Genomic DNA, 57,671 nt, shown 5'->3' with positions numbered 1-57,671 from the left:
GCTGGTTGATTCTGACGGCCGCACCCGCAGGCACGTTGGCGGAAACTTCAGGCGTGCAATCGGCAATGTCGCTCCATGCCGAGACGCCGACATCGATGGTCATTGYCGTGCCGTCGATCCGCACCCGGCTTTCATCCTTGCAGGCATTGAAGAACCAGCTCGAGTACCAGGACGAGAACCAGCCGCTGCGGCGGCCGGATGTGGCGGCTTCATAAGGCTTGCCGGCATCGGTGGTGATCCTGATCGAGCTGGAATCGCCCTGGATGACGATAGAGCGGATCCTGGTGATGTCGAAGATTTCGCCCGGCGTGTTCGAGCCACCGAAGGCGGAAACGAGGCTCATGAAGAAAAGCGGTATGGAAAGGATGATGGTCATCGGTTTGCTCTCTGTTTGACACCGGTCGATCCGGCGCAAGCAAAGGTGAGGTCCGCTGCGCTTTCTTGAGACCTCGATCGTGTTCCGGGTCGCCCGCAATTGCGATCAAGGCCAATCTCGTGCTCATATTGACGAGATAAATGTCCGGACACTGCCGATGATTTTCGTACCGCTGCCTTTCGTGGTCGCCCTGCTCCTCTCTATCCTCTTCATCCGGATGCTGAGGATGGAGGAATGGAGCGCGCCCGGGCGGCGGCTGTTTCTGGCGCTGATCGCCGCCTATGCGGTTCAATCCGTCTTCATCGGCCTGCGCTGGGGCTACGACATGCTGGCGATCATGCCGCTGCAGGCCGTGCTCGCCGCCATCGTCGCACCGCTCTCCTTTGCAAGCTTCGCGGACCTGACGCTTGGCACGCCACGGCCGCTGAGCCGGCAATGGCTGCATCTTCTGCCGGCAATCGGCGTTGCTCTGGCATTCGCCTTCTGGCGGGATGTCGTCGGCCTGAGCCTAATCCTGCTCTTCATCGGCTATGGCGTCGCGCTGCTCTGGATTTCGCGAAGCGGCGCCGATGCGCTTGTCGCCTCCCGCCTTGACGGGGCGTTCCTTTCCTATCGCTCGCTGGTCATTACGGCTGTCGCGCTGATCGGCTCGGGCCTGAGCGACGTCGTCATCAGCCTCGATCTCTACCGCACTGGCGGCGCCAACGCCGGGGCCATCGTTGCGCTCGGAAATGTCATCGTACTCCTGATCCTCGGCGCCGCCGCATCGATCGCCGGCGGCACGCAGCCGGAACAGGGCATCGACAGCGCGCCTCCACCCCCTGCTCTTCCGACGGAAGAGGACGGCGCCGTCGCCAGCCGTCTCGACAGCCTCATGGAAACCAAGCAGATCTATCGCGATCCCGAGCTCAATCTGAACCGCATCGCCCGCAAGCTCGGCCTCCCCGCCCGCCGCGTTTCGGTGGCGGTCAACCGCATTCACGGCATGAGCGTCTCGCAATATGTCAACGAATTCCGCATCCGCTTCGCCTGCGATCAACTGGCGCATAGCGATGTGCCGGTCACCAGCGTGATGTTCGAGGCGGGCTTCATCAGCAAGTCGAACTTCAATCGCGAGTTCCTGCGCGTCACCAGCACCAGCCCGACGGAATACCGGCGCCGTGAGCGCGCGCCGCAGCTCGCCAGGGAGAGCGCGCTACAGGCTTTCGTGTCACGGTGACAAGAACCGGCGTTCACAAGCGCCAAGCCGTCTTCTATTCATGGCGCAGCACATCAGCCGAAAGAGCACCCCATGGCATCCATTGAAATGATCGTCGCCGCCCGCGCCCGTCTGCGCGGACACATCCGGCGCACGCCGCTGCTCTCGTCGCCCTTTCTCGACGAGATGGCCGGCCGGCGCGTCTTCGTGAAGGCCGAATGTCTGCAACACACGGGTTCCTTCAAGTTCCGTGGCGGCTGGTCGGCGGTATCGGGACTGGAGCCCGATATCCGCAAGCGCGGCGTCATCGCCTTCTCGTCCGGCAACCACGCGCAGGGCGTGGCTCTGGCGGCCAAGCTGCACGGCGTCCCCTCGGTCATCATCATGCCCGCGGACGCGCCGAAGCTGAAGATCGACAACACCCGCGCCTTCGGCGCCGAGGTCGTGCTCTACGATCGCGCCAAGGAAGACCGTGACGCGATCGGCGCCCGGCTCTCTGCCGATCGGCGCCTGACATTGATCAAGCCTTTCGACGAACCGCTCGTGATCGCCGGCCAGGGCACGACGGGTCTTGAGATTGCCGAACAGGCGGAAGAGGAAGGCATCAAGGAAGCCGAAGTTCTGGTGCCCTGCGGCGGCGGCGGACTGAGCTCCGGCATCGCGCTGGCCTTGGAAGCAAGCGCCCCGAGCTTTACCGTCCGCACCTGCGAACCCGAAAACTTCGACGACTTCGCACGCTCGCTGGCATCAGGCGAAATCAAGCGGAATGCGGCGATGGCCGGCTCGATCTGCGATGCGATCATCACGCCTGAACCCGGCAAGATCACCTTCCCGATCCTGCAGCGGCTTGCCGGCGCAGGTATCGCCGTGACGGACGACGAGGCGCTGCGCGCCATGGCGCTCGCCTTCAAGCGGCTGAAGATCATCGTCGAGCCCGGCGGCGCGGTGGCACTTGCAGCGGCACTGTTCCACGGCAAGGCGCTGGAGAGCGATACCGTCATCACCGTCACTTCGGGCGGCAATGTCGATACCGAAGTCTTTGCAATGGCGCTGGAGCGCTTCGGCTGACGCCGGATCCTCAAACCTTATAGCGGGTGGCTGGTTTCGAGCAGAAACCTGCGGCTGGAAGCGGCAAGACTGTTGATGTGACAGGCGCGCCACCCGATCGGTGCTTTCGCCCGCGAGACCGGCTTTTGCCGATGGCGAGCGGATACGCCGTGCCTTCCTGCGCGCATTCAGCCCGCCACCGCAGAACATCCGCCGGACGCACAGAGCGAACAGGTCCCCTGGACTCGCGATCATTACCGCACGCGGAAGCTGTCTATTTCGCGGCGCCGTTGATCGGGCGTTGTCTCTCCATCCTCACGCAAGCTTAGCACGACACATATCCTGACAAGACGGCGGCAGGTAGGGCTGTAATCGTTGGTTGTGGGGTAAGTCATTTTTCGGCCGATAACGGCTCCGGTCGTTTTGAGCCTGACGATTTGCGGCAGCAATGCCGCATGTCGTGTTGGGAAGGCGGCCGCTTTACGCGCGCCGCATCGATAATGCTTGTCCCGCCCATCGGCTCGCTTCCAGCGATGCCTGTCGAACCATTTGTTTCTGCGTCTTGTTCCGTTGCGTTTGTTGCAAACCGCCCGAAGGCGGTGCGTGCGAACCTTTGGACATCAGACGTGAGACGGTTACCGGCAACGCCAGTGCAAGGGCAACTAGATGACCTCGATCGCTTCCTTTACGACCGCCCAGATCAGAGCTCTCTCGACGAAGACGATCAAGGAGCTTTCGGCCGAGGATATCGGGTCGCTCTCTCCTGATCAGGTGAGGGTTCTCAGCAAGACGCAGATTTCTGCGCTCGAAGCGGAAGATATCAGACAGCTCGACTCAGCTCAGCTTGGTGCCATATCGGCCGGTGCGATTGCCGGTCTGGGACCGGAGCTACTCGCAGCGATCGACGCCGCGAAACTTGCCGCGCTTGGCGGGGCTCAGATCGCCGCCTTGAGCACGACCCAGCTTGCTGTCCTCACCCCCGAGCAGATCGAGGCTCTGACGCCCGATCAGATCAAGGGCCTGAGCGCATCCCAGATTGCTTCGCTCGGGGCGGACGATATCGCCAAGTTTTCGGCAGAAGACGTCGGGGCGATCAGCCCCAAGGCGATCGGCGGCTTGCAGACCGAAGCAGTTTCCGCTCTCAGCGGCGAGCAGATCGCCGCATTGAGCACCGATCAGATCAAGGCGCTGACGGCAAAGCAGATCGCCGGCTTGACGCCTGGCCAGATCGCGTCGTTCTCCGAGAGCCAGATCGGCGCACTGTCGGCAGCCCAGGTCGGCACGCTGTCCAACACACAAATCGTCGGACTGACTGCCACACAGATCGCAAGTCTCAGCAACACGGCCATCACAGGTCTGAAGGCAACACAGATCGCCGCGATGAGCGATGTCCAGCTTGAAGGCCTCAGTGTTGCCCAGGCAGCCGCACTGACCGCAACCCAGGTTGGCGCGCTGGGCGCCGATGACATCGCCAAATTCTCGCCCGACGAAATCGGAGCAATCAGCGCCAAGGCGTTTGCCGCGCTGAAGCCCGAAGCGATCGCGGCTCTCAGCGGCGAGCAGATTTCCAAGTTGAGCGCCGATCAGATCAGAATGCTGACGGTAAAGCAGGTTGCCAGCATAACGCCGGACCATTTCGGTGCATTCTCCGACCTGCAGATCAAGGCACTGTCGGCCACCCAGACCGGCGCACTGACCAATGACCAGATCGGCGGCCTGACGGCAGCGCAGATCGGCCAGCTTAGCACTGGGGGCATCAGCGGTCTGAAGGCGGCGCAGATTGCCGTGATGCGGGCGGATCAGGTGGCCGGTTTGACGGCTGCTCAAGCAGGACTTCTCACAGCTTCCCAGGTTGCCGGCTTCAGCGCCACCAATGTTACCGGGCTGAGCGGAGACGCCATCGCAGCCATCAAATGGCCCAGCGGCCTTGGCAATGCGGCAATTGCGGCACTTAGTAGCGATCAGATTGCCAAACTGAGCGCCAATCAGATCAAGTCGCTGACGGCGAAGCAGATCGCCGGCTTCACGCCGGATCAGATCGCCACTTTCTCAGGCGTGCAGATCAATGCATTGTCCGCAGCACAGGTTGGTGCGCTGACCAACGCGCAGATTGCCGGCCTTTCCGGCACACAGATCGGCCAGCTCAACACTGCGGCCACCCCGGGTCTGAAGCCGACACAGATCGCGGCCATGAGCGCGGATCAAGTGGCCGGCATGACTGCAGCGCAGATGGCGGCGATGAGCACCCTGCAGGTTGCCGGCTTCGGCGTCGAAAACATTTCGAAGATGAGCGCGGAGGCCTTTGCGGCGATCAATCCAAAGGCCATCGGCGGCTTGAAGAACGAGATCATCGCAGCCCTGGGAAATGAGCAGGTCGCCTCATTGAGCACGCTGCAGATCAGAGCGCTGACGGCAAAGCAGTTCGCCAGCCTGACACCTGCTCAGTTCGGCACCTTTTCCGACGTACAGATCAAGGCTCTGTCGATAACCCAGGCTGGTGCGCTGACCAACGATCAGATCAGCGGCCTTTCCGGTGCCCAGATCGGCCAGCTAAGCAACACGGCGCTGAGCGTTCTCAAGGCAAGCCAGATCGCTGCGATGACGGCCGAGCAGCTTGAGGGTCTAAGCGTTGCACAGGTTGCTGCCCTGACGGCAACGCAGGTCGGCGCATTGACGCCGGAGGATATCGCCACATTCTCGGACGACGAGATCGCGGCCATCAGCCCCAAGGCCATTGGCGCATTGCCGGCCAATACCATCGCTGCACTCACCGACACGCAGATCGGCATGCTGAGTGCGGATCAGATGAAAGCATTGACCGCCAAACAGATTGCAAGCTTCAGCCCTGCGCAGCTCGGAACGTTTTCCGAGACACAGATGAAAGCTTTGTCGGCAACGCAGACCGGTGCGCTGACCAACGCCCAGATCGGCGGATTTTCCGATATCCAGATCGGTCAACTTAGCAATGCTGCCATATCCGGCCTCAAGGCAACGCAGATCGGCGCGATGACGGCTGACCAGCTTGGCGGTCTCACGGCAGCCCAGGCCGGGGCGCTGACGGCAGCGCAGACTGCCGGTCTTACGGCAACCAACGTCACCAAGCTGAGCGACGAAGCCATTGCCGCCCTCAACACCAAGGCGATCGGCGGCCTGAAGAGCGAGGCGATTGCAGCGCTCAGCAACGACCAGATCTCGATGTTGAGCGCTACGCAGATCAAGGCGTTTACGGCATCTCAAATAGCCAGCTTCACCCCTGATCAGCTCAGAGGTTTCAGCGACGAGCAGATAAATGCGTTGTCTGGGGCTCAAGCCGCATCGCTTGGCACGGCCCAGATTGCAGCACTGACGCCTGCTCAGATCGGTGAACTCAGCAACGCCGCCATTGCTGGTTTGAAGGCGGCGCAGATCGCGGCGATGAGCGCCGACCAGCTGTCCGGACTGACGGCAGCGCAGGCCGCTGTTCTTGCCGCTGCGCAGGTTGCCGGGGTGAGCCCGGGCAATTCCACGAAACTGCCCGTCGATGTTGTCGCCGCCATCCCCCCGAAGGCGATTACAGGCATGAAGAACGAAACGATCGCCGCTCTGACCGACACCCAGATCGGCGAACTCAGCGCCGACCAGATCAAGGCATTCACTGTAGCGCAGATGGGCGGCTTCACTGCCGCTCAGCTCGGCAAGTTCACCGACGAGCAGGTTGGCGCGCTCTCAGCGGCTCAGGTCGGCGCGCTGACCAAGGAGCAGATCGCAGGTCTGTCCGCGGCGCAGATCGGCCAGCTCAGCAGCGCGGCCGTTGCTGGTCTGAAGCCCACGCAGATTGCCGATATGACGGAAGCGCAGCGCGAAGGCCTGAGTGTCGCCCAAGCCGGCGCGCTGACGGCAGCTCAGATTGGTGCGCTCACCGTGGCCGACATAGCCAAGTTCTCCGACGAAGAGATTGCCGCGATCAATCCCAAGTCCATTTCCGGTCTGACCAACGCAGTGATCGCCGCTCTCACCCCAAGCCAGATCGGCAAGTTGAGTGCTGAACAGATCGCAGGCTTGCTGCCCAGCCAGGTTGCCAGCTTGACGGCAACGCAGCTCGGTAAGTTCACTGAAGAACAGATCGGCGCGATAACGGCGGCGCAGGCCGGTTCGCTGACCAATGACCAGATATCAGGTCTGTCCGGTGCGCAGATCGGACAGCTGAGCACTGCGGTTTTTGCCGGTTTGAAGGCCTCTCAGATTGCCGCAATGACGGCTGACCAGATTGCCGGGCTTACGGCCGCGCAGGCCGGTGCCTTGACCGCGGCACAAACGGCTGGCCTGACGGCAGCAAATATCGTCAAGCTTGGCGACGAGGCATTTGCCGCGATCAATCCCAAAGCCATCGCCGGCCTGACCAACGAGGCGATTGCCGCCTTGAGCGACAGCCAGATCGGAAAACTGAGCGCGGAACAGATCGCGTCGGTCACTGCACAGCAAATCCCGGGCTTCACCGCAGCACAGCTCGGCAAACTTACCGAGCAGCAGATAGGCGCACTATCCGCGGCTCAGGTCGGCGCACTGACCGGCACACAGATCGGCAGCCTTACTGCCGCTCAGATCGGTCAAATCAGCAATACCGCCTTTGCCGGCCTGACCGCTACGCAGATCGCGGCGATGACGCCAGATCAGGTAGCCACGATCACTGCGGACAAGAGCGCTTTGCTGACTGCGGCACAGGTCGCCGGCTTCAGCGCGCTCGCTGTCAGCAAGCTGAGCGACGATGCCTTCGCGGCCATCGGCGCCACCGCGATTGGCGGCCTCAAGCCGGAGGCCATCAGCGTCCTCAGCGACAGCCAGATCGCCAAGCTCGGCGCTGACAAGCTCAAGGCTTTGACCGCATCGCAGATGCCCGGTTTCACCCCGGCTCAGCTCAGCAAGTTCACGGACGAGCAGATGGGGGCGTTGTCGGCGGTGCAAACCGGGGCGCTGACCAACGATCAGATTACGGCTCTCTCCGCTGCCCAGATCGGCCAGCTGAACAACGCTGCGGTTGCCGGCCTGACGCCGGCGCAGATCGCCGCCATGTCGGATACGCAGCTTGAAGCGCTCAGCGTTGCCCAGGTCGGCGCAATGACGGCCGCTCAGGTGGCCGCCCTGAGCCCGCAAGATATTGCGAAATTCACTGCCGACGAAGTGGCGGCTATCAGCCCAGCGGCGATAGCCGGCCTGAAGAATGACGCGATCGCAGCCCTGAGTACCGAACAGATCGGCAAGCTCAGCAAGGAGCAGATCGCCGGCCTGCTTCCGGCGCAGATCCCGGGCCTCACGCCTGCACAGCTTGGCGGGCTCACCGACGATCAGATCGGCGCCCTGTCGGCAGCGCAGGCTGGAGCACTGACCAACGGCCAGATCGCGGCGCTTTCTCCTGCGCAGATCGGCAAGATCAGCGCGACCGCCACCGTCGGCCTCAAGGCAAGCCAGATTACGGCCATGACCGCGGATCAGGTGGCCGGGTTGACCCCGGCTCAGATTGGCGGCTTCACCGCCCTGCAGGTGGCCGGATTGACGGTCGCAAACGTCTCCAAGCTGACGAATGAAGCAATCGGCGCCATCAATGCCAAGGCGATGATCGGCCTGCGGAGCGACGTCATCGCTGCCCTCAGCGATAGCCAGCTCGGTAAGCTCGGCCCCGATCAGCTGAAGGGGCTGACGCCGCAGCAGATTCCGAGCTTCAGCCCGGCTCAGCTTGCCAAGTTTACAGACGCTCAGCTCGGCGCTCTGACTGCCGCCCAGCTAGGCGGGATGAGTGCCGTGCAGATCGGCAGTCTGACCGCCGCACAGATCGGAAAATTCAGCGACACAGCTGTCGCCGGTTTCACGCCAGCCCAGATCGCCGCGATGACGGCTGACCAGATTGAAGGCTTCACACCGGCGCAGACGGCAAAGCTGAGTGCCGCACAGCTCGCCGCAATGGCGCCCGAAGATGTGGCGAAGTTCTCCATCGAAGACATTGCTGCCATCGACACCGGGGCGATTTCCGGACTTTCCGTCGAGGACCTCAGGGGTCTCGACAAGAACCACGCCAACGCCTTCACAAGCCCTCAGGTCCTTGCCATGAACGACCAACAGGTTGCAGCCGTTGTGGCGGCCTATAGCGACTTCTAGAGTAGTCTCTGGTTCCTGGCCGCTCCCCATCAAGGATCGGGAGCGGCTATCAATTCGGCTGTGGCAGAGGCCTAACCGCCAGCCAGCCCCTTCACCGGTATCGCGTTGACCAACGCCTCCCGAACGGATTGCAGGACGAGGGAGGCAAGGCGCGCGGTTGCTGCATCCGGATCCGCTTCCGCGCGGTGCAATATCAGCCCGAGCGATGGCAGCGGCGGCAGTCCGGCGGCGCCGGGCGCAAGCGCTCTGACCTTTGAGGGCAGACCAATCGGCGTGCGGATGGTGATCCCGAGGCCTGCCGCGGTCGCTGCCCACAGCCCGCCAAGGCTGGGGCTGACGAAAGAAAGGCGCCAGGGGATGTTGGCGCGGTCGAGAGCATTCGTGGCCGCGGTCCGCAGCAGGCACGGAGCTTCAAGCGAGGCCAGCGGCAGCGGCTCCCCGCTTTCGGCGCTCCACGGTGATGGCCCCGAGGCCGGGCCGATCCATTGCATCGGAACTTCGCCGATCGTCTCGCAATGCGCCGTCACCGTGCCGCTGCTCCAGGCGAGTGCCAGATCGAGCTTGCCAGTTGTCACCCGCTCGATCAGTTCGATATTGCGGACGACACGCGCTTCGATCCGGACCCTTGGGTGCGCCCGGGCAAAACGCCCGAGCACATCGGGCAGCACGGTCTCGCCGAAATCCTCCTGCAGCCCGAGCCGCACCCAGCCCTCCAGCTCGACGCTCTGGATCGCCGCCACCGCCTCGTCGTTCAGTTCAAGCAGGCGGCGGGCATAGGCAAGCATCGTCTCACCGGCTTCGGTCAGCGCCAGGCCGCGCCCTGCCTTGCGGAAGATCGGCATCCCCGCCTGCTCTTCAAGCTTCTTCAATTGCGCGCTGACGGCGGATGTCGAACGTCCCAGACGTTCGGAAGCCTTGGCGAAATTGCCGAGCTCCATGCCGGTCGCGAAGGTTCGGAGAACGTCCATATCGAAATTCGTCTTGCGCATTATAAATCCCATTTTTCAGGATCATATGTTCAGTATATTCTGATTTTATGGATCAACCTGTCGTGCGATGCTCCTCCTGTCAAGATTTCAAACAGGAGGCTCCCATGCCCTTCGTTCGCATCTCCCTTCTCAAAGGAAAATCGCCGGAATACCTGCGCGCCCTTTCGGACGGCATCCATCGCGCGCTCGTCGAGGCGTTCGACGTGCCACCTGCCGACCGTTTCCACGAAATCCAGCAGCATGAGCCGGGCGAACTGATCTTCGACCGCAACTATCTCGCCGGTCCACGCTCCGACGACTTCGTGCTCTGCGCGATCCGCGCCGGCCGGCCGCGGACGACGGAGATGCGCAAGGCCTTCTTCAAGCGCGCCGCCGAATTGCTGAGCGAGGCGCCGGGGCTTCGGAAGGAAGACATCATGATCACCATCGTCAGCTCCCAGCCCGACGAATGGTCCTTCGGCGACGGCCTGGCGCAGATGGCGGATGACGGCTGGCGCGCCCGCGCCATGGGAGAGCCGTCATGAGCGGCAATCCTCTCACGATGACCATCCGCCGACCGGGAAACGTCACGCGCTCGCCCGATGGCGTGGCATCGGCACCCTTCTGGGTCGAGATGCTGCTCGAAGGCGAATCTCGCGGCGAGAACACGGCCATGCGGGCAACACTCGATCCCGGCACCGTCACCAACTGGCACACGCATCCGCGCGGTCAGCTGCTCTATGTCCTCTCCGGCATCGGCCGCGCCCAGCGCGACGGCGGCCCGGTGGAGGAACTCAGAACCGGCGACGCCGTCTGGTTCGCCCCACATGAGAAGCATTGGCATGGCGCGGCCGTCGGCAGCCCTTTCAGCTACATCAGCATCCAGGCGACCGACGGTGAACGCATCGTCGACTGGCTGGAGCCCGTGGAGGTATCCCGATGATCGCCATGCAATACAGCTTCACGCTACCCGCCGATTACGACATGGGCATCATCGACCGCCGCATCCGCGACCGTGGGCCGGGAACGGATGGCTTCCCGCATCTGGGTTTCAAGGCCTATCTCAGCGCCAGGAAGGGCGAGTTCGGCAGCGCGGAAAATCTCTATGCGCCCTTCTATCTCTGGAACGAGCCTGAAGGCGCCAGCAATTTCATCAGCGGGCCGGGCTTTGAGGCACTGACCCAGTCCTTCGGGCGCCCGAGCATCCGGCAGTGGATGGTCTGGCATGCAGCCACCGCGCCCGATCTTGGCAAGGCGCAGTTCGCGTCAAGCGAGGTACTCCCCATCGAGCCGCATGCGGATTTTGCCGGACTGAGGGTGCAGGAAACGGAGCGCGCGGCGCAGACAAGCCGCGGGCGCGGTGTGCTGGCCGCAATCTCGGCTTTCGAAGCGACGACGTGGTCGCTCGTCCGCTTCACCCTCTATCGGGAGGCGCCGCTGATATCGGGTGATGGCCAGATCTACCGGGTCGGCCACATGTCCCTGCCCGCTTAAGCCGATCTGCCCAAAAAAGAAAAAACCCGCCGTGTTCGCGGCGGGTTTTTGTATTCGTTGCAATCTCTGAGGATCAGATGCCGCTGCGGCCGTCAGAGCCGATATAGGCGATGCGGATCATGTTGGTCGCACCCGGCGTGCCGAGCGGAACGCCGGCCGAGATGATGATGCGGTCGCCCGGCTTGCCGAAGCCTTCGTCGGCGACGATACGGCAGGCGCGGTTGACCATGTCGTCGAGATCGGTCGCGTCGTGGGTAACGACGCAGTGCAGGCCCCAGACGATCGCCAGACGGCGGGCCGTCTTGATGATCGGCGACAGCGCCAGAATCGGAACCTGCGGGCGCTCGCGCGAGGCGCGCAGACCCGTCGTACCCGACGAGGTGTAACAGACGATCGCCGAGAGCTTCAGCGTTTCGGCAATCTGGCGGCCGGCGAGCGAGATCGCGTCGGCACCGGTTGCCTCGGGCTGAGCGCGCTGCGCGTAGATGATACCCGGGTAATGCGGCTCGCGCTCGATGGCGGTGGCGATCGACGCCATGGTGGCCACGGCTTCGACCGGATAGTCGCCCGATGCCGATTCAGCCGAGAGCATGACGGCGTCGGCGCCTTCGAAAACGGCGGTCGCAACGTCAGAGACTTCGGCGCGGGTCGGAACCGGCGCAGTGATCATCGATTCCAGCATCTGCGTCGCGACGACGACGGGCTTGCCCGAACGGCGGCAGGCGCGGATCAGCTGCTTCTGGATGCCGGGAACGGCTTCGAGCGGCATTTCGACGCCGAGGTCGCCACGGGCAACCATCAGGGCATCGGACAGCTCGATGATTTCTTCGATGCGCTCGATCGCCTGCGGCTTCTCGATCTTCGACATGATGCCGACGCGGCCCTTGGCGATCTTGCGCACTTCGGCGAGATCTTCCGGGCGCTGCACGAAGGAGAGCGCAACCCAGTCGACGTCGTCGGTGGCGAGAACGGCATCCAGATCGACGCGGTCCTTATCCGTCAGAACGCCGACAGTGAGCAGCGTATCGGGAAGGCTGACGCCCTTGCGGTCGGAAATCTTGGTGCCCGAGATAACCGTGGTGACGATGCTCTTGCCGTCGCACTTTTCAGCGCGAAGGGCGAGCTTGCCGTCGTCGATCAGCAGGCGGTGGCCCGGCTGTACCGATTCCAGGATTTCCGGGTGCGGCAGGAAGACGCGGGTGGCATCGCCGGGCGCTTCGTTGTTGTCGAGCGTGAAGGTCTGGCCGGGCTTCAGGTCGACCTTGGTATCGGCGAACTTGCCGACGCGAAGCTTCGGGCCCTGGAGGTCGGCGAGAATGCCGATCGGGCGGCCGGAGCGGGCTTCGACCGAGCGGATGCGCTGGATCAGCGAGCGCATCACGTCATGGCTCGCATGGCTCATGTTGATGCGGAAGACATCGGCACCAGCCTGGTGCAGCTTCTCGATCATCGCTTCGTCGCTGGAGGCGGGGCCGAGCGTGGCGAGGATTTTTACTTTGCGGTTACGCTTCATCAATTCGGGCTTTCTTGCGTTCCGGGCGTATCGGAAAGTTGGACCATCCAGCTACCCTGGCGGCCCGTATCATATTCCTTGAACCCCATCTTCTGGTAGCCACGGGCATAGCAATCATTGACGCCCGTGATCTTGAACTCGTTCTCCGCTACGCACATCTGCACATCGCCCGTCCAACGGCCTCCCCGGGCGGCATCTTCTGCGTAGAGGTAGTAATATCGCGACTGCAGCTCTCCTTCGATCAGCGTCGCGCAGGTCGTCGCCGGGACCTGCCACCAGCCTTCGGTGATCCAGCCATCCTTGGCACGATAGCCGATGGCGACGCCGACCAGATTTTGGGTGCCATTGCAGACGCGGAAATCCGCGCGTGCCGCGTTTGCGGCGAAGAATGGCATCATGGCTGCGAATGCGAACAAAGCGAGGCGGGCAAGCGGCCCGGACCGGGTGAGGAAACTTGGTGCGGCTTGCATCAACACGGCTTCCGATTTGCTCCCACGGTTATTCGTTTTCCCGTGCCTTCTTGCGCCGCCATCCCGCGAATGTCAACGCGATGCTAATCGATTATATTCCTTTCATAACCTGCTTGTGACCGGCGAGTCACGGCTGTTGCCGTCTCATCCCGCTTGAACCTCCGGCACGTGCATGCGATCAGTGGCGCCTTGCCCGAAATGACGAATGGCCCTTCGCTGATGGAAGACTTCAAACCCTTCGAAATCCTACCCGGCAATCATGACAGCGGCATGGTGATCCTTGGCGATCACGCCATGAACCGGCTGCCGGAAGGTTATGGAAAGCTTGGCCTGCCGGAGACGGCCTTTGCCCGGCATATTGCTTACGACATCGGCATCGAGGGGCTGGTGCGCAGCCTCTCCACCAGGCTCGGCGTTCCCGCCGTCCTCGGCGGTTTCTCGCGGCTGCTGATCGATCCAAACCGCGGTGAGGACGACCCGACGCTGATCATGAAGATCTCGGATGGCGCCATCATTCCGGGCAACCACCCGATCTCCTCCGCCGAATGGCAGAACCGCATCGAGCGCTTCCACCGGCCCTATCACGATGCCGTGGCGGAGGAGGTTGCCAAGGTGGCGAGCGCCACGGGCAAGGCGCCGCTGGTCCTGTCGCTGCATTCCTATACGCCCGCCTGGAAGGGCGTTCCCCGCCCGTGGCACGCAGCCGTCCTCTGGGACAGCGACCACCGCGCCGTCGGCCCGCTGCTTGATATGCTGCGCCGCGATCCCGATCTCATTGTCGGCGATAACGAACCCTATGACGGCGCGCTGAAGGGTGACACCATGTACCGGCACTGCATGGTATCGGGCATTCCGCACGCCCTGCTCGAAGTCCGTCAGGATCTGATCGGCGACGAGGCCGGCATCGCCGATTGGGCGGCGCGGCTGGCACCGGTCTTCGAGGCGATGAATGCCGATCCGGCGCTGCACGAATACCAGGTGCACCCGTCGCGCACCGGCCCCTATGCATGAAGGAAGCGATATGACCGACCTGACGAAAGAACAGCAGACAGAGTTCGAGGCCGCCGCCTTCCGCAGGCTGGTGGCGCATCTGCGCGATCGCACCGACGTGCAGAACATCGACCTGATGAACCTTGCAGGCTTCTGCCGCAACTGCCTGTCGAACTGGTACCGCGAAGCGGCCGAGGAAAACGGCGTAGCCGTCACCAAGGATCAATCCCGCGAGATCGTCTACGGCATGCCCTACGAGCAGTGGAAAACCCTTCACCAGAACGAGGCTTCGGAAGCACAGAAAGCCGCTTTCGACACGAACAACCCGCACAAATAAGCCGATGATGGCCGAAGGGGCTTGACCGCGGCGCCGCTTCACGGCAGTCAACGCCCACGAATTTCAATCCGCAAAAATCAGGAGAACACGGATGTCTGATGCTCACGGCGTCGCCCGCGATCAGCTTCGCGCTTTTGTCGAGCGTATCGAACGCCTGGAAGAAGAAAAGAAGACCATCGCCGACGACATCAAGGACGTCTACGGCGAAGCCAAGGGCATGGGCTTCGACACCAAGATCCTCAAGAAGGTCGTTGCCCTGCGCAAGAAGGACGAGCAGGAGCGCATGGAAGAAGATGCGATCCTCGACACCTACCTGCATGCGCTCGGCATGATCGAGTCACCGCCGGAAGGCTGAGCCGCGACGGCATAGTTCAAAAGCCGCCAGGCCTCGCGCCTCGGCGGCTTTTTCTATGGCCTGACGGGTCCACAAACAAAAAGGCCGCCGGATCGCTCCAGCGGCCTTTGTCAAACGATTGGACGCCTCAGTTCGTGTTGAACTTCTTCACTTCCATGAAGTTGACGGCCGTGCCGCTGAAACGGCCGGGATCGATGGAAGCGGTCTTGACGTTGAAGCCTTCGGCATAGACGGCGGTCGGCTGTGCGCGGAGCGTCTGGCTAACGAAGCGCGGCGCCTTGACTGGCTTGGTGACCATTTCGAGACGCGCATTGGTGAGCGCCCACTGCGAGATCATCTTTTGCGTCAGCTTGGGCTCGGTGCGAACCGAAGCGCGGCCTGCATCGGCGGCGGCAGCAACGGCCTTGGTCGGACGTCCACCCTTGGACGGCGTTACAGGGACGGCATCATCAACGCTGACCTGCTGCTGAGGCAGATCGAAGTTATCGCCGAAGCTCGCAGACTTTGTCGGCGCAAGTGCTGCAAGCTGCACCGGCGCCTTGGCGGCGGCAGGCTTCGATCCGGGCATAGCGGCATTGATCGCCTGCTCGACCGTCGCCGGCGCGAGAGCGGCAACCTGCGGACCGGAAGCAGCGCTATCCTTGTCGAGCTGCTGTGCAACGGCAGGAGAAAGCTGTTCGGCTTCCGCTTCGTCGCCCGCAGCATCCGGGTCAGCATCAGCCGCTGCAGCCAGAAGGTTTTCGGCAGCGACAGGGCGATCAACAGGCGTCGGAACAGGAATGGACGGATCGACGGAAGCCACTTCCGCATCACCCGGCTCGCGGCGCTGACCAAGCAGTTCCGGAACAGGAACATGATAGGTGCTGAGATCGGCAAACTGCTGCGGCTGATCTTCCTGCGCGGTCGCGGCAGCAAGAGCCTGCTGAGCTGCATTGCCCGAATTGGCCGGAAGCATCGCATTGGCGACTTCGCCACCGCCAAGCTGACCGGCGAATGCCGGACGAACCTGCGGAACCGGCGCATTAACCGCGGCAACCTGAACTTCTTCCTGCACCGGCTCGGCCGCGGCGGCCGGAGCTTCAGGCTTGGTCGGCGTTGCCTTGGCAACAGCGACAGGAGCCGAATCGTCCGAGCTGTCCTCTTCTTCGTCCGCACCGCCACCGAACAACGCTGCAAACAGCGTCTTCGGCTTCTTCGTTTCAGAGAGACTGTCACCACCGACCGCAGCAACCAGCGTGTCGGAATTCACGCGGCGCTTGTAGTCGGCCAGAGCCTGCTGGTAGCCGGGAAGCGGCGTGCCGTCGGCAGGGATATGAAGCGTATTGCCCTTCGGGAAGAGGCGGACGAGCTCATCGCGGCTCATGCGCGGCCAGGCACGAACGCCGCCGACATCCATGTGCACGAAGGGCGAACCAGACTTGGGATAGAAGCCGACACCGCCGACCTGCATCTTCATGCCGATCGCACGTAGCGTCGCTAGCTTCACGTCAGGAATGAAGAAGTCCATCGCCTTGCCGAGCATATGCTGGCTCTTCTCGGCGACACCGGAATTGCGCGAACGCGACTTCAGCATCGCATTGGTGCCCGGCGAGCGGAAACCGCAGACGACGTTGATGTAATCTTTCGAGCCACTCTGGCGGTAGACTTCCCAGATCAGGTCGAACAGATGCGGATCCATCTTCGTCGGCTGGTTCTTGCGCCAGTCACGAAGGAATCGATTCAGCTGCTCAAGACCCTTCGGGTCGAACTTGCCGTTGCGCTTGTAGGTGATGACGGCCTTTTCACCGGTATGGATGAAATAGAGCTTCAGGCTGCGTGTTTCGCCGGCCGCTTCGGAAGGCGTGCCGACGAATACAGGTGAGGATACCGCAAGCGCGAGGAGGGCGGCCATTGCCGTCCGGACCACCTTTCCGCCAACGTTGGCGCACAGCGTACGCCAGCTCAAGCGCGAAGGCTTGGTATGCTCATTCAGATCCGGCAAACTCAATCCCCGTCAGACTGCCAAATGTCCGGCTGTCCCAATGACTGTCAAATGCGGTGACACGATGGCAAAAATGCCACACACGATCAACCTTTTCTTTACATAGTCAACGATCGACTAACAAGTGGTTTATGAACAGTAACCGAACATGCTTGCGGGAATATTAACGGATTGTGGACTAAGCGGCGTCCTTCTGGGGATTATCGGGGTCAATGCCGTAGTCCTTCAGCTTGCGATACAGCGTCGAACGGCCGATCCCCAGTTTCCTCGCCACTTGACTCATCTGGCCCCGGTAGAATTTAAGGGCGAATCGGATCAACTCCTCTTCGACGTCAGCAAGTTTCCTCACCTCGCCGGCTGGATTGACGCTCGCGATCGCGTTTTCGGCGCTATCGGCGTGACGATGCGCAGCATCGAGAACCGAGGGCGGCGGAACGCTGTAATCAGATGCCGCGAACTCCGCATCGTGATCGCGATGCGTGTTGTCGGCGACCAGCGCCAGGTGATCGATCACATCATATTCCGGCAGCTGCGCCGCAATCTGCGGGAAGTCCGACTCCGTCAGCTCAGAGCCTTCCGCCAGAACGACAGCACGGAAGATGGCGTTTTCCAACTGCCGGATGTTGCCCGGCCAGTCGTAAGCCGTCAGCAGTGCCAGCGCACCGGAATTGACGGTCATGCGATGGCCGTTCTTCTGCTCCGATGAGAACCGGTCGGTGAAGACGCGTACCAGATGCGGAATGTCTTCCTTGCGCTTGCGCAGCGCCGGAATCGTGATCGGGAAGACGTTGAGGCGGTAATAGAGATCCTCGCGGAAGTGGCCGTTCTTGACCTCCTCGATCAGATCCTTGTTGGTCGCCGAAATCAGCCGGACATTGACCTTATGTGCGGTGCGGGCACCGACAGTCTCGATCTCGCCCTGCTGGACGGCGCGCAACAGCTTGACCTGAACCTCAAGCGGCAGATCGCCGATCTCATCGAGGAAGATCGTGCCGCCATCGGCCTCCATGAACTTGCCGGTATGGCGCTCGGTCGCACCGGTAAAGGCACCCTTCTCATGGCCGAACAGAATGCTCTCGACCAGATTATGCGGGATAGCACCACAGTTGACTGTTACGAACGGCTTGCCGGAGCGGTCGCCGGCAGACTGAATCGCCCGGGCAACAAGCTCCTTGCCGACGCCGGACTCACCTTCGAGCACAACAGGAATATTCGATTGCGCAGCACGCTGCGCCAGATCGATGACGCGAAGCATTGCCGGGCTTGCCGACACGATATCATCGAAACCAACGACGCCGGAGCGCGAACGGCGGCCGGAGCGGGCCTTCACTTCGCGCTGGTCGAGCTTCATCGCATTGGCGATCGAGGTGGCAATCCGCTCGGGCGAGACAGGCTTGACGACGAAATCGAAGGCGCCGGCGCGCATCGCCTGGACAACCGTTTCGATGCCGCCCTGCCCGGTCTGCACGATCACCGGGATCTGTGTGCCGAATTCGTGCACTGCTTCCAGGAATTCGAGACCGGTCATCTCCGGCATCATCAGATCGAGCACGATCACATTGAAGAGGCCAGCATCGCGCTTGACCATTTCCAGGCCGATGCGGCCGTTTTCTGCCTGATGGACGACGTGCCCGTGGCGCTCGATTGCGTTCTTCAACAGACGGCGCTGTACCGGGTCATCCTCGACCACGAGTATCTGCCCTGCCCCTTTGAGCTCATTGTAACCGGTCATTGTCGCCTCACTTCATGCGAAACCTAGGTTGCACTCTGCCTGAAAGGCTTGAACATCCAGTTTTGAGAAATAATTGCATTTTAACGATTGTGACGATGGCGAATCCGTATCGAACCGGGGCCTTTAACGCGCCGAAAGCCCCTTGATGCGGGACCTTCCGGCGCTTAGGTAGTCAGACCTGTTTTGAATGAGGAAGAGGAGCTTCGCCATGAATCTTGCGCTCAACGCTGCCGGTCTTAATTTCTCGGCAACATCTGCCGGTGGCGCGGCCGACGCTGCCCTCGGCGACCTTCCGGTCTGGAAACTGCAGGACCTCTACCCTTCGGCAACCTCGACGGCCTTTACCAGCGACATGGAAAAGGCTGGCAAGAACGCGATCGCCTTCGAGGACAAATGGAAAGGCAAGCTCGCGGAAGCCGCCACCAAGACCGGCGCCGATGGCATCGGCCAAGCGCTGAAGGAATATGAAGCGCTCGACGACATCATCGGCCGTCTCGGCTCGTTTGCCGGCCTCACCTATTTCTCCGATACGACGAGCCCTGTTAACGGCAAGCTGTATGGCGACGTGCAGGCGCGCATCACCGAATTCTCAGGCCACCTCTTGTTCTTCGCGCTGGAACTGAACCGCATCGACGACGCCGTCGTCGATGCCTGCATGGAAAACGACCCGGCCGCCGGGCACTACCGCCCCTGGCTTGTCGACCTGCGCAAGGACAAGCCCTATCAGCTGGATGACAAGCTGGAGCAGCTCTTCCTCGAAAAGTCGATGACATCGGCCGCCGCCTTCAACCGCCTGTTCGACGAAACCATGGCCGAGCTTCGCTATGAGATCGACGGCGAGAAGGTGCCGCTCGAAGTCGCGCTCAACATGCTGCAGGACCCGGATCCGGAAGCCCGCCACAAGGCGGCGATGGCGCTGGCCGAAACCTTCAAGGCCAACATCCGCGTCTTCACGCTGATTACCAATACGCTCGCCAAGGATAAGGACATCGCCGACCGCTGGCGCGGTTTCGAGGACATCGCCGACTCCAGGCACCTTGCCAACCGTGTCGAGCGCGAAGTGGTCGATGCTCTGGCTGCCGCCGTCAAGCAGGCCTATCCGCGGCTGTCGCACCGCTATTACAAGATGAAGGCGAAATGGCTCGGAATGGACCAGATGAATTTCTGGGACCGCAACGCACCGCTGCCGGAAACCTCGAACGCCGTCATTTCCTGGAACGAGGCGAAGGATACCGTTCTCTCGGCCTATGGCAACTTCGCCCCCGAGATGGCCGATATCGCCAGGCGCTTCTTCGACGAACAGTGGATCGACGCGCCGGTTCGCCCCGGCAAGGCGCCCGGCGCCTTCGCGCATCCGACGGTGCCGTCGGCTCATCCCTATGTGCTCGTCAATTACATGGGCAAGCCGCGCGACGTGATGACGCTCGCCCATGAGCTCGGCCACGGCGTCCATCAGGTTCTTGCCGGCGGACAGGGCGCGCTGATGTGCCAGACGCCGCTGACGCTGGCCGAGACCGCTTCGGTCTTCGGCGAGATGCTGACCTTCCGCGCCCTGCTCGACAAGACGGCGGACAAGCGCGAGCGCAAGGCGATGCTCGCCCAGAAGGTCGAGGACATGATCAACACGGTCGTGCGCCAGATCGCCTTCTACGAATTCGAGCGCAAGCTGCACACGGCCCGCAAGGCCGGCGAACTGACATCCGACGATATCGGCGAACTCTGGCTATCGGTCCAGTCCGAGAGCCTCGGACCGGCGATCAAGATTTCCGAGGGTTACGAGACCTACTGGACCTATATCCCGCACTTCATCCACTCGCCCTTCTACGTCTATGCCTACGCCTTCGGCGACTGCCTGGTGAATTCGCTCTATGCCGTCTACCAGAAGGCCGACAAGGGTTTTCAGGACAAGTATTTCGAGCTGCTGAAAGCCGGCGGCACCAAGCACCATTCCGAACTCCTGAAGCCCTTCGGCCTGGATGCCACCGATCCGTCGTTCTGGAGCAAGGGACTGTCGATGATCGAAGGGCTGATCGACGAACTGGAAGCTTTGGATAAGGGCTGAGACGATAGGCCTTCTTCTCGCGGGGGGAAGGTGGACGAAAGGCGATCAGCGAGACGGCTTTCCGGATGTCAGCGGGTTACGCCGTCCTTGCTGTCGCCCAAGAGAGAACGAATGACGCCAACCCACCCACTCCCTCATTCCTGTGCTCGTCACAGGAATCCAGCCACGGCGCGTCTGCGCCGTGAAGGGGCTCTTCCGCGCCCAAGGACTTGGGCGCACTGGATTCCTGTGACAAGCACAGGAATGAGGGAGGCGTAAATTGAGCCCATTCATCCTCTTCCGCGACGACACAACCGATCAGACGATGCTCTTCGCCGAGCCGTCCGAAACCATCATCGCGAACGACCGAGCCGAATTCTTCGCCGCCCTGCAGCGAATGCAGGACGCCAAGGCCGCACGCAAATGGCTGGCGGGCTACATCTCCTATGAGGCCGGCTACGTCTTCGAAGACAAGCTCGCCCCCAAACTCCCCGCCAATCGCCAATCCCCTCTCCTCTGCTTCGGCGTCTTCGACGGCCCGGCACCGGATGGCCACACCCTGTCGCAGCCAGTCCGCCGCCGCGACAACGAGGAATTCCTCACAGCCCCGAAAGCCGGCTGGAATTTCGAGACCTACAAGACCCGCTTCGACCGCCTCCATTGGCACCTGCGCCAGGGCGATTGCTACCAGGCAAATCTCACCATGCCGATCGAGGCGCGCTGGAGCGGCGATCCTCTCGCCGCCTTCTGGTCGCTGATCGAGCGCCAGCCGGTTAAATACGGCGCCTATGCTGATCTCGGCGGTCCGATCATACTCTCGCGCTCGCCGGAACTCTTCTTCCGCACCGATGAGGACGGCTGGATCGAGACGCATCCGATGAAGGGCACCGCCCGGCGCGGGGCCGACGCGAAAGAGGATGAAGCGATCAAAGCCGCCATGCTGGCCGATGTGAAGACCCAGGCCGAGAACCGGATGATCGTCGATCTCCTGCGTAACGATATCTCGCGCATCACCGAAGTCGGAACGCTCGACGTACCAAAACTCTTCGACATCGAGAGCTACCCCACGGTGCACCAGATGGTGAGCCATGTGCAGGCGAAGCTCCTTCCCGATCTGGCGATCCGCGACATTTTCGCCGCGCTCTTCCCCTGCGGCTCGATCACCGGCGCCCCAAAACTCAGCGCCATGCAGATCCTCGACGATCTCGAAGACCAGCCGCGCGATGTCTATTGCGGCGCAATCGGCATGATCGCCCCTTCGGGTGCGATGCGCTTCTCCGTCGCCATCCGCACCGTCAGCCTCTTCGAGGATGGCCGCGCCGTCTTCAATGTCGGCGGCGGCATCGTCTTCGATTCCACCGCCGAGGCCGAGTATGACGAGTGCCTGTTGAAGGCGCGCTTTGCGATCGGCGATCAGGAGATCGCCCGATGAGCGATTTCTCGCTGATCGAGACGATGCGCTGGGATCCGGAAGTGGGCTTCACGCGGCTGCGGCTGCATATCGCCCGCCTCGAGCGCTCCGCTCGCCGTATCGGCTTTGCGGCGCCAAAACATGCAATCGACGAGCTCGAGCGGGCGGTTATCAATGCACAAGGACCGCTTCGCGTCCGCTTGACCCTGGATGCGGACGGCAGGATCGAGGTCACGAGCGCGCCCTTCGCGCCGCTTGCTTCAGGCACCATCTGGAAAGTGAAACTCGCCGCCCGGCGTCTCGATAGCAGCGACAAGCTGCTGCGCATCAAGACGACCCGCCGCGAGGTCTATGAGACGGCGCGGGCGGAATATGCAGCTGCTGATGCCGACGAAGTGCTGATGCTCAATGAGAAGGATGAGGTCTGCGAAGGCACCATCACTTCGGTCTTCCTCGACGACGGCTCCGGCATTCTGCGCACGCCGCCGATCTCCTGCGGCCTGCTGGCCGGCGTGTTGCGCACCGAGCTGATCTGCCAGCGCAAGGCCCGCGTCGGCCGCATCGGTCTTGCCGATGTCGCCGCCGGCAAGCTCTACATGGGCAACTCGCTGCGCGGATTGATCCCCGCCATGCTCCTGCCTTAGGCGACGATCTTCAGCCGATCGCGGCCGCTCTGCTTGGCAACATAGAGTGCCTCGTCCGCCCGCGCATAGATCTGCTGCACCGTATCGCCGATCCTGAGCTCTGCAAGCCCGGCCGAGCAGGTGTAGGAAAATGCCGGCGAAGCCAGCAGCGGCCGCGCAACGCGGACACGGTCGAGCACTCGGTCGACGATCTTCTCGCCCTGTTCCAGCGTCGTATCCGGCAGAACCAGCATGAACTCCTCGCCGCCGATCCGCCCGAAACTGTCGCGGCGGCGGACCATCGGCTGGACCCGGCGGGCAAAATCGATCAGCACCAGATCCCCCACCTGATGGCCGAAGCTGTCGTTGATCCGCTTGAAGAAATCGAGATCGATGATGCACATGCAGCCGCTGATCGACACGGCCGAACCCTGCCGAAGGATCATGTTCTCAAGCGCCGCCATCATGAAGCGCCGGTTGGAAATGCCCGTCAGCTCGTCGGTCTGCGATGCTTTCAGTGCGAAGTCGCGATCCTGCCGGAGATCGCGCTGGCTGGTCTTCATATGCGTGATGTCGCTGGCGATGCAGAGCATCCAGCCGTCACGCTGAACCGTCTCCGTCATCCAGAACCATCGGCCATCGACGACATCGGTCTCGAAAGCACGGAACGGCAGCTTGCCGCGGCGCGACTGCGCCGAAATTAGCCAAGCCTCGAAATCGGCTGTACGGATGATCGTACCGCGTCCAGCCTTAGTGTTGCGGCGCATGAGTTCGGCCCATGTGGGCGTTTCGTCCGGCTCGATGGCGAAGATGGAGCGAAAGGCGGCGTTCGCATATTGCAAACGGTCATCCTGATCGTAGAGCCCGATCAGCACGGCACTTTCTTCCTGCAACTCCGCAAGCCGCTCCGATATCTGGGTCATCCGATGGTCCCGGGCGTGCTGTGGCGATGTGTGGCACATTGCGGCGAAAGTCTAAAAAGAAGATGGATGGACCAGTCCCATTTCGGTTATCAACAGCCTCATAACGGCACACAGCTTTCAGGATCGGAACATGTTCATTCTCTCCCTCACCTACGTGAAGCCCAACGAGGAGGCCGACAAGCACATGGAACCGCACATGGCCTGGGTGAAGGAAGGCTATGCAAAGGGCTGGTTCCTGGCCTCCGGCCGCAAGGTCCCGCGCACCGGCGGCGTGATTTTCGCCATCGGTGACCGGTCCGAGATCGAAGCCTATGTCGCGGCCGATCCTTTCACGGTGCACGGCGTTGCGGAATATCAGGTGACGGAAGTGGCATTGACAACGGTCAATGAGGGATTGGAAGCTTTGAAGGGATAGCTAGTCGCCCGGCTTCAGATCGGTACGCGGGGCGTGCCGTCTACCATCAAAAACTTCGATGATCTCAATGTCTTGGTCGGAAATCCGATAGATGATCGAATAGACCGACCCGGCAACAAGCAACCGCCGGACATGGTTCCTATGGGTGGCCAAGCCGAGTTCAGGCTGTTCACGCAACAAGTTTGCCGACCGCAGAATCTTGTCCGCTACAGCTTTGGCAGCACCCGGATGATGCTCAGCAATGTAGTGGCGGATGGCCAGCAAATCGGCTCGTGCGAGCGCCGCCCATAGAAGCTTCATCGCCGGGCTTTGATAACGTCAATTTTGGGCGGCGATTTCTCTTCCGCACCACCCCATGATTCCAGCCATTCCGACATGGCGTCATGAGAAACAAACTGACCGTCATCTGCAGACCGAAGGGCTTCGTCGATCGCCGCAGCCTGCTCGTCTTGCCGCTGGAGGTAGTCGGCAAGTGCTTCGCGCGCGAGCGTCGACGCATCGCGTTTCGTCATGCGCGAAAGCTGATCGAGCTGACGCTTCATCGGGTCGGGCATATCAAAGGAGACAGTATTGCTTGCCAAGAAGCTTTCCTTTCACTCTTGCATCAAGCCTAGCAAACCGGCAGTTTCCTGACAATGAAACTTCCCGCTTACACACCCTATGATGGATCATCCAGGCCGTTCACCATCGGCCTGATGCCGCTCGATATCGCCAGGTGGATCGAGCCGGATGCGGATCTGGCACGCTATCTCCGGGAGAAGCGCAGCCTCATCGGCGCTCATCGCGAGGACGTGTTTGTCGCCGAAGACGCTACGCGGGCGGCACAGGAAGAATGTCTGGCGCTGCTTGCGGACTATCTCTGCTCTGCCCATCCCGATCTGTATGCCCGCCACGGCAGCGTCATCGAAACGGCGGGCACCAGAATTGATCTCGCCGACAGCACACTGCCGCCGCTGGTGAAAGCCGGCCTCCTTGTTGCCGATGATCTCGTCATCATGCGCCGCAAGGATGATGGCTGGCATTTGGTCGCAGGCCACGTCTCCTTCCCGTCTTCCTGGTCGCTGCAGGAAAAGTTCGGCCGTCCGATGCAGGCGATCCATGCGGATGTGCCCGGTTTCAGCGAAGGCACGCGCAACGCCGCGCTGATCACCCGCATCTTCGACAATCTGCAGGTCACCCAGCCAGTCGAGCGGATGAATTGGTCGGTCAACACGACTGGCGATCTCTTCCTGCCGCTCTCCAAGCACCGCCGCCCGCCTTCTGCCGACGATTTCACGCTGGCCGAGCGCTTCGCCCGCGTCGAGCGGCAGACGCTGCGCAAGCTTCCCGTCTCAGGCGATATCGTCTTCACCATCCGCGTCTATGTCGATCCGATTGCAGCGATCGAACATCACCCGCGGGCCGCGGAACTCGCCTCAAGCTTCGCGTCACAACTCGACGCGCTGGACGAACATCAGGCCGCCTACAAGGGATTGACGCTGCAGAAAGCTGACCTCGTGCAGAAGCTGCACAGCCTTGCACAGCAGCTGGCGCCCGCCTGATATTTGCTTTCCCGGACCAAACGCTCTTTATTGTGACGCCATTTTATGGTTAGAGCCGGTCACTTCGCTTATTTTCAGCGCATTTTGAAGAATTCTTGAGGCTGATTGCCTTCGCCGCCTTCCACAGGAGAAAAGAATGACGGAACAGACCCACCCGGTATATGCCGAAATTACCGGCCCGATCGTGATGATCGGCTTTGGCTCCATCGGCCGCGGCACGCTGCCGCTGATCGAGCGCCACTTCAAGTTCGACAAGAACCGGTTGGTTGTCATCGACCCGCGCGAAGAGCCGGGCGACATGGAAATCCTCAAGAAGCACGGCGTCCGTCACATCAAGGAATATGTGACGAAGGACAACTACAAGGACCTCCTGAAGCCGCTGCTGACCGAAGGCGAAGGCCAGGGCTTCTGCGTCAACCTCTCGGTTGACACCGGCTCGCTCGACCTGATGAAGCTCTGCCGCAAGCTTGACGTTCTCTACATCGACACCGTCGTCGAGCCGTGGCTCGGCTTCTATTTCGACAAGAGCATGAAGAACGCCGACCGCACCAACTACGCGCTGCGCGAAACCGTGCGCAAGGAAAAGGAAAAGAACCCGGGCGGCGCAACGGCCGTTTCCACCTGCGGTGCAAATCCGGGCATGGTTTCCTGGTTCGTCAAGCAGGCGCTGGTCAACCTCGCCAACGACACCGGCCTGAAGTTCGAAGAGCCGGATCAGCATGACCGCGAAGGCTGGGCCAAGCTGATGAAGAAGCTTGGCGTCAAGGGCGTCCACATTGCCGAGCGCGACACGCAGCTCACCAAGACCCCGAAGCCGCTCAACGTCTTCTGGAATACCTGGTCGGTCGAAGGCTTCATCTCCGAAGGCCTGCAGCCGGCGGAACTCGGCTGGGGCACCCACGAAAACTGGATGCCGAAGAACGCCAAGAAGCACAAGAAGGGCAACAAGGCAGCGATCTACCTGGAACAGCCGGGCGCCAACACCCGCGTTCGTACCTGGTGCCCGACGCCTGGCCCGCAGTACGGCTTCCTCGTCACACACAACGAATCCATCTCGATCGCCGACTATTTCACGGTTCGCGACAGGGACGGCGAATTGACCTTCCGCCCGACCTGCCACTACGCCTATCATCCGGCCAACGACGCCGTTCTCTCGCTGCATGAGATGTTCGGCAATGGCGGCACCGCGCAGCCTGTGCACCACGTCCTCGACGAGGACGAGCTGGTCGAAGGCATCGACGAGCTCGGCGTGCTGCTCTACGGCCACGAGAAGAACGCCTACTGGTTCGGCTCGCGCCTGTCGCTCGAAGAAACCCGTCGCATCGCGCCTTACCAGAACGCCACCGGCCTGCAGGTCACCTCGGCCGTTCTCGCGGGCATGGTCTATGCCCTCGAAAACCCGAAGGCCGGCATCGTCGAAGCCGACGAGATCGACTACAAGCGCTGCCTCGAAGTGCAGCTGCCTTACCTCGGCCCGGTCGAAGGACACTACACCGACTGGACCCCGCTCGATGGCCGCCCGGGCCTCTTCCCCGAGGACATCGACACCAAGGATCCGTGGCAGTTCAAGAACATCCTGGTTCGCTCCTAATCGCGAACCTGCAGAGACAAAATGCCCGCCGAAAGGCGGGCATTTTTGTAACGCCTGCTGTGTAATTTCGCTTGCAGCTTGTAGAAGGCTTGCCTTGGCGGCCGCCTCGCGCCATGTTTTTTCCAGAACTTGCGGATATCGTCCGCCGCCAATCGCCGGAGAAGCTTTATGAAGTTGAGAAATATCGCCGCGCTCGCGGCTGCAGCAGCAGCGCTCGCAGCTTGTGTTTCCTCTGATCCCCGTCCCATGCCGGTTTCCACCCGTGCCGCGCCAACGGGCGTTGAAGGCGCATGGCGCGATCCGAACGGCATCGTCTCGACCTTCCAGGCTGGCACCTTCACCACCCGCACGACCGACAGCAACCAGCTGCTGGCATCCGGCACCTATGTGAACACCGGACCGTCTCTGGTGGAGATCAACATGACCTCGCTGGTGCGCAAGACCCAGTCCAAGGTCAACTGCGCACTGGTCAATCAGGGCCAGCTGAACTGCACCTCGGATGCCGGCGCGCAATTCACGCTGACGCGCAGCCTGTAACCGCACTTCACCGATTACCGAGAATTAAAAGCTCCCCTTCGCGGGAGCTTTTTTGTTTACCGCCACTTGGAAAGCACGCGGATTGGCCCAGCTTTTCGCTTGCGGTTGCGTAGGTGAGATGAAAACATCCGGCGCGCCGGGTAAAACGGCTAAGAGGGATCGGCGGAACAGCCAGGGGTAAGCGCTGCCGCCGGAAAATCAGGAGAACAGGATGACGAAATCCTTTAGTTTCGGTCTGCTTACGGCATCCATGCTGGCGCTCAGCACGGGCGCGGCTTTCGCCGACTATCAGCTCAATATTCTTCACATCAACGATTTCCATTCCCGCATTGAATCGATCAACAAGTTCGATTCCACCTGCTCTGCCGAGGAAGAAGGCAAGAAGGAGTGCTTCGGCGGCGCCGCCCGCCTGAAGACCGCGATCGACCAGCGCCGCCAGGCCCTCTCCGGCCAGAACGTGCTGCTGCTCAACGCCGGCGACAATTTCCAGGGCTCCCTGTTCTACACCACCTACAAGGGTGCAGCCGAAGCCGAAGTGCTGAACGCCATGAAGTTCGATGTCATGACCGTCGGCAACCATGAATTCGACGACAGCGAAGACGGCCTCGCCACCTTCCTCGACAAGGTGCAGTTCCCGGTCATCTCCGCCAACGTGCTGGCCGGTGACGGCTCGAAGCTCGGCGACCGCATCAAGCCGTCGCTGGTTCTCGATGTCGGCGGCCAGAAGATCGGCATCGTCGGCGCCGTCACCAACGATACGGAAGAACTCTCCTCGCCTGGCCCGAAGGTGCTGATCGCCGACGACGTCGCCTCGATCACCGCAGCCGTTCAAGACCTGAAGGCGCAGGGCATCAACAAGATCATCGCGCTGACCCATGTCGGCTACCCGCGCGATCTCTCGGCGATCGCCAAGATCCCTGATGTCGACGTCGTTGTCGGCGGCCACTCGCATAGCCTGCTGTCGAACACCGATCCGAAGGCCGAAGGCCCCTATCCGACGCTGGTCGACAACCCGGGCGGCTACAAGGTTCCGGTCGTTCAGGCCGCATCCTACAGCAAGTATCTCGGCGATCTCGTCGTCGATTTCGACGACGCCGGCGTCGTCAAGAGTGCCAAGGGCGATCCGATCCTGATCGATTCTTCCTTCACCCCGGATCCGGCGCTCACCGCCCGTATCGCCGAGCTTGCCAAACCGATCGAAGACCTGCGCAAGAAGGTCATCGGCGCGTCGGAAGGTCCGATCGAGGGTGATCGCACCATCTGCCGCGTCCAGGAATGCTCGATGGGCAATCTGGTGGCCGATGCCATGCTCGACCGCACCAAGAGCCAGGGCGTCCAGATCGCCATCCAGAACGGCGGCGGTCTGCGCGCCTCGATCGACGGCGGCGAAGTCACCCAGGGCGAGGTCATCACCGTTCTGCCCTTCCAGAATACGCTGGCGACCTTCCAGCTGACCGGTGCCGACGTCGTCAAGGCGCTCGAAAACGGTGTCAGCCAGATCGATCAGGGTGCCGGCCGCTTCGCGCAGGTTGCCGGTCTGAAATACAGCTTCGACGTCTCCAAGCCGGTCGGCAGCCGCGTCAGCGATGTGCAGGTTAAGGACGGCGATAATTTCGTCGCCATCGATCCGGCCAAGACCTACGGCGTTGCGACCAACAACTTCATGCGCGCTGGCGGCGACGGCTATTCGATCTTCGAAACAGCAGGCAAGAATGCCTACGACTTCGGCCCCGATCTTGCCGATGTCACCGTCGGATACCTGACGGCGCATAACCCTTACAAGCCCTATACCGACGGACGCGTGACGGCGATCGCAGCCGCTGGTGCCGCCGCACCGGCAGCGCCTGCTGCGGCACCGGCTGCGGCTGCTCCGGCAGCGGCAACGCCCGCCAGCCACGTCATTGCTGCTGGCGACACGCTCTGGGATCTCGCCAAGCAGTTCTACGGCAATGGCGAACTCTGGAAGAAGATCTCCGAAGCCAATGGCAGCCCGAACCCGCGCCGCCTGATGGTTGGCGAAGAGCTGAAGCTTCCGGCGAAGTAAGACGATTTGTCCCGATCTTGAAAGCCGGTCCGGGGTTCCCCGGGCCGGCTTTTCTACTTATAGGGTTGAACCAATCACGTCCGGCTGCGTATGAGCCGGCGAAGACATGAGAGCGTTGGGGCCAGAATGACGACCGCAGAAATTTCGAACCGCCCGGCGGAACACCCGCCTGTGACCTTCGGCAAGGTGGGCGTGCTGCTCGTCAATCTCGGCACACCGGATGGCACCGACTATTCCTCGATGCGCCGCTACCTCAAGGAATTCCTGACCGACAAGCGCGTCATCGAATGGTCGCCCTGGAAATGGTACCCGATCCTGTTCGGCATCGTGCTCAACACCCGCCCCGGCAAGGTCGGCAAGGCCTATGAGCTGATCTGGAACAAGGACAAGGATGAGAGCTACCTGCGCACCTATACGCGCAGCCAGTCGGACCTGATGGCCGAGCGCCTGAAGGACCTGCCGAATGTCGTCGTCGATTGGGCGATGCGCTACGGGAACCCGTCGATCGCCTCGAAGATCGATAGCCTGAAGGCCGCCGGCTGCGACCGCATCGTGCTCTTCCCGCTTTATCCGCAATATGCGGCAGCAACGACGGCAACGGTCAACGACAAGGCGTTCCAGAAGCTGCTCACCATGCGCTGGCAACCGGCCCTGCGCACGATCCCTGATTATCACGACGACGAGACCTATATCGAGGCGCTCACCAATTCGGTGACCAACCATCTGGCGACGCTGGACTGGGAGCCGGAGATGATCCTCGCGTCCTTCCACGGCATCCCGATGTCCTACTTCAAGCAGGGCGACCCCTATTACTGCCAGTGCCAGAAAACCGGCCGCCTGCTGCGCGAACGTCTCGGACTGTCGAAAAACAAGTTCACGGTCACCTTCCAGTCCCGCTTCGGGCCCGAGGAATGGCTGCAGCCCTATACCGACAAGACAATCGAGAAGCTGGCGCAGGACGGCGTCAAGAAGATTGCGGTTCTCAATCCCGGCTTCGTCTCCGACTGTCTGGAGACACTGGAAGAAATTGCCGAACAGGCAGCCCACTCCTTCCATGAGAATGGCGGCGAGAAATTCGCGCATATCCCCTGTCTAAACGACAGCGAAGACGGCATGCGCGTGCTCGAAAAGGTGGTGCGGCGTGAGCTTCTCGGCTGGGTCTGACCCGGCCAGCGGCTTTTTGTTGCGGATCATTGCAAATAACGGGATAAGTCTCCACGTTTGATGTGTGCCGGATATTCCGGCAACAACCGGTGGAGGAATTTCATGGTCCTGGGCGGCTTCGACATCGTCGTCATCGCACTCGTCATCTTCGTTATTCTGGTGCTCTTTGCGGGCATCAAGACGGTGCCGCAGGGCTATCGCTATACGATCGAGCGCTTCGGCCGCTACACGCGGACGCTGGAGCCCGGCCTCAATCTGATCACCCCCTTCATCGAGCGCGTCGGCGCCAAGATGAATGTCATGGAACAGGTGCTGAACGTGCCGACCCAGGAGGTCATCACCAAGGACAATGCCTCGGTCTCCGCCGATGCCGTGTCCTTCTATCAGGTGCTGAATGCCGCGCAGGCCGCCTATCAGGTCTCCAACCTCGAAAACGCCATTCTCAACCTGACGATGACCAACATCCGTTCGGTGATGGGCTCGATGGATCTCGACGAGCTGCTTTCCAACCGCGACGCGATCAACGACCGCCTGCTGCGCGTCGTCGATGAGGCCGTACATCCCTGGGGCATCAAGGTCACCCGCGTGGAGATCAAGGACATCCAGCCGCCCCGCGACCTCGTCGATGCCATGGCCCGCCAGATGAAGGCCGAGCGCGAGAAGCGCGCCCAGGTTCTCGAAGCCGAGGGTTCGCGAAACGCCCAGATCCTGCGCGCCGAAGGCGCCAAGCAGTCGGCCATCCTGCAGGCGGAAGGCCAGCGCGAAGCCGCGTTCCGCAACGCCGAGGCGCGCGAACGCCTGGCCGAAGCCGAAGCCAAGGCAACCAAGATGGTGTCCGAAGCGATCGCCGCCGGCGACGTCCAGGCGATCAACTACTTCGTGGCGCAGAAATACACCGAAGCCCTGACGTCGATCGGTTCGGCCCCCAATTCCAAGGTGGTGTTGATGCCGATCGAGGCGTCCTCCATTCTAAGCTCGCTAAGCGGCATCGGCGCCATCGCCAAGGAAGTCTTCGGCGACGGCAGCACCCCACCCGCCCCGCAACCGCCCCGCCAGGTCGCCCAGCGCAGCACGCCGCCGGTCAATCCCTTCAACCAGAACCCGGAGCGCTGACGCATGCTGGCACGCATCGTTGCAGAGCTTGGCCCGTGGAGCTGGTGGGTGATCGGCTTGATCTTGCTGGCCGCCGAAATGATCGTGCCCGGCTTCTTCCTCGTTTGGATCGGCCTTGCGGCGCTCGCCGTCGGCGTCCTTTCGCTTCTCCTATGGGACGCAGGCTTCTGGGTCTGGGAAGTGCAACTGATCCTTTTCGCGGCCTTTGCCGTGGCGACAACTTTCGTTGGCCGCAAGCTGACGCTGCGCCACGACGCAACGGACGAACCCTTCCTCAATCAGCGCGGCGCAAGCCTCGTCGGCCGCACGGCAACGCTGGCCGAGCCGATCCGCGAGGGACGCGGCCGGATTCGTCTCGACGATACGATATGGCAGGTGATGGGGCCTGACCTTCCGGTCGGCACCCGCGTCAAGGTCGTCGCCAGCAATGGCCGCGACCTGACAGTCGAGGCCGCCTGATCAGGCGACGCCGATCCGCAAGAGATCGTGGAAATGGATGAGCCCGACCGGCCGGTTGTCGTCATCGACGACGATCAGCGCTCCGATATGGTGCTTGTTGAGCAGTGCCAGCGCAGCGGTTGCCAGCACTGACGGCTTCACCACCTTCGGCGTCCGCGTCATGATGTCGTCGACAACAAGTTCCGCGAGGTTGCGCGTCAGATTGCGCGCCATGTCGCCTTCGGTCACGATGCCGCAAAGCCGGCCGTCCTGATCGAGAACGCCGACGCAGCCAAAATGCTTGCGCGACAGAACCTGGATGGCATCCGGAACCGGCGTGCCCTGCGGCACCAGCGGCACGCGCTCGCCGGTGTGCATGATGTCGCCGACATGCGCCAGGCTGGCACCCAGTTTCCCGCCGGGATGAAACACATGGAAATCGCGCGCCGTGAACCCGCGCGCCTCAAGCAACGCTACCGCCACTGCATCGCCGACTGCCAGCTGCATCAGTGTCGAGGTCGTCGGCGCGAGACCGTTCGGACAGGCTTCCTCCTCGTTCGGAACGAGAAGTACCACATCCGAGGCCTTGGCGAGTGACGATTCCGCGCCGCAGGTGATCGAGATCAGCGGGATCGAAAACCGGCGAGTATAGGAAATGATGCTGCGAAGCTCGGCACTCTCGCCGCCCTTGGAGATCGCCAGAACCAGATCGTCCCTGGCAATCATGCCGAGATCGCCGTGATTGGCTTCGGCGGCGTGTACGAAGAAGGCAGGCGTTCCTGTCGAGGCAAATGTCGCGGCGAGCTTGGCGCCGATATGGCCGCTCTTGCCGACGCCCGTCACGATCACCCGGCCACTGATACCGCCGATCGTTTCGACCGCTTGGGAGAATGGGCCGGAAAGCCCGTTGTCGAGCGCGCGCTCGAGCGCCTCGAGACCGCGCCGTTCCGTCGTGATGGTCCGCTTCGCGGATTCCAGCACACTGTTCTCGGCCAGATTGACAGCTTTCCTCATCATGAGCCTGCGTTAGCGCTTTTCACTGTGGCTGTCCATTGCTGTCTCGGTCGAAACGACGACCCGAAGGCACCAGTCTAAACGAATGATTAACTATGACGTTTTACTTTCAGGTAACGAGTTGAAGCATGCCAAACGCGGATTCTGAATGGGCAAGGAACGTGATACGAGCAGTTTGACGCCGCTCCGTGCGACGCGCTTTGCCGTGTCTGCCGTTCTCCTGGCCGCCGCAGCACTGCCGCAGTCCGCATTCGCCCAATCGACGCAGAGCTACGGCAGCGGCACATCTGGCTACTCATCCTCTTCCCAATATTCCTCCGGCGGCAACACCGGCGGCCAACAGACACAGACGGCCGACCTGGATGGCGATGGTGTTCCGGACCCGGGCCAGCCCGGCGTGCCTTCCCCCGATGACACCGCAACCGGCACCCAGACCGGCGCCGCCCAGCAGAACGGCACGTCATCCACGACGGCATCAGGCGATCAGCAGCCGAGCGACGAGACGACAGGCTCGATCCTCGACGAGGACATGCGCCGCCTCAACTCCCGCGAACCGGCGATCGACGAACGCCGTCTGCCGCGCAAGGCCGACGATGCGTTGACCGAGAAGGATACCGATGGCATCCGCGTCGGCACCTTCATCCTGCGCCCGTCGATTACGCAGTCGATCAATACCGAGACGACCAAGGAAAATGGCACCAAGGAAAGCCGCGGCTTCCTGCAGACCGATGGCAACGCGACGCTCACATCCGACTGGGCGCTGCACCAGCTGACCGTCACCAGCCAGGGCAGCTGGCAGCAGAACATCAGCGGCCAAGGCGAAGAGCAGCCCTCCTTCCAGATCGACGGCGATCTGCGCCTCGATCTGCCGGAGGATACGGTCGCGCATCTGAAGGGCGGCTACCGTTTCTACCGAGAAGACACCGACGATCCGAACGCGATCTCCGATGCCAGCAAGCAGTCGAATGTTCAGGAATTCAGCACCGGCGCTTCGATCGAGCGCGACTTCGGCGTGCTGCGCGGCACCACCGAACTCGATGTCGTCAGGACCATCTATTCCGACGTGACGCTGGCAAACGGCACGGACGTCTCCCTCAGCGACCGCGACCAGACCGCCGGCACCTTCCGCGCCCGCATCGGCTACGAGCTCTCCCCGGCACTCATCCCCTTCATCGAGGGCACTGTCGGCAAGACCGCCTACGACGAGACCCGCGACAGCTCAGGCTACGCCCGCTCCGGCAACAGCTACGGCGCCAAGGCCGGCGTCCAGGTCGATCTCGGCGAGAAGCTGAAGGGCGAAGTCAGCGCCGGTTACGAGACCGCCAATTTCGACGACGATCGTCTGACCTCGATCGATACGGCAACCGTGGACGCCAATATCCTTTGGTCGCCGCTGCGCGGTACCAATGTCAACTTCGACCTGCAGACCAGCATCCAGCCCTCCACGACGCCGGGGCTGAGCGGCTATGTCTCGCACGCGCTGACGACGACGATCACGCATCAGCTGCGCGATAACCTGCAGGCAATTGTTCTGGGTGGGGTGACGCTGCGCGACTATCCGGCCGGAGCGAGCAGCGATGAGACGGTCTATACGACGAGTGCCGGTCTCATCTGGAACATCAACCGCTATCTCGATCTGACGAGTACTCTCGGCTACGAGCTGACGACGCGGGATGAAGGCACCGACTCGCAGCAATGGCGAGCCGGTGTCGGTTTGCGGCTGAAACGCTAGGCCTTAAAGACCCTTCAGCAGAGCCTTGAAGCCGTCCTCGACGGTCGGGCGGATATCCGCACGATCGAGCGCGAAGGCGACGTTGGCGAGGATGAAGCCATCCTTGGCGCCGCAGTCATAGGTCGTTCCCTTGAAGTGATAGCCTGCGAAATCCTGCGACGTCAGAAGCTTCAGCATGCCGTCGGTCAGCTGGATTTCGTTGCCGGCGCCACGCTCCTGGGTTTCGAGAATCTTGAAGACCTCCGGCTGCAGGATGTAGCGGCCGTTGATGAAGAAGTTCGACGGTGCGGTGCCCTTGGCAGGCTTTTCGACCATGCCGGTGATGCGGAAGCCTTCACCGATCGCCTCACCGACACCGACTATGCCGTATTTGTGCGTCTGATCCGGCTCGCATTCTTCGACGGCGATGATGTTGCCGCCGCTCTGGGCATAGAGATCGATCATCCCCTTCATGCAGCCCTTGCCCTCGGCCTTCATGATCATGTCAGGGAGCAGCAGCGCGAACGGTTCGTCGCCAACGATCTCGCGGGCGCACCAGACGGCGTGGCCGAGGCCGAGCGGCTCCTGCTGGCGGGTGAAGCTGACGGTACCAGCCTTCGGCAGCTGGCCGGCCAGCAGCGTCATCTCGGCCTTCTTGCTGCGCTCGCGCAGCGTCTGCTCCAGCTCGAAATGGATATCGAAATAGTCTTCGATGATGTGCTTGTTGCGGCCGGTGACGAACACGAAATGCTCGATACCCGCTTCCAGCGCCTCGTCGACCACATACTGAATGATCGGTTTATCGACGACGGTCAGCATTTCCTTCGGAACGGCTTTGGTTGCCGGAAGGAACCGCGTTCCAAGACCTGCGACCGGGAATACCGCCTTACGAACCTTTTTCTGCTGCGTCACGTAGAACCTCCTGGGGGGCTTATCGCTTTGAACTCAAGCTATTTGGGGTGAATTAAGCTAAATTCGCTACTGTTTTACAAATGATGACGGGAAGACGTTGTCATGGTAAAGAATTTGTTGACTTCGTTCCGGTAGTCTCGGGTCCGGACGGAATGCCCCTCCGCCGCACTTGTAACAGAGATGACGGATACGGACTGCCGATGACCAAAAATCACAAATACTCCCTTCGTGGTCTTGCTCTCGCCCTCGTTGTGACCGCTTCCGCTGGATTGGCTCCGCATAACGCAGCCGCCGACCAGCGGTTCCAGAAGTGGATCGCGGACTTTTATCAAACTGCCGCGCAAAATGGCATCAGCAAGGCAACGTACCGCAAAGCCTTTGCGGGTGTGAGCGAACCTGACCCTACAGTCCTTGAAAAGGCGGCTTTTCAGCCGGAATTCACCACCAAGATTTGGGACTATGTGGATTCCCGGGTTAACCCCTACACAGTCGAGATCGGCCGCAAAATGGCCGCAAAGCACGCCTCGACCCTGAACGCTATCGAGCGCCATTTCGGCGTCGACAAGACAATCATTCTCGCCATCTGGTCGATGGAATCGAATTACGGTGCCGTGCTCGCCAAGGACGACCGCCTGCATTACGTGCCGCGCGCACTTGCAACGCTTGCCTATGCCGATGAGCGCCGGGCGAAATTTGCCCAGAAGCAGCTCATCGCAGCACTCAAGATTCTGCAAAATGGCGATATCTCCGCCGACGGCATGACCGGTTCCTGGGCCGGCGCCATGGGCCACACGCAGTTCATCCCGACCAGCTACCTGCTTTACGCCGTCGATGCCGATGGCAATGGCCACCGTGACATCTGGAACTCGGTTCCGGATGCGTTGGCGACCTCCGCCAACCTGCTGGCCAAGAACGGCTGGGATACCGGCAAGACCTGGGGCTACGAAGTCCAGGTTCCCGCAAGTGCCGCCAAGCAGGCAGGCAAGACCCACACGCTGGCTCAATGGGCCGCGATGGGTCTGACCCGCCCGAACGGCAAAAGCTTCAAGGACGCCTCCACCAAGGCGCAGCTGAAAATGCCGGGCGGCCCAGGTGGCCCCGGCTTCCTGATGACCTCGAACTTCTTCACCATCAAGAAATACAACGCTTCCGACAGCTATGCTCTCGCCGTCGGTCTGCTTGCCGACGAGATTGCCGGCTATGGCGGCATGAAGCAGCGCTGGCCGCGGCCAGATGGTACGCTTGATGTGAAGGAAAAGTTCGAGCTCCAGACTCGTCTGAAGACGCTCGGCTATTACGACGGCGAAGTCGATGGCAATTTCGGCTCCGGATCGAAAGCCGCCATTTCGGCAGTCCAGCAGCGTCTCGGCATGCAGACGGATGGCGAGCCTTCGCTTCCTCTTCTGAACGCGCTGCGGCGCTAACAGGAAGAATCCGCGGCACAAATCGCGTTGTGAGTGGACGATTGCGCCCACTCCATGCGAAAATGGCGCGAGATGCGGGGCATGACCATGCGGAAGTCTGATCAAAAGCGGAAACTCGGCGGACGAACGCTGCTGACGGCTGCGTTGGTGCTGTCGTTCGGCGTGACTGCGCCTGTCCATTTTGCCGACGCCCAGGAGCGCTATCAGCGCCGCTCGATCCTCGATTTCTTCCTCGGCCGCCGCGCCGTCGAAGAAGAATATCCGCCAGCGCCCGATGTCCAGCGGCCGCGACCGCAAAAGAAGCGCACCGCGCCGCCTAAGGCAGCGGCTGCGCCGAAGGCTGTGGCACCCGTGCCCGATGAGGACGTCGTTCAGAAGCAGGAAAATGCCCAGAAGATCCTGATCGTCGGCGACTTTCTGGCAAGCGGCCTCGGCGACGGCATGACCGAAGCCTTCAAGACCTCTCCCGGCGTCGTGATCGATGCCCGCGGCAATGTTTCGTCAGGCCTTGTCCGCGACGACTACTACGATTGGCCCGAGCAGCTGCTGAAGATGATGGACGAGGTGAAACCCGCCATCGTCGTCGTGATGATCGGCGCCAACGACCGCCAGCAGATGGCGATCAACGGCACCAAGGAGAAATTCCGGACCGACGCGTGGTATGCCGAATACCAGAAGCGCGTGCTGAACTTCGGCAAGGAAGTGACAAGCCGCAAGATCCCGCTGCTTTGGGTCGGTCTCCCGGCCTTCGATTCGGATTCGATGACGGCGGATGCCGTGCAGATGAACCAGCTGTTCCGAAAACAGATCGAAAGTGCCGGCGGCGAGTTCGTCGACATCTGGGATGGCTTCGTCAACGAGGGTGGCGAGTTCATCGTCACCGGTTCGGATATCAACGGCCAGCAGGTACGCCTGCGCACCTCGGACGGCATTAACCTGACGCAGGCGGGGCGCCGCAAGGTTGCCTTCTACGTCGAAAAGCCGGCACGCCGCATTCTCGGCACCCAGGCAAGCCCGGACCTGGTGCGCCTCGACACCAGCAACCTGCCGAGCCTCGGCCTGCCGGAACCCAACGCGCCGCACACGCAGCCGATCAGCCTCTCCGATCCCAATCTCGACGGCGGATCCGAACTGCTGGGCGCCAAGGCACCGCCGGTATCGCTGACGAAATCGCCACGCGACATTCTGGTGCAGGACGGCATGGTCGAACAGGCGCCCGCCGGCCGGGTCGATGACTACAGGCTTCCCGCTGCCAAAGAACCGAAGCAGGTTTCGGCAAAATAAAGGGCCGCGGAAGCGGCCCTCTTCAATTCAATCTCTCATCAGATCAGAGCGGCAGAACCGTCGAGCCCATCAGCGCTTCGTCGATCGCACGCGCAGCCTGACGGCCCTCGCGGATCGCCCAGACGACCAGCGACTGGCCACGGCGTACGTCACCGGCGGTCCAGAACTTGTCGACCGAGGTCTTGTAGTCCTTGTCGTTGGCAACGACGTTAGTCGAGCCGCGACGGTCCGTGTTCAGCGTCAGCTTGCCGTCGAGTTCCTTGAGCACGCTGTCGGTGAACGGGCCGCGGAAGCCGATGGCGATGAAGGCGAGATCGGCCTTGATGACGAACTCCGTGCCGGGAACCGGCTTGCGGCGCTCATCGACTTCGCAGCACTTCACACCGGTCAGCACGCCGTCTTCGCCGACGAATTCGAGCGTTGCGACCTGGAATTCGCGGATAGCGCCTTCGGCCTGCGACGACGAGGTGCGCATCTTCGTGGCCCAGAATGGCCAGACGGCGAGCTTGTCTTCCTTTTCCGGCGGCTGCGGGCGAATGTCGAGCTGGGTCACCTTGACGGCGCCCTGGCGGAACGCCGTGCCGACACAGTCCGATGCGGTATCGCCACCACCGACGACAACGACATGCTTGGCACCGGCAAGGATCGGATCCGCCTGCCAGCCGACACTGTCGATATTCTCGCGGCCGACGCGCTTGTTCTGCTGCACGAGATAAGGCATGGCGTCATGAACGCCTGCGAAATCCGTGCCCGGAATACCGGCCTCGCGCGGGGTTTCCGAACCGCCGCAGTAAAGCACGGCGTCATGATCGGCGAGCAGCTGCTCGACCGTCACATCCACGCCGACATTGACGCCGCAATGGAAGGTGACGCCCTCGCCCTTCATCTGCTCGACACGGCGGTCGATGAAGTTTTTCTCCATCTTGAAATCAGGGATGCCGTAGCGCAGCAGGCCGCCTGCCTTGCTCTCGCGCTCATAGAGATGAACCTCGTGACCAGCGCGGCCGAGCTGCTGGGCAGCCGCCATGCCGGCCGGACCCGAACCGATGATCGCAACCTTCTTGCCGGTGTGAACGGTCGCCGGCTGCGGGCGGATGAAACCGAGCTCATAAGCCTTGTCGGCGATTGCCTGTTCGACCGTCTTGATCGCCACAGGCGTGTCTTCGAGGTTCAGCGTGCAGGCTTCCTCGCAGGGCGCGGGGCAGACGCGGCCGGTGAACTCCGGGAAGTTGTTGGTGGAATGCAGGTTCTGGATCGCTGCTTCCCAGTTGTTGTTGTAGACGAGGTCGTTCCAGTCCGGGATCTGGTTATGTACAGGGCAGCCGGTCGGGCCATGACAATAGGGGATGCCACAGTCCATGCAGCGGGCTGCCTGCTTCTGCACTTCCGGGTCAGACATCGGGATGGTGAATTCGCGGAAATGCCGGATACGATCCGACGCCGGCTGATACTTCGCAACCTGCCGGTCGATTTCCAGAAAGCCTGTAACCTTACCCATATTTTCGTCCCTTACCCTCATGACCGCCTCGCCTGCGGCCAGTTGTCCATCATCAGCCTCAGCTCTGGAGGCAGGTTGCTTCTTTCGACCGTCATCAGCACTTATCCCCTGAGATCCATCCGTGCGGACCAGCAGCAGGATGCTGCCACCAATCGGCACGGGTCATTTGAAGATAGTCCGGTCATCCGCCACGCACTCGGCGCGGCGGACTTCTTTGCAAATTATTCCGCAGCGATCCCCATCCGGGCGCGCTCCATTTCCTCAAGCGCACGGCGGTACTCGACCGGCATGACCTTGCGGAATTTCGGGCGGTAGTCGGCCCAGCCGTCCAAGATCTGCTTCGCGCGGGTTGAGCCCGTGTAGTGCAGATGGTTGGAGATCAGCTGATAGAGGCGCTCCTCGTCGTGACGCGTCATGTCGCCGGAGACGTCGACGCGTCCCTTGTGCGCCAGATCGCCGCCGTGATGATGAAGCTTCTCCATCATGTCGTCCTCTTCCGGAACTGGCTCGAGTTCGACCATCGCCATGTTGCAGCGCTTGGCGAAATCGCCGATCTCGTCGAGAACATAGGCCACGCCACCGGACATGCCGGCCGCGAAGTTGCGGCCCGTTGCGCCGAGCACGACGACAACGCCGCCGGTCATGTATTCGCAGCCGTGGTCGCCCACGCCTTCGACGATGGCGATCGCACCCGAGTTACGGACAGCAAAGCGCTCGCCCGCGACACCGCGGAAGTAGCATTCACCCTCGGTCGCGCCGTAGAGAACCGTGTTGCCGACGATGATCGAATCTTCCGCAACGATCTTCGAATTTTCCGGCGGACGAACGATGATCTTGCCACCCGACAGACCCTTGCCGACATAGTCGTTGCCGTCGCCGATCAGGTTGAAGGTGATGCCGCGTGCCAGGAACGCGCCGAACGATTGTCCGGCGGTGCCGCGAAGCGTCACGTTGATCGTGTCTTCCTTCAGACCGCGATGGTTATAACGCTTGGCGACTTCGCCCGACAGCATCGCGCCTGCCGAACGGTCGACGTTCTTGATATCGACTTCGAAGGCAACCGGTGTCTTGGACGTCAGTGCCGGTTCCGCCTGCTCGATCAGCTTGCGGTCGAGGATATCGTCGATCGGATGCTTCTGGCGGGTGGTCCAATAGGTCTCTTCCTTGGCGGCTTCGACCTTGTGGAAGATGCGGCTGAAATCGAGACCCTTAGCCTTCCAGTGCGCCAGCATCTCGTCCTTCTCCAGCAACTCCGAAGCACCGACGATATCGTCGAGCTTGGTGAAGCCGAGCGAGGCGAGGATTTCGCGCACTTCGTTGGCGACGAAGAAGAAGTAGTTGATGACGTGCTCAGGCGTGCCCTTGAAGCGCTTGCGCAGAACCGGGTCCTGCGTCGCGACGCCAACCGGACAGGTGTTCAGATGGCACTTGCGCATCATGATGCAGCCGGCAGCGATCAGCGGCGCGGTCGCGAAGCCGAACTCGTCGGCACCGAGAAGTGCACCGATGATGACGTCGCGGCCGGTCTTCAGACCGCCATCGACCTGCAGGGCGATGCGCGAGCGAAGGCCGTTCAGCACCAGCGTCTGCTGAGTCTCGGCAAGGCCGATTTCCCAAGGCGAACCCGCATGCTTCAGCGACGTCAGCGGCGATGCGCCCGTTCCGCCATCGAAGCCCGAGACCGTGATGTGGTCGGCACGCGCCTTGGCAACACCGGCGGCAACCGTGCCGACGCCGACTTCCGAGACCAGCTTGACCGAGACATCCGACGTCGGGTTGACGTTCTTCAGGTCGTAGATCAGCTGTGCCAGATCTTCGATCGAATAGATGTCATGATGCGGCGGCGGCGAAATCAGGCCGACACCCGGCGTCGAGTGGCGGGTCTTGGCGACCGTCGCATCGACCTTGTGGCCGGGCAGCTGACCGCCTTCGCCGGGCTTGGCACCCTGCGCGACCTTGATCTGCAGCATGTCGGCATTGACCAGATATTCCGTCGTCACACCGAAACGTCCCGAGGCGATCTGCTTGATGGCCGAGCGTTCCGGGTTCGACGAACCGTCGGGCAGCGGCATGTAGCGGTCGCTCTCTTCGCCACCCTCGCCGGTGTTCGACTTGCCGCCGATCTTGTTCATGGCGATTGCCAGCGTCGTATGCGCCTCGCGGCTGATCGAGCCGAAGGACATCGCACCCGTCGAGAAGCGCTTGACGATATCGATCGCAGGCTCGACCTCATCGACAGATACAGGCGTGCGGCCCAGCTGTTCGGCGCTCTTGATGTTGAAGAGGCCGCGGATGGTGTTCATGCGCAGCGCCGAGGTGTTCACCATCTCGGCGAACTCGCGGTAGCGGTCTTCGGCATTGCCGCGGACGGCGTGCTGCAGCGTGGCAACGGCATCCGGCGTCCAGGCATGGCTTTCGCCGCGCATGCGGTAGGCATATTCGCCGCCGATATCGAGCGTCGTCGCCAGCAGCGGGTCCTTGCCGAAAGCCGATGTATGGCGCGCAACGGTCTCCTCGGCGATCGCCGAGAGATCGACACCTTCGATCATCGTTGCCGTGCCGAAGAAATACTTGTCGACCAGTTCCTGCTGCAGTCCGATCGCATCGAAGATCTGGCCGCCGCAATAGGACTGATAGGTCGAGATGCCCATCTTCGACATCACCTTCAGGATGCCCTTACCGACAGCCTTGATGTAGCGATAGACGACTTCCGAGGCGTCGACTTCCTTCGGGAACTCGCCCTTGGCATGCATGTCGAGCAGCGTATCGAAAGCGAGATAAGGATTGATCGCCTCGGCACCGTAGCCTGCGAGCAGGCAGAAATGGTGTACTTCGCGCGGCTCGCCGGTCTCGACGACGATACCGACGGAGGTGCGCAGGCCCTTGCGGATCAGGTGATGGTGGACGGCAGCCGTCGCCAGCAGCGCCGGGATGGCGATGCGGTCGGGGCCGAGCTGACGGTCCGACAGCACGATGATGTTGTAACCGCCCTTGACGGCCGCTTCGGCGCGCTCACAGAGGCGGTCGAGCATTTCGGGCATGCCTTCGGCGCCACGTTCGACGTCATAGGTAAAGTCGAGCGTCTTGGTGTCGAAGCGGTCTTCCGTGTGGCCGATCGAGCGAATCTTCTCGAGATCGCCGTTGGTCAGGATCGGCTGGCGCACTTCCAGGCGCTTGGCATTCGCCATGCCTGTATGGTCGAGCAGGTTCGGACGCGGGCCGATGAACGACACAAGGCTCATGACCAGTTCTTCGCGGATCGGATCGATCGGCGGGTTGGTGACCTGCGCAAAGTTCTGCTTGAAATAGGTGTAGAGCAGCTTCGACTTTTCCGACATTGCCGAGATCGGCGTATCGGTGCCCATCGAACCGACGGCTTCCTGACCCGTGGTCGCCATCGGCGACATCAGGATCTTGGTGTCTTCGGTCGTGTAGCCGAAGGCCTGCTGGCGGTTCAGCAGCGAGACGTCGCGGCGCAGCGCACGCGGCTCCACCGGCTTTAGGTCTTCGAGGATCAGCTGCGTACGGTCGAGCCAGCTGCGATAGGGATGCTTGGTGGCGAGCTCGGACTTCACTTCCTCGTCGGAAACGATCCGGCCCTTTTCCATGTCGATCAGCAGCATCTTGCCGGGCTGCAGACGCCACTTCTGAACGATGTCCTCTTCCGGAACCGGCAGCGTGCCGGCTTCCGAAGCGAGGATGATACGGTCGTCGTTGGTGACGAGATAGCGCGCCGGACGCAAGCCGTTGCGGTCGAGCGTCGCGCCGATCTGCTTGCCATCGGTAAAGGCAACGGCAGCCGGGCCATCCCATGGCTCCATCAGTGCGGCATGGTATTCGTAGAATGCCTTGCGTTCGGCAGCCATCGACTGGTTTCCAGCCCAGGCTTCCGGGATCAGCATCATCACGGCATGCGCCATGGAATAACCGCCGCGCACCAGGAACTCGAGCGCGTTATCAAAACAGGCCGTATCCGACTGCCCCTCGTAAGAGATAGGCCAAAGCTTGGAGATATCGTCGCCGAACAGCGGCGAGGACACCGAGGCCTGACGCGCCGCCATCCAGTTGACGTTGGAACGCAGCGTGTTGATTTCGCCGTTATGGGCAACCATGCGGTATGGATGCGCCAGCTTCCAGGACGGGAAGGTGTTGGTCGAGAAGCGCTGATGCACGAGCGCGACGGCGCTTTCGAAGCGCGGGTCCGCCAGATCCTTGTAATAGGCACCGACCTGATAGGCCAGGAACATGCCCTTGTAGACAATCGTCGCCGACGACAGCGAGACCGGATAGAAATTGCTCTCTTCGCCATCGAACTCGTCATAGATGCGGTTCGAGATCACCTTGCGGAGCGTGAACAGGCGGCGCTCGAACTCGTCGTTCGTCGCGGCATCTTCGCCGGCGCCGATGAAGATCTGAACGTGATGCGGCTCGGTGGCGGCGATCTCGGGCGCCTTCGACAGCGACGAGTTGTCGACCGGCACATCGCGGAAGCCGATCAGGACCTGGCCTTCCTCGGTGATGACATCCTTGATCACCTTCTTGAAATGCTCGATCTGCGCTTCGTCGCGCGGCATGAAGATGTGACCGACGCCGTATTCGCCGGCCTTCGGCAGGGTGATGCCCTGCTTCGCCATCTCCTCACGGAAGAAGCGATCAGGAATCTGCACGAGAATGCCCGCGCCATCACCCATCAGCGGATCGGCGCCGACGGCACCACGGTGTGTCAGGTTTTCGAGAATGAAGAGACCGTCCTTGACGATCTGATGCGACTTCTGGCCCTTCATATGCGCAACGAAGCCGACGCCACAGGCGTCATGCTCGTTGCGGGGATCGTAGAGGCCCTGCTTTTTCGGCAGCCCGGAGGCGAATTTGCGCGTTTTGTCCGTTGCGCGCGCATTGGCCGCAGCACTCTGGTCAAAACTCGTGGATGGCGTCTTCTTCGTCATCGTCTTCGCTCCTGTCAAAGCCCGCGGGGGTCGGCGGGCGGCCTTTCGTCATGCACCGTTCCCGATCTTAGGTCCGGCGCGTGACAGCGCTGTTGCATTGTGAAGATCGGCCGCATGCGTCCGCCAGAAGCGATCCGTCGTGCTCCGCGCCTGTCAGCCGCCTCCGCGCAACCTCAAAGGTCTTGCGCTCGCGCGGACTATAACGTGAAAGCCTGCAAAGGTCAGGACTTTCGGCACCTCTCCGGCCACGAAGGCCAAAATAGGACAACAACCCTGTCCTAATTCACAAGTTCTATGCCAGAATGATGGAGCTCCCGCAAGAGTGATAAATTAAAAAAACATCAAGTTTCGACCGAAAGTTACCCGAAACAACAACTAAGCGACATAAAATTACGCCCTTTTGCACTATTTTGTATATTGATTGCGGAAATCAGATTTCGTGATGTGTCTGATGGCTGGCGCTTGATCGGCCGCGGCAATGGCGTAATGTCCCTGCCGAACTTTGCCCCTCCCCCAAACTACCAAGTGCGGTCACATCATGTTTTTTGCTTCCGACAACTGGGCCGGTGCCCACGAGGCCATTGCCAAACGTCTTCTTTCAGCCTCCACCGGCTTTGCCGCCGCCTATGGCAACAGCGATCTCGACAAGAAGGTCGCAGCCCGCTTCTCCGAGGTCTTTGAGCGCGACGTCGCCGTCTTCTTCGTGGCAACAGGCACCGCCGCCAACTCGCTCTCGCTTGCCAGCGTGCAACGGCCGGGCGGCGTGACCTTCTGCCACTCCGAGGCCCACGTGATCGAAGACGAGTGCGGCGCCCCGGAATTCTTCGCCGATTCTGCCCGCCTGATCCCCGTCAGCGGCGAGGCTGGAAAGATCGACCCGGCCAAACTCTCGGCGAAGATCGCCAGCTTCCCGGAAGATGCCGTGCATCACGGCCGCGCCTCCGCCATTACCATCACTCAGGCGACAGAGATCGGCACCGTCTACTCACTGCCTGAAATCGGCGAGATCTCGTCGATCGCCAAAAAGCGCGGCCTCCCGCTTCATATGGATGGCGCCCGTTTTGCCAATGCGCTTGTCGCGCTCGGTGCAACACCGGCGGAAATGACCTGGAAGCGCGGCGTCGATATTCTCTCGTTCGGCGGCACCAAGAACGGCTGCTGGTGTGCGGAAGCGATCGTCTTCTTCAATCCGGAGCAGGCCAAGGATATTCCCTTCATCCGCAAGCGCGCCGCGCAGCTCTTCTCCAAATCGCGCTTCATCGCCGCACAGTTCGACGCCTATTTCGAGGAAGAGCTCTGGCTTGGCCTTGCACGCCATTCGAACGGCATGGCCGACCAGCTGCGCTCCGGCATCGGCGCCAGCAATTCCGCCCGCCTTGCCTGGCCGACGGCATCCAACGAAGTCTTTGCAGTGATCACCAAGGCCGCAGCCAAGACCGCCGAAAGCCGCGGCGCAAAATTCTATGAGTGGCCTATCCCGGTCGCCACCCCGGAACTCGTTGGCGACAACGAAACGCTGATCCGTCTGGTGACGAGCTTTGCGACGACGGAAGCCGATGTCGACGGCTTCCTGAAATGCCTGGCGGCATAAGGCGGCATCAATTCTGATGTCCGAAGACGGCGGATTGGGGTGCACCCTGATCCGCCTTTTCTGCTTCGTGGCCGATCACCACGATCATCATCACGCAGGCAACCAGCCCGGATACAAATATTGCTCCATAAACCATCGGTCCGTTCTCCCTTGCCCCGAACGACGACCTTTAAGGCTTGCTAAACTATCGGCCGAAATCTGACCAAACGTCTAAGCGACACGGTTGAGACGAGCTTAAAGCGGCAAGCAGCCCGTTAACGTTTGCGTGAAAGCCTGCACAAATGTGTAGTCTCGCGGAACTTTCGGGCCGCCTTTCGATTTTACAGGCGAAAGGTGAAAATCATGAAAAAACTCGCAATCCTAGTCATTTCTCTCGCCACCGCCTTCACCGGCATTGCGCCAGCGCAGGCCTTCCCCGTGGTCAACATCGAGAAGCCGCAGCTGGCATCCGATATCCAGCAGGTGCGCAGCCCCAGAATTGTCCGCCACCGCAACTGGAACAACCACCATTGGAACAATGGCCGCTACCACTCGAACTATAACCGCCGCTACTATCGCGATGGCTACTACCATCGCCATAACAACAATGCCGGCGCGATTATCGGCGGACTTGCAGCCGGTGCGATCATCGGCGGCGCATTGAGCGCTGCGTCGCAGCCGCGCTACTATGGCGGCAACTCGCATAGCCGCTGGTGCGCCGACCGCTACCGTTCGTACCGGGCTTCGGACAACACGTTCCAGCCCTATAACGGCCCCCGCCAGCAGTGCGTAGGCCCATAACCGGAACAACAGAAACCCCGCCAATCCGGCGGGGTTTTTGTTTAGCTGCTTGACCGCAAGCTGCGCACCTTGCCGAGGATGTCGTCGGAAAGCGCCGAGACCAGAGCCCGATCGGCGCCCTTGCGTGGAACGAGCACGAATTCCACATCCTCGAGCACCGGCAGCCGACCAGGCGAAATTTCCTTCAATCCTGACGGTGCCATGCTGCGCGGTTGCACCAGCACCCCCATTCCGGCACGCGCCGCCGCCGTAAGGCCGCTGAGGCTGCCGCAGGTGCAGACGATCCGCCACGCCACCTGCGTTCGCCCCAATGCTTCCAGCGCGATGCTGCGGGTGACGCTTGGCGCCGGAAAGGCGATCAGCGGCAGCGGGTTCTGCGCCATGATATGCTCGGGATCACGCGCCAGCCACACCAGCGGCTCGCGGTAAACCAGCTTGCCGCGCGCATCCCCCAGCCGGCGCTTGGCAAGCACGAGATCGATCTCGCCATTGTCTTGCATCTCATAGAGCGCACCAGAAAGARCAAYGGTGAGCTCCAGATCGACGGAAGGATGCGAGCGGACGAAATCTTCCAGCACCGCCGGGAGCTGGCTGGTGACGAAATCCTCCGAAACGCCGAGCCGCAACTTGCCGCGCAGACTGTTGCCACGAAACAGAGAGTGCACTTGCCCCTCGATCGAAAGCATGGCCCGGGCATGCGACAGCAGCGCCTCACCGTCTCCAGTCAGCACCACCTTATGCGTATCCCGCGCCAGCAATTTCCGGCCGACCGACGTTTCAAGCCGCTGAATATGCTGGCTGACCGTCGATTGCCCAAGCCCCAGACGCTCGGCAGCCAGAGTAAAACTGCCCATCTGTTCGACGGCGACGAAACTGCGCAACTGGGTAAGATCGAGCATTCTAATCTCAGTTCATGATAACTGTTATTCCTTGCATCCTGAATCATAATGGATGACAAAACAATGAACTTAGAATTGCCCGGGACCAGATCATGCGCCGCTTCCTGCCAGATACTTTCACGATCCTCCTCGTCTGCACCGTTATCCTCGCGTCGCTGTTTCCGGCGGACGGAGCGTTTGCCGGTTACTTCAGCATCGCCACGGATCTAGCGATCGCCCTGTTGTTCTTCCTGCACGGCGCGCGTCTTTCCCGCGACGTGGTGATCGCCGGCGTGCTGCACTGGCGTCTGCATCTGGCGATCCTGCTGACCACTTTCGCGCTTTTCCCGCTACTTGGCGTAGCCATCGGCTTCATCCCCGATACGATCCTGCCGCAGCCGCTCTATCTCGGCATTCTCTTCCTCTGCGTGCTGCCTTCGACGGTTCAGTCCTCGATCGCCTTCACCTCGATGGCCGGCGGCAATGTTCCGGCAGCGATCTGCTCGGCATCGGCATCGAACATCTTCGGTATGTTCCTGACGCCGCTGCTCGTCGGCTTGCTGTTCTCTGTCGGCGGCCATGGCGGCTTTTCTTGGGATGCGCTTGAGCAGATCATGCTGCAGCTGCTGCTGCCCTTCGTGCTTGGCCAGGTATTGCAGCCGTGGATCGGTGACTGGATCCGCTCGAAAAAGAAGATCCTGATGCCTGTCGATCGCGGATCGATCCTGATGGTCGTCTACGTGGCCTTCAGCAAGGCCGTCGTCGAGGGTCTCTGGCATACATTCTCGATCGGCGATATCGCCGTGGTCATCGTCCTCGATATGCTGCTGCTGGCGCTGGTGCTTGCCATCACCATGTACGGAAGCCGGGCGCTCGGCTTCAACAAGGCCGACGAGATCACCATCACCTTCTGTGGCTCAAAGAAGAGCCTGGCGAGCGGCGTGCCGATGGCCAACGTCATCTTCGCCGGCCAGTCAATCGGCGCCATCGTGCTGCCGCTGATGCTGTTCCACCAGATCCAGCTGATGGCCTGCGCCGTCATCGCCCAGAAATACGCGGCTGCCGCCGCAAAGCGGGCCAGCGCCAAGGAGCTTGAGGAAGCGGCAAGTCCGGCCTGACCGGCAAGTCCGGCCTGACCGGCAAGTCCGGCACGCAATCAACAAAAAAGCGGCGCTCCACCGGAGCGCCGCTTTTCTTTTCAGTCCTGGGAGGGATTGATCAGTTGGTGACCTGAGCCTCAATGGCCTTGGGCGCGTTGACCGCCTCGGCGGCAATCGCAATCTTCCGGGGCTTCATGGCTTCAGGAATGCTGCGCAGAAGATCGATGTGCAGCAGGCCGTTCTTCAGCGAAGCGGCAGTGACCTCGACGTGATCGGCAAGCTGGAAGCGGCGCTCGAAAGTGCGCTTGGCGATGCCACGATAGAGGAATTCGCTGCCATCGGCAGCATCTTCGCTCTTTTCGCCCTTGACGGTCAGAGCGTGCGCCTGGGCTTCGATCGAGATTTCGGTTTCATCGAAACCAGCAACCGCCATCGTGATGCGGTAGGTGTTCTCACCGGTGCGCTCGATATTGTAGGGCGGATAGGTCTGGCCCTGATCGGGCTGAGCAAGGCTGTCGAGCATCGTGAAAAGACGATCGAAACCGACGGTGGAACGGTAGAGGGGAGAGAAATCGACGTGACGCATGGTGTCCTCCTTGGGAAGCGACGAGTTGCGAAAAACATGTCCCCGAAACCCCATATTCGGCAGCTTCGGAGCGGTTCCGCAGGCCCTTCCGGCGCCTGCAGAATTCAGATGGTGATCGATTTTCCGGAGTTCAAGTGCCGCCGATCAGACCGGTGAACCACGCATGAACGCCCGGTTCGGTATCGGTTCAGCCGCCCTGTCCTAGAAATCAAACCGTCGGGTAATCAAACTGGCCCGATGGCTGAAGTGCATCGTCCCTTCTTCTTCAGTCCGACTATGGACCGGCGCCGGGCATCCCTCTCGCCCCGCCGGTCTCTTTTTCCTGCAAGGTTGGCTGCCGGACGATCTTTAAGAGTTGATTTCAGCCTCGCGTGCATTATCCCCTACAATGGACGTTCATCGAGCAGCGGCAAATCCCATGGACCAGGTTCTCATCTCGACTCCAGACAATCCGGCCCCAGAGAACCGGACCGAGGGCTATTTCGAGACCTTTGACGGGCAGCAGCTGCGCTATGCGGTGTTTCGCTCCAACGCCTCCGTCGCCAAGGGCACGGTCGTGCTGCTGCAGGGCCGCAACGAATATATCGAGAAATACTTCGAGACGATCCGCGATCTGACGGCGAAGGGCCTCTGGGTGGCGACCTTCGACCTGCGCGGCCAGGGCGGCTCGCCGCGCCTCGTCAAGAAGCGCAAGCACGGCCATGTCCGGCGGTTTTCGGATTACGAGCGCGATCTGGACATCTTCCTCGAGAAGATCGTGCTGCCGGACACCCGCCTACCCTTCTACATTCTGGCGCATTCCACGGGAGCGCTGATCGCGCTTTCCGCCGCACCGTATCTGTCGACGCGCATCGAGCGTATGGTTCTGTCGGCACCGTTCATCGGTCTGATCGGCCAGGCTGCATCGGCCTCGACCATCCGCAGGCTGGCTTCCGCTGCCTGCAGCGTCGGCTTGGGCACCATGGCGCTGAGCGCCAAATTGCGCGAGCCCGAGTTCCGCGACAACCCGCTGACGTCAGACGAGGTCCGCTTCGAGCGCAACGCCGCGATGATGCGCAATCACCCCGAACTGACGCTCGGCCCGCCGACTGCCCGCTGGCTGGTCGAATCCTTCAAGACGATCGACAAGGTGATGGCGCCAAGCCACCTGTTCTCCATCACCATTCCGACCGTTGTCATCGCCCCCACGCGCGACGGCGTCGTGCCCTATATCGCCCAGGAGCGCCTGTCGCGCTATTTCCGCGCCGGTCAGCTGGTGCCGGTCAACGGCGCCCGTCACGAGATCTTCCAAGAGCGCGATGTCTATCGCGCAGCCGCCCTTGCCGCCTTCCACGCCTTCATCCCCGGCAGCGATGCCGAGGCAATACAGGAAGTCGAAGCGATCGGCACCTGACGCCTAGCGCTGCAGGATGGCGATCGCCTGCTCGTAGACAGCCCGGCTGCCGGCGGCGATAATCGAACCGCCGTTTTCCGGCCGCCCGCCGTCCCAGGTCGTCATGATACCGCCCGCCTTCTCGACGACGGGAATGATGCCGCCGACATCGTAGGGCTTCAGGCTGTTTTCGATCACGAGATCGATATGCCCGGCCGCAAGCAGCGCATAGGCATAGCAATCGCAGCCGTAGCGGAACAACCGTACCTTGCTTTCGATCTCCCGGTACTTGTCCATATCGCTGCCGGTGAAGAGATGCGGCGAGGTGGTAAACAGGATGGCGTTGGAAAGCGCATCACAATCGCGCACCTTGAGCTGCCGGTCGCCTTCCGGCCCGGTGTAGAACGAACCGCTCTGGTCGGCGAAATAGCGCTCTCCGGTGAACGGCTGCTCGATCATGCCCATGATGGCTTGGCCATTCTGTTGCAAGCCGATCAGCGTGCCCCAGACGGGTACGCCCGATATGAAGGCCCGCGTGCCATCGATCGGATCGATGACCCAGACATATTCCCGGTCGAGACCGACGCTGCCGTGCTCCTCGCCCAGGATGCCGTGTTCGGGATAATGCGCCTCGATCAGCTTGCGGATCGCAGCTTCCGCCGCCTGGTCGCCCTCGGTGACCGGGTCGAACCCGCTGGCGAGCTTGTTGGTGACATCAAGGCCGGAGCGGAAGCGCGGCAGCGTTTCGGCCTTGGCCGCTTCGGCCAGACGATTGAAGAACGAGCGGTCGGGGAGCATTGGCGGATCCGTTTCTGGCCTCGGGATTGGCGCTTTTCATAGCGAAACTGCGTTAAAATGCAAACACTTCAGGCAATCGATCTTTATCTGCCTAATTATTTTGCACTGCAATATTTTGCTTGACGATTGTGCAGCGCAATAGTAGCTTCTTCTTACAGTCTTCTGACTGTAAATACCCTCCTTGGGTGTTTCCTCCCTAGACTTAGCCGCGCTGCAGAGCGCGGTTTTTTTTGAGTATTGCCAGAGAGCTATTCGGCCGCCAGCGCCGTATCGTCAGCAAACCGCTGCACGTAATCCGCCATCTGCCGCATGAAGCTCGTCACCGCATTGGCGATCACTGGGAAATCAGCCCGCTTTTCCAGCGTCACCTCATCCACATAGATCGAGCGATTGACCTCGATCTGCAGCGCATGCAAGCCCCGCGACGGCCGTCCGTAATGCTCGGTGATGAAGCCGCCGGCATAGGGCTTGTTGCGAATGGCCGTGAAGCCCATCTCTTCGAAGATGCTGATCGCAGTGCGCGACAACTCGGCGGAGGCCGACGTTCCATAGCGGTCGCCGATGATGAAATCCGGCCGCTGGTTGCTGCCGGCAACCCGCACATTTCCAGGCATCGAGTGGCAATCGATCAACACCCCGAAGCCGAACTGAACATGGGTACGGGCAATCAGCCGCCGCAGTGCGGCGTGATAGGGCTTGTAGACGCTCTCGACGCGATCAAGTCCTTCCTGGACCGGAATGCGCCGCGCATAGATTTCCATATTCTCGGCGACGATGCGCGGGATGGTTCCGAGACCACCTGCAACACGCAGCGAATTGATATTCGCATAAGACGGCAGAAGCCCGTCGAACATGCGCGGATCGAGTTCATAGGGTTCACGGTTAACGTCGAGATAGGCCCGCGGGAAGTTTGCGAGCAGCAGCGGCGCACCGAGCAGGCTCGCCGCCGAGAACAGTTCATCGACGTAGTGATCCTCCGAGCGGCGGATCGAAATGCCCTGAAGACGCGACTGAGCGATAAATTCCGGTGGATAAATGCGGCCGCTATGGGGGGAATTGTAAACGAAGGGAATGGTCTGCGACACGGGCTCACGTATCTCAAAAAGCTCGTATTCGCGGATTTCAGGCACCTTCTACCCTCTTAACCATGTCGTTCGAGGCTTGCTTGCCCCATGTTGCCAGTTGCCCGGCCTCAAGTCCATACTATGTACAGGGGATGACAGCCACGGGTGGTCACTTCACCGGTTGTTTACCGGGGAAGGACTAGTGTATTGGCTGGAGCCTCCCATAAAAATTCATCTCACCAGCGGTCTGGATAATGACTCAGAAGATACTGCTTGCAGAAGACGACAACGACATGCGCCGCTTCCTCGTGAAGGCGCTCGAAAAGGCAGGCTACAAGGTTCTGTCCTACGACAACGGCGCAAGCGCCTATGACCGGCTCCGCGAAGAGCCCTTTTCGCTTCTGCTGACCGACATCGTCATGCCTGAAATGGACGGCATCGAACTCGCGCGTCGCGCGACCGAACTCGACCCGGACCTCAAGGTCATGTTCATCACCGGTTTTGCTGCCGTGGCACTGAACCCTGATTCGAAGGCACCGAAGGATGCAAAGGTCCTTTCCAAGCCTTTCCACCTCCGCGATCTCGTCGATGAAGTGAACAAAATGCTTGCCGCATAAGGCTTGCAGGCGTCAGGTCACAAAACTTCAAAAAAGCCTATTGACGGCCCCAAAGGTTTTGTGATCTATGCGCCGCCATCGGATGGGCGTGTAGCTCAGCGGGAGAGCACTACGTTGACATCGTAGGGGTCACAGGTTCAATCCCTGTCACGCCCACCATCCGATCCTCTTGATTTATTAGAGGATTTTCACCAAGCCGCTGATTGGTGATTTTAGCCTCCCTCAAAGCCGGCTAAGTTTTCTCACAAAGTCTCCCACGCCGCAGCCTTCTGCAGCACTGCCATTTGCCGCGGCTGCCGCGCGCTATCGCAGGGGAAACTGCGGTATGGTTCTCAGTCGAATTAAGAAGCATGCCCTGAAATACGCCATGGCGATCGCGGCTTTGTGCCTGGCCGAATCTTTGGCACAAGCGAAAGTCTCTGCAGAGCCTTCACGACGCGCTCTCTGATGCAACCCGGGCGCAACAGCACAAGACTGTCATCTCTCGCCCTAGGCCCTCTCTGGGCCTTTTATGGCCGTTGAAAAATCGGAATGACCGGACCCAGCCGGCGGCACACTTCCATCACATAAAACAGCCGACGCGAATCGGACGGCAATGATGATTCGCGGCATGGTCTCGGAGCGAACTGGCGGCAGCTTGTTGCCATGCGCGAGGACTAGGTAGGCCGGAAAATGAAAAGGGCCCGCAAAGCTGCGGGCCCGATTGCGTTAAGCCGGTGAAGCGTGGCCGACAGGCCACCCTCCCTTGCGTCTTAGGCTGCGTTGTAGGCGGCCACGACGGCTGCCAGCTGGTCGTCGTTCATTGCCTGGATCTGCGGAGTGGTGAAGGCGTTGGCGTGATCCTTGTCCAAAGCCGTGATGTCGTCCGCAGACAGTCCCTTGATCGCGCTGACGTCGATTGCGGCGATCTCGTCGACCGAGAACTTCGCGACCCCTTCCGGCGCCATGGCGCCGATCTGTGCAGCGTTCAGCTTTGCGGTCTGCGACAACGTGATCCCTTCGATCTGAGCGGTGCTCATCGAGGTTATCTGCGTTGCCTTGAGACCGGTGATCGCCGTGTCGCTGAGCTTGCCGATCTGAGCCGCGGAGAGACCAGCGATCTGATCGTTGCTCAGTGCGCCGACCTGGGCGGCGGAGAGTGCGCCGAGCTGGTCGTCGGTGAACTTGCCGAGCTGGGCAGCCTTGAAGCCGGCGATCTGCTGTGTCGTGATCGACTTGATCTGATCAGCGCTCAGCTTGCCGATCTGGCTGTCGCTGAGAACACCGATCGCGTCGGTCTTCAGACCACCGATCGACTTGGTACCGATCGCGGCAACCGCGTCGTCCGTCAGTTTGGTGACGTTCGTGGCGCTGAAGCCAGCGACCTGCAGAGCAGTCAGGAGACCTGCCTGGCCTGTGGTGATGCCGGCAACCTGATCGGCGCTCATCGCCGTGATCTGGCTTGCCTTCAGACCCGCTACAGCCGCGTTGCTGAGCTTGCCGATCTGGCCGGCAGAGAGACCGCCAATCTGGTCGTTGGTCAGAGCACCAACCTGGGCGGCGGAAAGTGCGCCGATCTGGTCGTCACTGAACTTGCCGAGCTGAGCAGCCGTGAAGCTGGCAACCTGCGTCGACAGCAGACCGGAGATCTGGTCCGCGCTGAGCTTGCCGATCTGGCTTTCGCTGAGAGCGGCAATGGCATCGGCCTTCAGACCGTTGATCGACTTCGCCGTGATCGCCCCGATGTCGTCATCGGAGAACTTCTTGATGTCGTCAGCGCTCAGGGCACCGACCTGGGCTGCCGTCAGCACAGCAGCCTGTGAGGTGCTGACACCTTCGAGCTGTACGTCGCTCATGCCGCTGATCTGGGTTGCCTTCAGACCGCCCACTGCAGCGTTGCTGAGCTTGCCGATCTGAGCAGCCGAGAGACCGGCGATCTGCGTGTCGGAGAGTGCGCCGACCTGAGCAGCCGACAGAGCACCCATCTGATCGTCGGTGAACTTGCCGAGCTGAGCAGCTGTGAAGCCTGCGATCTGCTGCGTTGTCACAGCCTTGATCTGATCGGCGCTAAGCTTGCCGATCTGGCTGTCGCTGAGGACAGCGATCGCTTCGTTCTTCAAGCCAGGGATCGCCTTGGCGGTCAGGCCGGCCACTGCGTTGTCGGTCAGCTTCGTCACGTTCGTGGCGCTGAAACCACCAACCTGCGCAGCCGTCAGCAGAGCACTCTGGTCAGCGGTGATGCCGGCAACCTGATCGGCGCTCATCGCCGTGATCTGCGTGGCCTTGAGACCGGTGACTGCCGTGTTGCTGATCTTGCCGATCTGACCGGCCGAGAGGCCACCGATCTGCGTATCGGTCAGCGCGCCGACCTGAGCTGCGGAGAGTGCACCGATCTGGTCGTCGGTGAACTTGCCGAGCTGGGTAGCGGTGAAGCCGCTGACCTGCTTCGGCGTCATCGCCTTGAGCTGGTCGGTGCTGAGCTTGCCGACCTGGCTTTCGCTGAGGACAGCGATCGCTTCGTTCGTCAGGCTCGGGACCGCCTTGGCGGTCAGGCCAGCAACCGCATCATCGGTCAGCTTGGTAACGTTCGTGGCAGTGAAGCCAGCAACCTGTGCGCCGGTCAGAAGAGCGCTCTGGCCTGCGGTGATGCCGGCAACCTGATCGGCGGTCATCGCCGTGATCTGGCTTGCCTTGAGGCCGGTGACGGCCGTGTTGCTGAGCTTGCCGATCTGACCGGCGGAAAGACCACCGATCTGGTCGTTGGTCAGTGCACCAACCTGAGCGGCGGAGAGTGCGCCGATCTGGTCGTCGGTGAACTTGCCAAGCTGAGCAGCCGTGAAGCTCGCAACCTGTGTCGACAGCAGACCGGAGATCTGGCCGGTCGTCAACTTGCCGATCTGGCTTTCGGTAAGGGCAGCGATTGCCTCGTTCTTCAGGCCGTTGATCGACTTTACACCAATCGCTCCGATTTCGTCGTCGGAGAACTTCTTGATGTCATCGGCACTCAGAGCACCGACCTGGGCTGCCGTCAGTGCGCCAGCCTGAGCAACACTCAGACCTTCAAGCTGCGTGTCAGACATGCCGCTGATCTGCGTTGCCTTCAGACCGCCGACTGCAGCGTTGCTGAGCTTGCCGATCTGAGCAGCCGAGAGCCCGACGATCTGCGTGTCGGAGAGAGAGCCGACCTGGGCTGCCGTCAGAGCACCCATCTGATCGTCGGTGAACTTGCCAAGCTGGCCAGCCGTGAAGGCGGTAACCTGCTTCGGCGTCATCACCTTGATCTGGTCGGCGCTGAGCTTGCCGATCTGGCTGTCGCTGAGAACAGCGATCGCTTCGTTGGTAAGACCACCAATCGCCTTGGCGGATATCCCGGCAACCGCGTCGTCGGTGAGCTTTGTGACATTGGTGGCGCTGAAGCCTGCGACCTGGGCAGTGTTCAGCAGAGCGCTCTGACCTGCGGTGATACCGGCAACCTGATCGGCAGTCATCGCCGTGATTTGGCTTGCCTTCAGACCAGCGACAGCGGCGTTGCTGAGCTTGCCGATCTGACCGGCGGTCAGGCCACCGATCTGGTCGTTGGTGAGCGAGCCGACCTGGGCAGCCGACAATGCGCCGATCTGGTCATCGGTGAATTTGGCAAGCTGGCCAGACGTGAAGGCGGTGATCTGCTTGGTCGTGACCTGCTT

General features: G+C 61.4%; 47 protein-coding genes, 1 tRNA gene and 1 pseudogene (1 of these 49 running past the window's edge). 30 read left to right on the top strand and 19 right to left on the bottom strand.

Annotation, left to right across the window (positions count from 1 at the left end; genetic code table 11):
• Window positions 1-376, bottom strand: partial view of a hypothetical protein gene (locus AC1DJO_RS26745; protein ID WP_477973835.1) — the 5' portion only. It extends 332 nt beyond the left edge of the window; the window shows 376 of its 708 coding nt (coding positions 1-376); it begins with the start codon at window positions 374-376; its stop codon lies off the left edge, out of view.
• 157 nt (window positions 377-533) lie between these two features.
• On the opposite strand from AC1DJO_RS26745, the gene AC1DJO_RS26740 reads away from it, so the two are divergent.
• The 4 genes and pseudogenes from AC1DJO_RS26740 to AC1DJO_RS26725 all read left to right on the top strand — a co-directional run bounded on the left by AC1DJO_RS26740 (window position 534) and on the right by AC1DJO_RS26725 (window position 8,750).
• On the top strand, window positions 534-1,595 hold the full coding sequence (locus AC1DJO_RS26740) for a helix-turn-helix domain-containing protein (protein WP_477973833.1): 1,062 nt from the start codon (window positions 534-536) through the stop codon (window positions 1,593-1,595).
• Window positions 1,596-1,667: 72 nt separating this feature from the next.
• Window positions 1,668-2,642 carry a threonine ammonia-lyase gene (locus AC1DJO_RS26735; RefSeq protein ID WP_477973831.1) on the top strand — a complete coding sequence of 325 codons (975 nt, stop codon included), beginning with the start codon at window positions 1,668-1,670 and terminating at the stop codon, window positions 2,640-2,642.
• Between the two features lie 45 nt (window positions 2,643-2,687).
• Window positions 2,688-2,838: pseudogene (locus AC1DJO_RS26730) on the top strand (GlxA family transcriptional regulator); the annotation flags it as partial.
• A gap of 449 nt (window positions 2,839-3,287) precedes the next feature.
• The gene (locus AC1DJO_RS26725) at window positions 3,288-8,750 is read left to right on the top strand and encodes a beta strand repeat-containing protein (RefSeq protein ID WP_477973829.1); all 5,463 of its coding nucleotides are present in this window, start codon (window positions 3,288-3,290) and stop codon (window positions 8,748-8,750) included.
• Between the two features lie 71 nt (window positions 8,751-8,821).
• Here AC1DJO_RS26725 and AC1DJO_RS26720 read toward each other — a convergent pair whose 3' ends face one another.
• Window positions 8,822-9,739: a LysR substrate-binding domain-containing protein gene (locus AC1DJO_RS26720; protein ID WP_477973827.1), complete on the bottom strand. Its 918-nt coding sequence runs from the start codon at window positions 9,737-9,739 to the stop codon at window positions 8,822-8,824.
• 104 nt (window positions 9,740-9,843) lie between these two features.
• Here AC1DJO_RS26720 and AC1DJO_RS26715 point away from each other — a divergent pair, with 104 nt between their 5' ends.
• The 3 genes from AC1DJO_RS26715 to AC1DJO_RS26705 are packed head-to-tail and all read left to right on the top strand — an operon-like array spanning window position 9,844 to window position 11,212.
• Entirely contained in the window at window positions 9,844-10,263 is a 420-nt protein-coding gene (locus tag AC1DJO_RS26715; protein ID WP_477973825.1) for a tautomerase family protein, read from the top strand.
• Window positions 10,260-10,661, top strand: coding sequence for a cupin domain-containing protein (locus AC1DJO_RS26710; RefSeq protein WP_477940642.1), 402 nt, complete (start codon window positions 10,260-10,262; stop codon window positions 10,659-10,661). The genes AC1DJO_RS26715 and AC1DJO_RS26710 overlap by 4 nt, the downstream gene beginning before the upstream one ends.
• A complete protein-coding gene (locus AC1DJO_RS26705; protein WP_477973823.1) occupies window positions 10,658-11,212 on the top strand; it encodes a DUF4865 family protein in 555 nt (184 codons plus the stop codon). Before AC1DJO_RS26710 ends, AC1DJO_RS26705 begins: the two co-directional genes overlap by 4 nt.
• Window positions 11,213-11,285: 73 nt before the next feature.
• Here AC1DJO_RS26705 and pyk read toward each other — a convergent pair whose 3' ends face one another.
• A complete protein-coding gene (gene pyk, locus AC1DJO_RS26700; protein WP_112385514.1) occupies window positions 11,286-12,725 on the bottom strand; it encodes a pyruvate kinase in 1,440 nt (479 codons plus the stop codon).
• Window positions 12,725-13,195: a DUF1036 domain-containing protein gene (locus tag AC1DJO_RS26695; protein WP_112385515.1), complete on the bottom strand. Its 471-nt coding sequence runs from the start codon at window positions 13,193-13,195 to the stop codon at window positions 12,725-12,727. The genes pyk and AC1DJO_RS26695 overlap by 1 nt, the downstream gene beginning before the upstream one ends.
• 219 nt (window positions 13,196-13,414) lie before the next feature.
• Between AC1DJO_RS26695 and AC1DJO_RS26690 the strand changes: the two genes are divergently transcribed.
• The 3 genes from AC1DJO_RS26690 (at window position 13,415) to AC1DJO_RS26680 (ending at window position 14,877) form a co-directional block, all read left to right on the top strand.
• The gene (locus AC1DJO_RS26690) at window positions 13,415-14,206 is read left to right on the top strand and encodes an N-formylglutamate amidohydrolase (protein WP_477973851.1); all 792 of its coding nucleotides are present in this window, start codon (window positions 13,415-13,417) and stop codon (window positions 14,204-14,206) included.
• Between the two features lie 10 nt (window positions 14,207-14,216).
• Window positions 14,217-14,522, top strand: coding sequence for a DUF1244 domain-containing protein (locus tag AC1DJO_RS26685; RefSeq protein WP_477973821.1), 306 nt, complete (start codon window positions 14,217-14,219; stop codon window positions 14,520-14,522).
• 91 nt (window positions 14,523-14,613) lie between these two features.
• Complete coding sequence (locus AC1DJO_RS26680) at window positions 14,614-14,877, top strand: DUF2312 domain-containing protein (RefSeq protein WP_007822869.1); 264 nt, start codon at window positions 14,614-14,616, stop codon at window positions 14,875-14,877.
• Window positions 14,878-15,004: 127 nt separating this feature from the next.
• On the opposite strand, the gene AC1DJO_RS26675 is transcribed toward AC1DJO_RS26680, so the two are convergent.
• Window positions 15,005-16,858 carry a peptidoglycan L,D-endopeptidase MepK gene (locus tag AC1DJO_RS26675; protein ID WP_477973819.1) on the bottom strand — a complete coding sequence of 618 codons (1,854 nt, stop codon included), beginning with the start codon at window positions 16,856-16,858 and terminating at the stop codon, window positions 15,005-15,007.
• A gap of 178 nt (window positions 16,859-17,036) precedes the next feature.
• The gene (locus tag AC1DJO_RS26670) at window positions 17,037-18,590 is read right to left on the bottom strand and encodes a sigma-54-dependent transcriptional regulator (protein WP_477973817.1); all 1,554 of its coding nucleotides are present in this window, start codon (window positions 18,588-18,590) and stop codon (window positions 17,037-17,039) included.
• 208 nt (window positions 18,591-18,798) lie between these two features.
• Between AC1DJO_RS26670 and AC1DJO_RS26665 the strand changes: the two genes are divergently transcribed.
• The 3 genes from AC1DJO_RS26665 to AC1DJO_RS26655 all read left to right on the top strand — a co-directional run bounded on the left by AC1DJO_RS26665 (window position 18,799) and on the right by AC1DJO_RS26655 (window position 22,686).
• Window positions 18,799-20,652 (top strand): M3 family oligoendopeptidase, encoded by a 1,854-nt coding sequence (locus AC1DJO_RS26665; RefSeq protein WP_477973815.1) that lies wholly within the window; start codon window positions 18,799-18,801, stop codon window positions 20,650-20,652.
• Between the two features lie 304 nt (window positions 20,653-20,956).
• Window positions 20,957-22,063: an aminodeoxychorismate synthase component I gene (locus tag AC1DJO_RS26660; protein ID WP_477973849.1), complete on the top strand. Its 1,107-nt coding sequence runs from the start codon at window positions 20,957-20,959 to the stop codon at window positions 22,061-22,063.
• Window positions 22,060-22,686: an aminotransferase class IV family protein gene (locus AC1DJO_RS26655; protein ID WP_477973813.1), complete on the top strand. Its 627-nt coding sequence runs from the start codon at window positions 22,060-22,062 to the stop codon at window positions 22,684-22,686. The genes AC1DJO_RS26660 and AC1DJO_RS26655 overlap by 4 nt, the downstream gene beginning before the upstream one ends.
• Here AC1DJO_RS26655 and AC1DJO_RS26650 read toward each other — a convergent pair.
• A complete protein-coding gene (locus AC1DJO_RS26650; protein ID WP_112518069.1) occupies window positions 22,683-23,588 on the bottom strand; it encodes a sensor domain-containing diguanylate cyclase in 906 nt (301 codons plus the stop codon). The genes AC1DJO_RS26655 and AC1DJO_RS26650 overlap by 4 nt on opposite strands.
• Window positions 23,589-23,718: 130 nt before the next feature.
• Here AC1DJO_RS26650 and AC1DJO_RS26645 point away from each other — a divergent pair, with 130 nt between their 5' ends.
• A complete protein-coding gene (locus AC1DJO_RS26645; RefSeq protein ID WP_477973811.1) occupies window positions 23,719-24,003 on the top strand; it encodes a YciI family protein in 285 nt (94 codons plus the stop codon).
• On the opposite strand, the gene AC1DJO_RS26640 is transcribed toward AC1DJO_RS26645, so the two are convergent.
• Together AC1DJO_RS26640 and AC1DJO_RS26635 are read right to left on the bottom strand one after the other, a co-directional pair.
• Complete coding sequence (locus AC1DJO_RS26640; RefSeq protein ID WP_112518071.1) at window positions 24,004-24,303, bottom strand: type II toxin-antitoxin system RelE/ParE family toxin; 300 nt, start codon at window positions 24,301-24,303, stop codon at window positions 24,004-24,006. It abuts the gene before it with no gap.
• A complete protein-coding gene (locus AC1DJO_RS26635; RefSeq protein WP_477940656.1) occupies window positions 24,300-24,584 on the bottom strand; it encodes a CopG family ribbon-helix-helix protein in 285 nt (94 codons plus the stop codon). The genes AC1DJO_RS26640 and AC1DJO_RS26635 overlap by 4 nt, the downstream gene beginning before the upstream one ends.
• Window positions 24,585-24,638: 54 nt before the next feature.
• On the opposite strand from AC1DJO_RS26635, the gene AC1DJO_RS26630 reads away from it, so the two are divergent.
• The 7 genes from AC1DJO_RS26630 (at window position 24,639) to AC1DJO_RS26600 (ending at window position 32,452) form a co-directional block, all read left to right on the top strand.
• Window positions 24,639-25,544, top strand: a complete 906-nt coding sequence (locus tag AC1DJO_RS26630; protein ID WP_477973808.1) for a heme-dependent oxidative N-demethylase family protein — start codon at window positions 24,639-24,641, stop codon at window positions 25,542-25,544.
• A 136-nt stretch (window positions 25,545-25,680) separates the two neighbouring features.
• Window positions 25,681-27,135 (top strand): homospermidine synthase, encoded by a 1,455-nt coding sequence (locus tag AC1DJO_RS26625; protein ID WP_477973806.1) that lies wholly within the window; start codon window positions 25,681-25,683, stop codon window positions 27,133-27,135.
• A 168-nt stretch (window positions 27,136-27,303) separates the two neighbouring features.
• A complete protein-coding gene (omp10, locus tag AC1DJO_RS26620) occupies window positions 27,304-27,672 on the top strand; it encodes an outer membrane lipoprotein Omp10 (RefSeq protein ID WP_112385525.1) in 369 nt (122 codons plus the stop codon).
• Between the two features lie 211 nt (window positions 27,673-27,883).
• The gene (locus AC1DJO_RS26615) at window positions 27,884-29,716 is read left to right on the top strand and encodes a 5'-nucleotidase C-terminal domain-containing protein (protein WP_477973804.1); all 1,833 of its coding nucleotides are present in this window, start codon (window positions 27,884-27,886) and stop codon (window positions 29,714-29,716) included.
• A gap of 126 nt (window positions 29,717-29,842) precedes the next feature.
• Entirely contained in the window at window positions 29,843-30,880 is a 1,038-nt protein-coding gene (gene hemH / locus AC1DJO_RS26610; protein WP_477973802.1) for a ferrochelatase, read from the top strand.
• A gap of 102 nt (window positions 30,881-30,982) precedes the next feature.
• Window positions 30,983-31,993, top strand: a complete 1,011-nt coding sequence (locus AC1DJO_RS26605; RefSeq protein ID WP_477973800.1) for an SPFH domain-containing protein — start codon at window positions 30,983-30,985, stop codon at window positions 31,991-31,993.
• A 3-nt stretch (window positions 31,994-31,996) separates the two neighbouring features.
• Complete coding sequence (locus AC1DJO_RS26600; protein ID WP_112385529.1) at window positions 31,997-32,452, top strand: NfeD family protein; 456 nt, start codon at window positions 31,997-31,999, stop codon at window positions 32,450-32,452.
• Here the strand turns inward: AC1DJO_RS26600 and AC1DJO_RS26595 are convergent, their stop codons facing one another.
• A complete protein-coding gene (locus tag AC1DJO_RS26595) occupies window positions 32,453-33,448 on the bottom strand; it encodes a KpsF/GutQ family sugar-phosphate isomerase (protein ID WP_112385530.1) in 996 nt (331 codons plus the stop codon).
• A gap of 145 nt (window positions 33,449-33,593) precedes the next feature.
• Between AC1DJO_RS26595 and AC1DJO_RS26590 the strand changes: the two genes are divergently transcribed.
• On the top strand, window positions 33,594-35,177 hold the full coding sequence (locus AC1DJO_RS26590) for an outer membrane beta-barrel protein (protein WP_477973798.1): 1,584 nt from the start codon (window positions 33,594-33,596) through the stop codon (window positions 35,175-35,177).
• Window positions 35,178-35,180: 3 nt separating this feature from the next.
• On the opposite strand, the gene galU is transcribed toward AC1DJO_RS26590, so the two are convergent.
• Entirely contained in the window at window positions 35,181-36,068 is an 888-nt protein-coding gene (galU, locus tag AC1DJO_RS26585) for a UTP--glucose-1-phosphate uridylyltransferase GalU (protein WP_112385532.1), read from the bottom strand.
• A 200-nt stretch (window positions 36,069-36,268) separates the two neighbouring features.
• Here galU and AC1DJO_RS26580 point away from each other — a divergent pair, with 200 nt between their 5' ends.
• Together AC1DJO_RS26580 and AC1DJO_RS26575 are read left to right on the top strand one after the other, a co-directional pair.
• Window positions 36,269-37,492 carry a lytic murein transglycosylase gene (locus tag AC1DJO_RS26580; protein WP_112385533.1) on the top strand — a complete coding sequence of 408 codons (1,224 nt, stop codon included), beginning with the start codon at window positions 36,269-36,271 and terminating at the stop codon, window positions 37,490-37,492.
• Window positions 37,493-37,579: 87 nt separating this feature from the next.
• Window positions 37,580-38,776: an SGNH/GDSL hydrolase family protein gene (locus tag AC1DJO_RS26575; protein ID WP_477973796.1), complete on the top strand. Its 1,197-nt coding sequence runs from the start codon at window positions 37,580-37,582 to the stop codon at window positions 38,774-38,776.
• A gap of 43 nt (window positions 38,777-38,819) precedes the next feature.
• On the opposite strand, the gene AC1DJO_RS26570 is transcribed toward AC1DJO_RS26575, so the two are convergent.
• Both AC1DJO_RS26570 and gltB read right to left on the bottom strand, forming a co-directional pair.
• Window positions 38,820-40,274: a glutamate synthase subunit beta gene (locus AC1DJO_RS26570; RefSeq protein WP_477973794.1), complete on the bottom strand. Its 1,455-nt coding sequence runs from the start codon at window positions 40,272-40,274 to the stop codon at window positions 38,820-38,822.
• A 221-nt stretch (window positions 40,275-40,495) separates the two neighbouring features.
• Complete coding sequence (gene gltB, locus AC1DJO_RS26565; protein WP_477973792.1) at window positions 40,496-45,220, bottom strand: glutamate synthase large subunit; 4,725 nt, start codon at window positions 45,218-45,220, stop codon at window positions 40,496-40,498.
• 538 nt (window positions 45,221-45,758) lie between these two features.
• Between gltB and AC1DJO_RS26560 the strand changes: the two genes are divergently transcribed.
• Window positions 45,759-46,811, top strand: a complete 1,053-nt coding sequence (locus AC1DJO_RS26560) for a threonine aldolase family protein (RefSeq protein ID WP_477973790.1) — start codon at window positions 45,759-45,761, stop codon at window positions 46,809-46,811.
• Window positions 46,812-46,818: 7 nt separating this feature from the next.
• Here the strand turns inward: AC1DJO_RS26560 and AC1DJO_RS26555 are convergent, their stop codons facing one another.
• Window positions 46,819-46,947, bottom strand: coding sequence for a hypothetical protein (locus tag AC1DJO_RS26555; RefSeq protein ID WP_310297113.1), 129 nt, complete (start codon window positions 46,945-46,947; stop codon window positions 46,819-46,821).
• A gap of 206 nt (window positions 46,948-47,153) precedes the next feature.
• Here AC1DJO_RS26555 and AC1DJO_RS26550 point away from each other — a divergent pair, with 206 nt between their 5' ends.
• On the top strand, window positions 47,154-47,591 hold the full coding sequence (locus tag AC1DJO_RS26550) for a BA14K family protein (protein WP_477973788.1): 438 nt from the start codon (window positions 47,154-47,156) through the stop codon (window positions 47,589-47,591).
• Window positions 47,592-47,632: 41 nt separating this feature from the next.
• On the opposite strand, the gene AC1DJO_RS26545 is transcribed toward AC1DJO_RS26550, so the two are convergent.
• Window positions 47,633-48,490 carry a LysR family transcriptional regulator gene (locus AC1DJO_RS26545; protein ID WP_477973786.1) on the bottom strand — a complete coding sequence of 286 codons (858 nt, stop codon included), beginning with the start codon at window positions 48,488-48,490 and terminating at the stop codon, window positions 47,633-47,635.
• A 92-nt stretch (window positions 48,491-48,582) separates the two neighbouring features.
• Between AC1DJO_RS26545 and AC1DJO_RS26540 the strand changes: the two genes are divergently transcribed.
• Window positions 48,583-49,587 (top strand): bile acid:sodium symporter family protein, encoded by a 1,005-nt coding sequence (locus tag AC1DJO_RS26540; RefSeq protein ID WP_112385539.1) that lies wholly within the window; start codon window positions 48,583-48,585, stop codon window positions 49,585-49,587.
• Between the two features lie 100 nt (window positions 49,588-49,687).
• Here the strand turns inward: AC1DJO_RS26540 and AC1DJO_RS26535 are convergent, their stop codons facing one another.
• Window positions 49,688-50,155 carry an Hsp20 family protein gene (locus AC1DJO_RS26535; RefSeq protein WP_112385540.1) on the bottom strand — a complete coding sequence of 156 codons (468 nt, stop codon included), beginning with the start codon at window positions 50,153-50,155 and terminating at the stop codon, window positions 49,688-49,690.
• A gap of 418 nt (window positions 50,156-50,573) precedes the next feature.
• On the opposite strand from AC1DJO_RS26535, the gene AC1DJO_RS26530 reads away from it, so the two are divergent.
• Entirely contained in the window at window positions 50,574-51,548 is a 975-nt protein-coding gene (locus AC1DJO_RS26530) for an alpha/beta fold hydrolase (RefSeq protein WP_477973784.1), read from the top strand.
• A 3-nt stretch (window positions 51,549-51,551) separates the two neighbouring features.
• On the opposite strand, the gene hisN is transcribed toward AC1DJO_RS26530, so the two are convergent.
• On the bottom strand, window positions 51,552-52,325 hold the full coding sequence (hisN, locus tag AC1DJO_RS26525; RefSeq protein WP_477973782.1) for a histidinol-phosphatase: 774 nt from the start codon (window positions 52,323-52,325) through the stop codon (window positions 51,552-51,554).
• 248 nt (window positions 52,326-52,573) lie between these two features.
• Window positions 52,574-53,455 carry an N-formylglutamate amidohydrolase gene (locus tag AC1DJO_RS26520; RefSeq protein WP_112385543.1) on the bottom strand — a complete coding sequence of 294 codons (882 nt, stop codon included), beginning with the start codon at window positions 53,453-53,455 and terminating at the stop codon, window positions 52,574-52,576.
• Window positions 53,456-53,643: 188 nt separating this feature from the next.
• Between AC1DJO_RS26520 and cpdR1 the strand changes: the two genes are divergently transcribed.
• Window positions 53,644-54,006, top strand: a complete 363-nt coding sequence (cpdR1, locus tag AC1DJO_RS26515; RefSeq protein WP_003542883.1) for a response regulator CpdR1 — start codon at window positions 53,644-53,646, stop codon at window positions 54,004-54,006.
• An 84-nt stretch (window positions 54,007-54,090) separates the two neighbouring features.
• Window positions 54,091-54,165 (top strand) — tRNA-Val (locus AC1DJO_RS26510).
• Between the two features lie 593 nt (window positions 54,166-54,758).
• Here the strand turns inward: AC1DJO_RS26510 and AC1DJO_RS26505 are convergent.
• Window positions 54,759-57,671, bottom strand: a 2,913-nt coding sequence (locus AC1DJO_RS26505) for a beta strand repeat-containing protein (protein WP_477973780.1), incomplete at its 5' end; no start/stop codon positions are given.

The organism is Rhizobium sp. 05N430 (assembly GCF_056396985.1).
This window is presented reverse-complemented; position numbering and strand designations above follow the sequence as displayed.

Excerpts from the sequence above, each read along its gene's own strand:
- AC1DJO_RS26740 (WP_477973833.1), top strand. The coding sequence starts at position 534 with ATGATTTTCGTACCGCTGCCTTTCGTGGTCGCCCTGCTCCTCTCTATC.
- AC1DJO_RS26735 (WP_477973831.1), top strand. The coding sequence starts at position 1,668 with ATGGCATCCATTGAAATGATCGTCGCCGCCCGCGCCCGTCTGCGCGGA.
- AC1DJO_RS26725 (WP_477973829.1), top strand. The coding sequence starts at position 3,288 with ATGACCTCGATCGCTTCCTTTACGACCGCCCAGATCAGAGCTCTCTCG.
- AC1DJO_RS26720 (WP_477973827.1), bottom strand. The coding sequence starts at position 9,739 with ATGCGCAAGACGAATTTCGATATGGACGTTCTCCGAACCTTCGCGACC.
- AC1DJO_RS26715 (WP_477973825.1), top strand. The coding sequence starts at position 9,844 with ATGCCCTTCGTTCGCATCTCCCTTCTCAAAGGAAAATCGCCGGAATAC.
- AC1DJO_RS26710 (WP_477940642.1), top strand. The coding sequence starts at position 10,260 with ATGAGCGGCAATCCTCTCACGATGACCATCCGCCGACCGGGAAACGTC.
- AC1DJO_RS26705 (WP_477973823.1), top strand. The coding sequence starts at position 10,658 with ATGATCGCCATGCAATACAGCTTCACGCTACCCGCCGATTACGACATG.
- pyk (WP_112385514.1), bottom strand. The coding sequence starts at position 12,725 with ATGAAGCGTAACCGCAAAGTAAAAATCCTCGCCACGCTCGGCCCCGCC.
- AC1DJO_RS26695 (WP_112385515.1), bottom strand. The coding sequence starts at position 13,195 with ATGCAAGCCGCACCAAGTTTCCTCACCCGGTCCGGGCCGCTTGCCCGC.
- AC1DJO_RS26690 (WP_477973851.1), top strand. The coding sequence starts at position 13,415 with ATGGAAGACTTCAAACCCTTCGAAATCCTACCCGGCAATCATGACAGC.
- AC1DJO_RS26685 (WP_477973821.1), top strand. The coding sequence starts at position 14,217 with ATGACCGACCTGACGAAAGAACAGCAGACAGAGTTCGAGGCCGCCGCC.
- AC1DJO_RS26680 (WP_007822869.1), top strand. The coding sequence starts at position 14,614 with ATGTCTGATGCTCACGGCGTCGCCCGCGATCAGCTTCGCGCTTTTGTC.
- AC1DJO_RS26670 (WP_477973817.1), bottom strand. The coding sequence starts at position 18,590 with ATGACCGGTTACAATGAGCTCAAAGGGGCAGGGCAGATACTCGTGGTC.
- AC1DJO_RS26665 (WP_477973815.1), top strand. The coding sequence starts at position 18,799 with ATGAATCTTGCGCTCAACGCTGCCGGTCTTAATTTCTCGGCAACATCT.
- AC1DJO_RS26660 (WP_477973849.1), top strand. The coding sequence starts at position 20,957 with ATGCTCTTCGCCGAGCCGTCCGAAACCATCATCGCGAACGACCGAGCC.
- AC1DJO_RS26655 (WP_477973813.1), top strand. The coding sequence starts at position 22,060 with ATGAGCGATTTCTCGCTGATCGAGACGATGCGCTGGGATCCGGAAGTG.
- AC1DJO_RS26650 (WP_112518069.1), bottom strand. The coding sequence starts at position 23,588 with ATGACCCAGATATCGGAGCGGCTTGCGGAGTTGCAGGAAGAAAGTGCC.
- AC1DJO_RS26645 (WP_477973811.1), top strand. The coding sequence starts at position 23,719 with ATGTTCATTCTCTCCCTCACCTACGTGAAGCCCAACGAGGAGGCCGAC.
- AC1DJO_RS26640 (WP_112518071.1), bottom strand. The coding sequence starts at position 24,303 with ATGAAGCTTCTATGGGCGGCGCTCGCACGAGCCGATTTGCTGGCCATC.
- AC1DJO_RS26630 (WP_477973808.1), top strand. The coding sequence starts at position 24,639 with ATGAAACTTCCCGCTTACACACCCTATGATGGATCATCCAGGCCGTTC.
- AC1DJO_RS26625 (WP_477973806.1), top strand. The coding sequence starts at position 25,681 with ATGACGGAACAGACCCACCCGGTATATGCCGAAATTACCGGCCCGATC.
- omp10 (WP_112385525.1), top strand. The coding sequence starts at position 27,304 with ATGAAGTTGAGAAATATCGCCGCGCTCGCGGCTGCAGCAGCAGCGCTC.
- AC1DJO_RS26615 (WP_477973804.1), top strand. The coding sequence starts at position 27,884 with ATGACGAAATCCTTTAGTTTCGGTCTGCTTACGGCATCCATGCTGGCG.
- hemH (WP_477973802.1), top strand. The coding sequence starts at position 29,843 with ATGACGACCGCAGAAATTTCGAACCGCCCGGCGGAACACCCGCCTGTG.
- AC1DJO_RS26605 (WP_477973800.1), top strand. The coding sequence starts at position 30,983 with ATGGTCCTGGGCGGCTTCGACATCGTCGTCATCGCACTCGTCATCTTC.
- AC1DJO_RS26600 (WP_112385529.1), top strand. The coding sequence starts at position 31,997 with ATGCTGGCACGCATCGTTGCAGAGCTTGGCCCGTGGAGCTGGTGGGTG.
- AC1DJO_RS26595 (WP_112385530.1), bottom strand. The coding sequence starts at position 33,448 with ATGATGAGGAAAGCTGTCAATCTGGCCGAGAACAGTGTGCTGGAATCC.
- AC1DJO_RS26590 (WP_477973798.1), top strand. The coding sequence starts at position 33,594 with ATGGGCAAGGAACGTGATACGAGCAGTTTGACGCCGCTCCGTGCGACG.
- AC1DJO_RS26580 (WP_112385533.1), top strand. The coding sequence starts at position 36,269 with ATGACCAAAAATCACAAATACTCCCTTCGTGGTCTTGCTCTCGCCCTC.
- AC1DJO_RS26575 (WP_477973796.1), top strand. The coding sequence starts at position 37,580 with ATGCGGAAGTCTGATCAAAAGCGGAAACTCGGCGGACGAACGCTGCTG.
- AC1DJO_RS26570 (WP_477973794.1), bottom strand. The coding sequence starts at position 40,274 with ATGGGTAAGGTTACAGGCTTTCTGGAAATCGACCGGCAGGTTGCGAAG.
- gltB (WP_477973792.1), bottom strand. The coding sequence starts at position 45,220 with ATGACGAAGAAGACGCCATCCACGAGTTTTGACCAGAGTGCTGCGGCC.
- AC1DJO_RS26560 (WP_477973790.1), top strand. The coding sequence starts at position 45,759 with ATGTTTTTTGCTTCCGACAACTGGGCCGGTGCCCACGAGGCCATTGCC.
- AC1DJO_RS26555 (WP_310297113.1), bottom strand. The coding sequence starts at position 46,947 with ATGGTTTATGGAGCAATATTTGTATCCGGGCTGGTTGCCTGCGTGATG.
- AC1DJO_RS26550 (WP_477973788.1), top strand. The coding sequence starts at position 47,154 with ATGAAAAAACTCGCAATCCTAGTCATTTCTCTCGCCACCGCCTTCACC.
- AC1DJO_RS26540 (WP_112385539.1), top strand. The coding sequence starts at position 48,583 with ATGCGCCGCTTCCTGCCAGATACTTTCACGATCCTCCTCGTCTGCACC.
- AC1DJO_RS26535 (WP_112385540.1), bottom strand. The coding sequence starts at position 50,155 with ATGCGTCACGTCGATTTCTCTCCCCTCTACCGTTCCACCGTCGGTTTC.
- AC1DJO_RS26530 (WP_477973784.1), top strand. The coding sequence starts at position 50,574 with ATGGACCAGGTTCTCATCTCGACTCCAGACAATCCGGCCCCAGAGAAC.
- hisN (WP_477973782.1), bottom strand. The coding sequence starts at position 52,325 with ATGCTCCCCGACCGCTCGTTCTTCAATCGTCTGGCCGAAGCGGCCAAG.
- cpdR1 (WP_003542883.1), top strand. The coding sequence starts at position 53,644 with ATGACTCAGAAGATACTGCTTGCAGAAGACGACAACGACATGCGCCGC.